This window comes from Cytobacillus sp. SAFR-174 (genome assembly GCF_051964675.1).
Taxonomy (GTDB): Bacteria; Bacillota; Bacilli; order Bacillales; family Cytobacillaceae; genus Cytobacillus.
Genome location: NZ_JBQCMZ010000001.1, coordinates 328,777 through 386,447, shown reverse-complemented (window position 1 = coordinate 386,447; position 57,671 = coordinate 328,777). Strand labels below are relative to the sequence as shown.

Annotated in this window: 54 protein-coding genes (2 of these 54 only partly in view); all 54 read right to left on the bottom strand. The window is 42.1% G+C overall.

What is annotated here, in order from left to right:
* A protein-coding gene (pgsA, locus tag ACTHRG_RS01905; RefSeq protein ID WP_076255887.1) for a CDP-diacylglycerol--glycerol-3-phosphate 3-phosphatidyltransferase crosses the window boundary here: on the bottom strand, window positions 1-19 show its beginning. It extends 560 nt beyond the left edge of the window; 19 of the gene's 579 nt are visible here — the first part of the coding sequence; the start codon lies at window positions 17-19; the stop codon falls past the left edge of the window.
* A 116-nt stretch (window positions 20-135) separates the two neighbouring features.
* Window positions 136-1,041 (bottom strand): helix-turn-helix domain-containing protein, encoded by a 906-nt coding sequence (locus ACTHRG_RS01900; protein WP_440230442.1) that lies wholly within the window; start codon window positions 1,039-1,041, stop codon window positions 136-138.
* 21 nt (window positions 1,042-1,062) lie between these two features.
* Window positions 1,063-1,854 carry a YmfK family protein gene (locus tag ACTHRG_RS01895; RefSeq protein WP_035330727.1) on the bottom strand — a complete coding sequence of 264 codons (792 nt, stop codon included), beginning with the start codon at window positions 1,852-1,854 and terminating at the stop codon, window positions 1,063-1,065.
* Between the two features lie 233 nt (window positions 1,855-2,087).
* A complete protein-coding gene (locus tag ACTHRG_RS01890) occupies window positions 2,088-2,345 on the bottom strand; it encodes a DUF3243 domain-containing protein (RefSeq protein WP_076255883.1) in 258 nt (85 codons plus the stop codon).
* Between the two features lie 116 nt (window positions 2,346-2,461).
* Entirely contained in the window at window positions 2,462-3,184 is a 723-nt protein-coding gene (gene ymfI / locus ACTHRG_RS01885; protein WP_440230441.1) for an elongation factor P 5-aminopentanone reductase, read from the bottom strand.
* Between the two features lie 59 nt (window positions 3,185-3,243).
* Complete coding sequence (gene yfmH, locus ACTHRG_RS01880; protein ID WP_076255879.1) at window positions 3,244-4,533, bottom strand: EF-P 5-aminopentanol modification-associated protein YfmH; 1,290 nt, start codon at window positions 4,531-4,533, stop codon at window positions 3,244-3,246.
* The gene (gene yfmF / locus ACTHRG_RS01875) at window positions 4,533-5,813 is read right to left on the bottom strand and encodes an EF-P 5-aminopentanol modification-associated protein YfmF (RefSeq protein ID WP_440230440.1); all 1,281 of its coding nucleotides are present in this window, start codon (window positions 5,811-5,813) and stop codon (window positions 4,533-4,535) included. Before yfmF ends, yfmH begins: the two co-directional genes overlap by 1 nt.
* 265 nt (window positions 5,814-6,078) lie before the next feature.
* On the bottom strand, window positions 6,079-7,038 hold the full coding sequence (locus ACTHRG_RS01870) for an ABC transporter permease (protein ID WP_076255875.1): 960 nt from the start codon (window positions 7,036-7,038) through the stop codon (window positions 6,079-6,081).
* Window positions 7,039-8,085 (bottom strand): ABC transporter permease, encoded by a 1,047-nt coding sequence (locus ACTHRG_RS01865; protein WP_076255874.1) that lies wholly within the window; start codon window positions 8,083-8,085, stop codon window positions 7,039-7,041.
* The gene (locus ACTHRG_RS01860; protein ID WP_440230439.1) at window positions 8,078-9,613 is read right to left on the bottom strand and encodes an ABC transporter ATP-binding protein; all 1,536 of its coding nucleotides are present in this window, start codon (window positions 9,611-9,613) and stop codon (window positions 8,078-8,080) included. The genes ACTHRG_RS01865 and ACTHRG_RS01860 overlap by 8 nt, the downstream gene beginning before the upstream one ends.
* 236 nt (window positions 9,614-9,849) lie before the next feature.
* Window positions 9,850-10,956, bottom strand: a complete 1,107-nt coding sequence (locus ACTHRG_RS01855) for a BMP family lipoprotein (protein WP_076255870.1) — start codon at window positions 10,954-10,956, stop codon at window positions 9,850-9,852.
* 71 nt (window positions 10,957-11,027) lie between these two features.
* The gene (locus tag ACTHRG_RS01850) at window positions 11,028-11,753 is read right to left on the bottom strand and encodes a GntR family transcriptional regulator (RefSeq protein WP_076255869.1); all 726 of its coding nucleotides are present in this window, start codon (window positions 11,751-11,753) and stop codon (window positions 11,028-11,030) included.
* Between the two features lie 427 nt (window positions 11,754-12,180).
* Window positions 12,181-14,520 carry a DNA translocase FtsK gene (locus ACTHRG_RS01845; RefSeq protein ID WP_076255866.1) on the bottom strand — a complete coding sequence of 780 codons (2,340 nt, stop codon included), beginning with the start codon at window positions 14,518-14,520 and terminating at the stop codon, window positions 12,181-12,183.
* 164 nt (window positions 14,521-14,684) lie between these two features.
* On the bottom strand, window positions 14,685-14,906 hold the full coding sequence (locus ACTHRG_RS01840; protein WP_061791018.1) for a YlzJ-like family protein: 222 nt from the start codon (window positions 14,904-14,906) through the stop codon (window positions 14,685-14,687).
* Window positions 14,903-15,655 carry a ClpP family protease gene (locus ACTHRG_RS01835; protein ID WP_076255864.1) on the bottom strand — a complete coding sequence of 251 codons (753 nt, stop codon included), beginning with the start codon at window positions 15,653-15,655 and terminating at the stop codon, window positions 14,903-14,905. Before ACTHRG_RS01835 ends, ACTHRG_RS01840 begins: the two co-directional genes overlap by 4 nt.
* A 127-nt stretch (window positions 15,656-15,782) precedes the next feature.
* Window positions 15,783-17,450, bottom strand: a complete 1,668-nt coding sequence (locus ACTHRG_RS01830; protein WP_076255863.1) for a ribonuclease J — start codon at window positions 17,448-17,450, stop codon at window positions 15,783-15,785.
* Between the two features lie 212 nt (window positions 17,451-17,662).
* A complete protein-coding gene (gene dapA, locus ACTHRG_RS01825; RefSeq protein ID WP_076255861.1) occupies window positions 17,663-18,529 on the bottom strand; it encodes a 4-hydroxy-tetrahydrodipicolinate synthase in 867 nt (288 codons plus the stop codon).
* Window positions 18,530-18,657: 128 nt separating this feature from the next.
* Window positions 18,658-19,902 carry an aspartate kinase gene (gene dapG, locus ACTHRG_RS01820; RefSeq protein ID WP_076255860.1) on the bottom strand — a complete coding sequence of 415 codons (1,245 nt, stop codon included), beginning with the start codon at window positions 19,900-19,902 and terminating at the stop codon, window positions 18,658-18,660.
* 41 nt (window positions 19,903-19,943) lie between these two features.
* Window positions 19,944-20,993 carry an aspartate-semialdehyde dehydrogenase gene (asd, locus tag ACTHRG_RS01815; protein WP_076255858.1) on the bottom strand — a complete coding sequence of 350 codons (1,050 nt, stop codon included), beginning with the start codon at window positions 20,991-20,993 and terminating at the stop codon, window positions 19,944-19,946.
* Window positions 20,994-21,281: 288 nt separating this feature from the next.
* Window positions 21,282-21,881 carry a dipicolinate synthase subunit B gene (gene dpaB, locus ACTHRG_RS01810; RefSeq protein WP_076255857.1) on the bottom strand — a complete coding sequence of 200 codons (600 nt, stop codon included), beginning with the start codon at window positions 21,879-21,881 and terminating at the stop codon, window positions 21,282-21,284.
* A complete protein-coding gene (dpaA, locus tag ACTHRG_RS01805) occupies window positions 21,878-22,780 on the bottom strand; it encodes a dipicolinic acid synthetase subunit A (protein ID WP_076256224.1) in 903 nt (300 codons plus the stop codon). Before dpaA ends, dpaB begins: the two co-directional genes overlap by 4 nt.
* 369 nt (window positions 22,781-23,149) lie before the next feature.
* On the bottom strand, window positions 23,150-23,404 hold the full coding sequence (locus tag ACTHRG_RS01800) for a YlmC/YmxH family sporulation protein (RefSeq protein ID WP_076255855.1): 255 nt from the start codon (window positions 23,402-23,404) through the stop codon (window positions 23,150-23,152).
* Window positions 23,405-23,527: 123 nt separating this feature from the next.
* Window positions 23,528-24,763 carry a M16 family metallopeptidase gene (locus tag ACTHRG_RS01795; RefSeq protein WP_076255853.1) on the bottom strand — a complete coding sequence of 412 codons (1,236 nt, stop codon included), beginning with the start codon at window positions 24,761-24,763 and terminating at the stop codon, window positions 23,528-23,530.
* Window positions 24,764-24,805: 42 nt separating this feature from the next.
* The gene (locus ACTHRG_RS01790) at window positions 24,806-25,822 is read right to left on the bottom strand and encodes a polysaccharide deacetylase family protein (protein WP_076255851.1); all 1,017 of its coding nucleotides are present in this window, start codon (window positions 25,820-25,822) and stop codon (window positions 24,806-24,808) included.
* Between the two features lie 186 nt (window positions 25,823-26,008).
* Window positions 26,009-28,129 (bottom strand): polyribonucleotide nucleotidyltransferase, encoded by a 2,121-nt coding sequence (gene pnp, locus ACTHRG_RS01785; RefSeq protein WP_076255850.1) that lies wholly within the window; start codon window positions 28,127-28,129, stop codon window positions 26,009-26,011.
* 313 nt (window positions 28,130-28,442) lie between these two features.
* A complete protein-coding gene (rpsO, locus tag ACTHRG_RS01780) occupies window positions 28,443-28,712 on the bottom strand; it encodes a 30S ribosomal protein S15 (RefSeq protein ID WP_009330698.1) in 270 nt (89 codons plus the stop codon).
* 122 nt (window positions 28,713-28,834) lie between these two features.
* Complete coding sequence (ribF, locus tag ACTHRG_RS01775; RefSeq protein WP_076255848.1) at window positions 28,835-29,785, bottom strand: bifunctional riboflavin kinase/FAD synthetase; 951 nt, start codon at window positions 29,783-29,785, stop codon at window positions 28,835-28,837.
* Between the two features lie 66 nt (window positions 29,786-29,851).
* Window positions 29,852-30,769, bottom strand: coding sequence for a tRNA pseudouridine(55) synthase TruB (truB, locus tag ACTHRG_RS01770; RefSeq protein WP_076255846.1), 918 nt, complete (start codon window positions 30,767-30,769; stop codon window positions 29,852-29,854).
* A 66-nt stretch (window positions 30,770-30,835) separates the two neighbouring features.
* Window positions 30,836-31,216 (bottom strand): 30S ribosome-binding factor RbfA, encoded by a 381-nt coding sequence (gene rbfA, locus ACTHRG_RS01765; protein WP_076255844.1) that lies wholly within the window; start codon window positions 31,214-31,216, stop codon window positions 30,836-30,838.
* Window positions 31,217-31,232: 16 nt separating this feature from the next.
* Window positions 31,233-31,514: a DUF503 domain-containing protein gene (locus ACTHRG_RS01760; RefSeq protein WP_076255842.1), complete on the bottom strand. Its 282-nt coding sequence runs from the start codon at window positions 31,512-31,514 to the stop codon at window positions 31,233-31,235.
* The gene (infB, locus tag ACTHRG_RS01755; protein ID WP_076255840.1) at window positions 31,514-33,754 is read right to left on the bottom strand and encodes a translation initiation factor IF-2; all 2,241 of its coding nucleotides are present in this window, start codon (window positions 33,752-33,754) and stop codon (window positions 31,514-31,516) included. Before infB ends, ACTHRG_RS01760 begins: the two co-directional genes overlap by 1 nt.
* A gap of 19 nt (window positions 33,755-33,773) precedes the next feature.
* Window positions 33,774-34,076, bottom strand: a complete 303-nt coding sequence (locus tag ACTHRG_RS01750; protein ID WP_009330704.1) for a YlxQ family RNA-binding protein — start codon at window positions 34,074-34,076, stop codon at window positions 33,774-33,776.
* Complete coding sequence (rnpM, locus tag ACTHRG_RS01745; protein ID WP_009330705.1) at window positions 34,073-34,357, bottom strand: RNase P modulator RnpM; 285 nt, start codon at window positions 34,355-34,357, stop codon at window positions 34,073-34,075. Before rnpM ends, ACTHRG_RS01750 begins: the two co-directional genes overlap by 4 nt.
* A 17-nt stretch (window positions 34,358-34,374) precedes the next feature.
* Window positions 34,375-35,532: a transcription termination factor NusA gene (gene nusA, locus ACTHRG_RS01740; RefSeq protein WP_048008988.1), complete on the bottom strand. Its 1,158-nt coding sequence runs from the start codon at window positions 35,530-35,532 to the stop codon at window positions 34,375-34,377.
* 96 nt (window positions 35,533-35,628) lie between these two features.
* Entirely contained in the window at window positions 35,629-36,096 is a 468-nt protein-coding gene (rimP, locus tag ACTHRG_RS01735) for a ribosome maturation factor RimP (protein WP_048008989.1), read from the bottom strand.
* Window positions 36,097-36,366: 270 nt separating this feature from the next.
* Window positions 36,367-40,677: a PolC-type DNA polymerase III gene (locus ACTHRG_RS01730; RefSeq protein WP_440230438.1), complete on the bottom strand. Its 4,311-nt coding sequence runs from the start codon at window positions 40,675-40,677 to the stop codon at window positions 36,367-36,369.
* A 203-nt stretch (window positions 40,678-40,880) separates the two neighbouring features.
* A complete protein-coding gene (gene rseP, locus ACTHRG_RS01725) occupies window positions 40,881-42,143 on the bottom strand; it encodes an RIP metalloprotease RseP (RefSeq protein WP_076255837.1) in 1,263 nt (420 codons plus the stop codon).
* 95 nt (window positions 42,144-42,238) lie between these two features.
* Entirely contained in the window at window positions 42,239-43,381 is a 1,143-nt protein-coding gene (gene dxr / locus ACTHRG_RS01720; protein ID WP_076255836.1) for a 1-deoxy-D-xylulose-5-phosphate reductoisomerase, read from the bottom strand.
* A 304-nt stretch (window positions 43,382-43,685) separates the two neighbouring features.
* The gene (locus ACTHRG_RS01715) at window positions 43,686-44,480 is read right to left on the bottom strand and encodes a phosphatidate cytidylyltransferase (protein ID WP_076255833.1); all 795 of its coding nucleotides are present in this window, start codon (window positions 44,478-44,480) and stop codon (window positions 43,686-43,688) included.
* Between the two features lie 16 nt (window positions 44,481-44,496).
* A complete protein-coding gene (locus ACTHRG_RS01710; protein WP_076255831.1) occupies window positions 44,497-45,276 on the bottom strand; it encodes an isoprenyl transferase in 780 nt (259 codons plus the stop codon).
* A 354-nt stretch (window positions 45,277-45,630) separates the two neighbouring features.
* Window positions 45,631-46,188, bottom strand: coding sequence for a ribosome recycling factor (frr, locus tag ACTHRG_RS01705; protein ID WP_076255829.1), 558 nt, complete (start codon window positions 46,186-46,188; stop codon window positions 45,631-45,633).
* A complete protein-coding gene (gene pyrH / locus ACTHRG_RS01700; protein WP_076255828.1) occupies window positions 46,188-46,913 on the bottom strand; it encodes a UMP kinase in 726 nt (241 codons plus the stop codon). The genes frr and pyrH overlap by 1 nt, the downstream gene beginning before the upstream one ends.
* A gap of 135 nt (window positions 46,914-47,048) precedes the next feature.
* A complete protein-coding gene (tsf, locus tag ACTHRG_RS01695; RefSeq protein WP_076255826.1) occupies window positions 47,049-47,930 on the bottom strand; it encodes a translation elongation factor Ts in 882 nt (293 codons plus the stop codon).
* 184 nt (window positions 47,931-48,114) lie between these two features.
* Window positions 48,115-48,816 carry a 30S ribosomal protein S2 gene (gene rpsB / locus ACTHRG_RS01690; protein ID WP_048008998.1) on the bottom strand — a complete coding sequence of 234 codons (702 nt, stop codon included), beginning with the start codon at window positions 48,814-48,816 and terminating at the stop codon, window positions 48,115-48,117.
* Between the two features lie 147 nt (window positions 48,817-48,963).
* Window positions 48,964-49,563 carry a DUF6115 domain-containing protein gene (locus ACTHRG_RS01685; RefSeq protein WP_076255824.1) on the bottom strand — a complete coding sequence of 200 codons (600 nt, stop codon included), beginning with the start codon at window positions 49,561-49,563 and terminating at the stop codon, window positions 48,964-48,966.
* Between the two features lie 9 nt (window positions 49,564-49,572).
* Window positions 49,573-49,884, bottom strand: a complete 312-nt coding sequence (locus tag ACTHRG_RS01680; protein WP_076255823.1) for a hypothetical protein — start codon at window positions 49,882-49,884, stop codon at window positions 49,573-49,575.
* Entirely contained in the window at window positions 49,881-51,254 is a 1,374-nt protein-coding gene (locus tag ACTHRG_RS01675; RefSeq protein ID WP_076255821.1) for a DUF342 domain-containing protein, read from the bottom strand. Before ACTHRG_RS01675 ends, ACTHRG_RS01680 begins: the two co-directional genes overlap by 4 nt.
* A gap of 37 nt (window positions 51,255-51,291) precedes the next feature.
* Complete coding sequence (locus ACTHRG_RS01670) at window positions 51,292-52,047, bottom strand: FliA/WhiG family RNA polymerase sigma factor (protein ID WP_076255819.1); 756 nt, start codon at window positions 52,045-52,047, stop codon at window positions 51,292-51,294.
* Between the two features lie 260 nt (window positions 52,048-52,307).
* Window positions 52,308-52,805 carry a chemotaxis protein CheD gene (locus ACTHRG_RS01665; protein WP_076255817.1) on the bottom strand — a complete coding sequence of 166 codons (498 nt, stop codon included), beginning with the start codon at window positions 52,803-52,805 and terminating at the stop codon, window positions 52,308-52,310.
* On the bottom strand, window positions 52,798-53,439 hold the full coding sequence (locus ACTHRG_RS01660; protein ID WP_076255816.1) for a chemotaxis protein CheC: 642 nt from the start codon (window positions 53,437-53,439) through the stop codon (window positions 52,798-52,800). The genes ACTHRG_RS01665 and ACTHRG_RS01660 overlap by 8 nt, the downstream gene beginning before the upstream one ends.
* Complete coding sequence (locus ACTHRG_RS01655; protein WP_076255814.1) at window positions 53,436-53,912, bottom strand: chemotaxis protein CheW; 477 nt, start codon at window positions 53,910-53,912, stop codon at window positions 53,436-53,438. Before ACTHRG_RS01655 ends, ACTHRG_RS01660 begins: the two co-directional genes overlap by 4 nt.
* Window positions 53,913-53,937: 25 nt before the next feature.
* Window positions 53,938-55,974 (bottom strand): chemotaxis protein CheA, encoded by a 2,037-nt coding sequence (locus ACTHRG_RS01650; RefSeq protein WP_076255812.1) that lies wholly within the window; start codon window positions 55,972-55,974, stop codon window positions 53,938-53,940.
* 18 nt (window positions 55,975-55,992) lie between these two features.
* Complete coding sequence (locus ACTHRG_RS01645; protein WP_076255811.1) at window positions 55,993-57,090, bottom strand: protein-glutamate methylesterase/protein-glutamine glutaminase; 1,098 nt, start codon at window positions 57,088-57,090, stop codon at window positions 55,993-55,995.
* Window positions 57,091-57,096: 6 nt separating this feature from the next.
* On the bottom strand, window positions 57,097-57,671 hold the 3' portion of the coding sequence (locus tag ACTHRG_RS01640; protein ID WP_440230437.1) for a MinD/ParA family protein. The gene runs 298 nt beyond the window's last position; only the last 575 of its 873 coding nucleotides appear in the window; its start codon lies off the right edge, out of view; the stop codon is at window positions 57,097-57,099.

Genomic DNA, 57,671 nt, shown 5'->3' with positions numbered 1-57,671 from the left:
TTTTATTTGGCAGATTCATGTTTTACCTCCAAGTATATTAAATGAAGCTATTTACAGAAAAAGTCTAAGACATTTGCTGCAATCCTTTTACTGATAATTTTTACATAAAAAGCGAAAATAGTCATCTAAAGATGACTATTCGGTCTTCGGCGCGTACTTTATCGTTATATCCTGCTTGACGGATTGTGAAGGCGGCACTTTGTACTCAATTTTTTCGCCGTTTACATAGATTTCAGTTTGAGTCGAATTTCCGACTACAATGGAAGCTTCCGTTTCTTTTGAAAAGTCTACCTTCTGGCTTTTCGTGCCATCCGCAGTCAGCATTCCCTGGAAGAGGGAATCCCCTTTGCCGTTCTTAATATTCACCCAAGTTTCTCCTGTAGACAAAACTTCCAGTTCAAACTTGTCCGCATTTTTCAATTCATAAACCGTTCCATTTCCACTGGATTGAACAACAGCAACCTCCTGCTTTGGCTTTTCCTCGGCTTCCTGGTCCTTGTCATTTTCCTCAGCAGCATCTTTGTCAGCAGATTCTTCTTTCTTTCCTGCTGGTTCATCTTTTTTATTTTCGGCGAGGTTTTCAGACTCTTCTATAACTGTCTGTTCATCAGTCAGATCTGAGGGCTTCTCTTCATTATCCGCCTGATCTTTGGCCCCGAGAAAATTGTATAGGACTGCAATGAGGCCAACAATGAATACGCCAATGAGAACCTTTGGAAGAATATCAAATACTTTTGAAGTCCTGCCGGAAAGATCTTTCCTGGACTGAACGCGCGATAGCTTTTCTGGAATATCATCATTCACTTGTGCCGGAATATCATCTTTAAACTGTTCGAAAATTTCTTCCGGTTCAATTCCAACCGCTTCAGCATACTGTTTTATAAATGCCCTGACATAAAACTTACCGGGCATCATGCTATAATCGCCCTCTTCAATTCCCGCCAAATAGCGTTTTTGTATTTTTGTGACCTTCTGCAGATCGTCAAGGCTCATATCTTTAGCCAGCCGCGCTTCTTTTAATCGATTGCCTAGTTCTGTCAATTTACAACACCTTCCAACTTACTAAAAATCAAAGCCTCCAAAGTCAGATTCAGAGAACATATTGTTCTTCTCCACCACATCATATGTTATCTCTTCATCATGGTCGTGACGAAGCTCAATAATATAATCAAAATCATTAAGAGAGTATTCAGTATTTTGCACAAAAATATCGGGATGCTCTACTACCTTGACTGCCGGGAGGCGCATAATTTCCCGGACGAGCTGCCAGTGCCGTTCGTTGGCACGTCTGGTTGAGACAATTCCGTCTATTATGAACAAATTGTCTTCATTATATTCATCCTCAATCAGCTGATTTCGTATCGTCTGCTTTAGCAGCGTGGATGAAACAAATAGCCAGCGTTTGTTCGCACAGACACTTGAAGCAACTATGGATTCTGTTTTTCCAACCCTTGGCATTCCCCTGATCCCTATTAGCTTGTGCCCTTCCTGTTTAAATAATTCGGCCATGAAATCAACCAAGAGCCCAAGCTCGTCCCTGACGAACCTGAACGTTTTCTTATCGTCGGCATCCCTTTGTATATATCTTCCATGGCGCACGGCCAGTCGGTCCCGGAGCTTAGGCTCCCGGAGCTTAATCACTTTAATCGTGTCCATCGTATTAAGAATGGACTTTAGGCGTTCAATCTGTTCATGGTCTTTAGCCAAAATCAGCAAGCCTCTGCGGCCTTCATCCACGCCATTGATCGTGACAATATTAATGGAAAGCATACCCAGCAGGGAAGAAATGTCACCAAGCAAGCCGGGACGATTCTTTTGGATTTCATATTCCAAATACCATTCTGTTTTCTCCACCGGAAAACCTCCTCTTGCATGATGCGCATGTATTTGCGCATTTTATATATATATGCAACTCTTTTTGGTATGTAAAATTTTATTAAACTTATCCTAAATTTTCATCTAGGTTCTATAATATATGATTTTTTGCCAATATGAAAGGAAAAACCCGTTTGGCCGGAAAGGAAATGTTTTTGGGGAAAAGCAAAAAGAGAGGCAATCCTCTCTTTTTGCTGATTACTATTATTTTCTTAGCGGGTACCGTCGTTCTGAACAAGCTTTACCATCATATTGGCAATGGCATGCTGCTCATCAGGGCTTGCTACAGACCAGAGGTCAGCCAGGATTTTTTCCTGGTCATTCTTTGGCTCCACTTGCTTGGCTAAATAATCGCCGATTTGATAAGCAAAGTCATTTACTGTTTCCTTATTCATTCCCTGGTCCATTCCCTGATGAAGACGATCGCCAAGGAAATCTTTCCATTGCTGCCAGTTATCTAGTACAGACATAATTTTGCCTCCTTTAAATGTTGTACAATTATATTGTGCTTAGGGGCTGAATAAAATATGCATGCACTTAGACATGACTCAAAAAAATATGTGACACTTCTTTGAACGATCTGCAGTTACGTATACCAGCCGCCATTCACTGCCATAACCTGCCCGGTAATATACGATGCCTTTTCCGAAAGAAGAAAGGAAATGGCGTTGGCTATGTCAGCCGGCAAGGCAAGCCTGCCCATAGGAATTTCACTTTTCACATCATTAAGCTCTTCTTCTGTAAAGTCCTTCAGCATGGCCGTCTCAACTGCACCCGGGGCAATAGCATTAACCCTTACCCCGTTAAGGGCAACTTCCTTGCTTAAAGCCTTTGCAAAAGCAATTTGTGCACCCTTTGCAGCCGAGTATGCAACTTCACAAGCGGCACCCGTCTGCCCCCATATCGAAGAAACCACTATAATGTTCCCGCTCGCCTTTGTTAAAAGTTTCGGCAGAAGCTCTTTCGTCAGGAGAAGCGGCGAGGTCACATGGAGGTTCATCAGAGCTTCCATTTCCGTTTGCTGTATTTCAGTAAGAAGTCCATATTGAGCTGTTCCGCTATTATGAATAATGGCATCAAGTGAAAATATGTCAGGAATAATTTTTTTATACCCGCCTGGTACAGACAAGTCTGCCTGGATCGGAATATATTCTCCGCCAAACCTTTGCAGGCGGTCCAGAAGCCTGGTAATGCCATCCCTATTATGATTGTAATGCAAATAAAGCGAATAGCCTTCTTCTGCCAGTTTGACGCTGACTGCCTGGCCGATTCCTCCGCTCGCTCCAGTTATTAATGCAAATTTCTTCATTTCATATCCTCCCGAAAAAAGCAAAGCGCCATTTAATGGCGCTCTGCTGAAACTGCTTGTTATTTCTTAGGGACAACCTGGCAAACCGTAAACCGTTCTTCACTTATCAAATTACCAGCCGCATTTTCCACATCCTCAAGTGTGATGCTTTCAAGGGTCGGCACAACATTAAATAAATCCATTTCATTAAAAGCATACCGGGTAAATTGATTGGCGATATATTCCGGTGAATTGACAGCCCGCAGGAATGCACCTATTTTCTTCTTTTTTGTCCGATCAAGTGTTTCCTGTGAAATAGCTCCCTTTTCCCTTGCATCCAGGAGCATCTTTTGCAGTGTTTCAGCCAACCGGTCAGGATTGTTTGTGTCTCCGCCCACCATGGCAAATCCAAAACCCTGCTCCTGTGTATAATCAAAGGAGAATGTGTCATCAATTAATCCTTCACTGTACAGTGTGCTGTAATGCTCAGAGCTTTTACCGAACAAGATATCCAGAAGCACATTCAGACTCAGCTCATTTTTAAGCATTTCTTTGCCTGACTGATTTGCAGTACTGCTCTTTATCCCGACCAGGCACTTTGAGGTCTGGACATTCATCTCAAGAACTTTTTTCTTCTTGGCCGCTTCAGAAGGCTCTTCTTCGAATTGGCGTTTGATTTCCGGTATCTCTTTATAATCCTTCTTGCTTTGGTTATCTCTCACCTGAGTCATAATCTGATCCGGATCAACGGGTCCGACTATGAACAGCAGCATGTTGCTCGGGTGATAGAAAGTTTCATAGCATTCATACAGCATATCTTTCGTGATATGAGAAATGGACTCGATCGTACCTGCGATATCAATTTTAACAGGATGGTTTTTAAACATATTTTCGATCAGTCCAAAATATAAGCGCCAGTCAGGATTGTCATCATACATGGTGATTTCCTGGCCGATGATTCCTTTCTCTTTTTCAACAGTCTTTTCTGTAAAATAAGGGTCCTGCACAAAATCAATCAGCGTTTCAAGGTTCATCTCTACATTAGACGTGCTGGAGAATAGATAAGCTGTCCTGGTGAAAGATGTAAAAGCATTAGCCGATGCTCCCTGTTTGCTGAATTGCTGGAACACATCCCCGTCTTCTTTCTCAAAAAGCTTATGCTCCAAAAAATGTGCAATCCCATCCGGAACTTTTACATACTCTTCCTTTCCGGGGGGCAGGAAATGATTGTCGATTGAACCATATTTAGTCGTAAACGTGGCATAAGTCTTGTTAAATCCCTTTTTCGGCAAGATATATACATCCAGCCCATTTTCAAGTTTTTCATAATACAGCTCTTCCTGAAGCTGGTCAAAAGTGATTTTATCCATTACTTGCCCGCCTCCTTTCCTGTCAGAAAATACACAGTATCCAAACTGACCTTCTTGGCTGTCGCGGCAATTTCCTCTTTTGTTACCTTATCCATTTCATCCATCCAGGTTTGAAGGGTAATTTCTTTTCCTGACACAACATTATGGTAAAGAACCTCGACAATCCCGCGTGCTGTATCAACAGTCTCCAGAAGCTGGTTTTTAATGACTGCTTTGGTCTGTTCCATTTCCTGTTCTGTAAAGTCACCATTCTTCATAGCTTCCAGTTGTTCTTTAATAATACTCACTGCCTGGTCATAGTTGCTGTTATCGATTCCGGACATCACCATCATTAACCCTTTATGGCTTTCCAGGCGGCTGGCTACATAGTATGCGAGACTGGCTTTTTCCCGGACGTTCAAGAACAGTTTTGAATGAGAAAAACCTCCGAAGATTCCATTGAATACCTGAAGCGCATAATATTCCGGGTCACCGTACACGACATTTGTCCGGTAGCCGATATTGAGTTTCCCCTGCTTCACATCCTGTTCTTCCCGGACTTCGTTTACAGATTCCTTTGTTCTAACTGGAGATGCTGGCGCTGTCTGAGGTGATCTCTTTTCAAAAGTTAAAAGCTCCCCTGCATATGATTCGGCATCTGCCTCATCTACGTCACCTATAACATATAAATCAAGCTCATCCTGCGCCAATGCCTGCTGATAATATTCATAAAGGCTATGAGGAGTGATATTGTCCACATCATCTTTCTCGCCATGCACATGCAGTGCATAGGGCTCATCTTTGCACATTTCCTGAACCAGCCGAAAATTGGAATAGCGCATTTTATCATCGTAAACTGATTGAATTCGCTGTTTAAGTGTCCTTTTTTCTTTTTCAACTGTATCCTTGTCAAAAGAGCCTTCATTCACATTTGGCTTAATCAGGATTTCCGCTAAAAATTGGAACGCTTTTTTCAAAAGAGGAGTTGGATCTGAAAGAAATTTTTCGTTTGCGATTTCAACTGAAATGGTAATGACATGATACTCGCCCTTTTTCGCCAAATCGACGAAAAGCGTAGCACCATATAATTCATCAAGGTAAGCCCGCAGCTTTCCGGTTGAAGGGTAGGACGCACTGCTGCTCTGCAATACATGAGGCAATAGGGATCTTAATGTAACTGTACTCTTTTCAAGCGGAGCTTTCATTTTCCAAACCAGGGTATTGGTTTTATATTTCTCTGTTTTAACCACGTGAAGCTTATAGCCATTCATGGCTTTTACGGATTCAGAGATTACGGCCATGTCTTTTCCTCCTGTCAGTAATAGATGAGTCCAAAGTACGGTCAATAGTAAAAAGAGGGAGCATCCCCTGTATGTAAACACTTTGCTGCTATCTTCTATAATGTCCTTTGTAATAAATCATATTCTTACTATACCTTGCCCTATTTCTTTATTTCAAGTTATTGGCTGTATTGGAAGGTTTATATATTTTTTATAAGTGATGGTTTTTAATAAGATTCTGAACAGCAAAAAGCCCCATTTCCGAAAAGAAATGAGGCTTTGTGTGTTAACGTTTTCCTTTTATATAAGGAGTACCAGATGCTTTTGGAGCATCCGCGCGTCCGATGAAACCCGTTAATGCCAGAATCGTTAAAACATATGGCGCAATGAGAAGATAGACATTTGGAATATTTTCAAGGAATGGAAGGCTCGAGCCGATGATGCTCAAGCTTTGCGCAAATCCGAAGAACAAAGCCGCGCCCATAACACCAAGCGGATGCCACTTACCAAAGATCAGTGCTGCAAGAGCCATAAAGCCCTGGCCGCTGATTGTTGCATGCCCGAAGTCTGAAGAAATAGATTGTGCGTACACGCCGCCGCCTATCCCTGCAAGGGCTCCTGAGATTAAAACCCCAATGTATCTCATCCTTGTTACATTGATACCCATTGTATCCGCAGCCATTGGATGTTCACCAACCGCCCGAAGCCTTAACCCGAATGGAGTCTTAAACATCACAAACCAGGCTAGGAATGCAACGGCAATGGCAACGAATGAAGTGTAATAAGTGTTTGAAAAGAATAATTTACCAATAAAAGGTATGTCACTCAAAAATGGAATATCCACTTTGCTGAATCCTTTTTGAATGATATCTGTCTGGCCTTTTCCATAAATGAATTTAACCAGGAACAGTGCTGCACCAATTGCAAGAAGGTTAATCGCAACCCCTGACACAACTTGGTCTGCTCTAAAGGTAATAGAAGCAACAGCATGCAGGATGGATAGCAGAGCTCCAACAACCATAGCTGCCAGTAATGCAACCCACGGTGTCATACTGCCAAATACATCAACAAACGTAAGGTTAAAAACAATAGCAGTGAAAGCTCCAATTACCATTAAGCCTTCTAATCCAATATTTACAACACCGGAGCTCTCTGAGAAGTTTCCGCCCAATCCAGTGAAAATAAGCGGGGCTGCCCAAAGCAAAGTTGATGGAATAATAATTAATAAGATCTCCATTAAGCCCACTTACTTCACCCCCTTTTTGCTGATACGGTCAATAAAAATGCGAATCATATAGCTTGCTGCAACAAAGAACACGATAAGAGCAATGATAATATCAACAAGTTCATTTGGAACTCCAGCTTCAAGCGGCATGTTTAAGGCGCCGACCTTCAAGCTTCCGAATAGCAATGCTGCAAAAATAATTCCAATTGGACCATTTCCGCCTAAAAGTGCTACCGCAATACCATCAAAACCTACTCCGGTAAAGCCGCCCTTAATGGCTGCATAGCCGAATGTACCCAATGCTTCCATCGCACCCGCAAGACCTGCAAATGCTCCTGAGATGACCATTGATAGAATGATATTTTTGCTGACGCTCATGCCTGCATATTCAGATGCATGCTGGTTAAAGCCTACAGCCCGCAATTCGTATCCCTTCGATGTTTTCTCTAATAGGAACCACATAATAAACACACATGCTAAAGCAATTAAAATTCCCCAATGCAGACGGGAATAATCAGTTAATCCCTCAAGAAACGGGGAACGCAATGATGCAGATTCTGCAATCATCTCAGTCCGGTCACTTTTTTCTGAAAGAACAGTACGGATAATATAGTTGGTTACATGCAAAGCCACATAGTTCATCATTATCGTGACAATTACTTCATGCACTTTGAACTTGGCTTTCAAAAGGCCCGGTATAAAGGCCCACAGCGCACCAGCAGCTGCAGCTGCGAGAACCGCGAGCGGCAGATGGATGAATTTTGGAAGATCAAATGCAACCCCTACCCAAACAGCTGCAAGCCATCCGACGATCAGCTGTCCTTCAACACCGATATTAAATAAGCCTGTACGGAAAGCAAATGCAACTGCCAAACCAGCCAGAATATAAGGTGTGACCTGTCTGACTACTTCACCAGTGTAGTAGATTTCACCAAAAGCACCGTTCCATAAGGCAATAAATGCAGATCCGGCATTATATCCAGTTGCTATCATAATGATTGTGCCTACTAATACCCCGAGCAGAACGGCAACTAGAGGTACGACAATGTTCTTCATGCGATTAGACATGGTTTTCGCCACCCGCTTCCTTCCGTTTAGAACCGGCCATCAATAAACCTAATTCTTGTTCAGTAGTTTGTTTCGGGTCAACTACTGCTACAATTTCACCCTCATAAATAACAGCGATCCGGTCGCTGACATTCATTATTTCATCCAATTCGAATGAAATAAGCAGCACTGCTTTCCCCTGGTCACGCTGTTCAATCAGACGTTTGTGAATGTATTCAATTGCTCCAACATCCAGGCCCCGTGTCGGCTGAGCAGCGATCAGGAGATCCGGATTGCGGTCAATTTCACGTCCGATTATGGCTTTCTGCTGGTTACCGCCTGAAAGTGCCCTTGCAAGTGTATATTCACTTGGTGTTCTGACGTCGAATTCTTTAATCAGCTTTGTTGCTTTGCTGTAGATTTGTTTAAAATTCAGAACACCTTTTTTAGAAAATGGAGCTTTGTAATAGGTTTGCAGAACCATATTTTCTCCGATTGGAAAATCGAGGACAAGTCCATGCTTATGACGGTCCTGAGGGATGTGCCCTACACCAGTCTCCGTAACTTTACGAGGAGACATATTCACAATTTCTTTGCCATTCAATTTAATTGAACCGCTTTCAGATTTCCTCAAGCCAGTGATCGCTTCAATTAACTCTGACTGTCCATTCCCGTCTACACCGGCAATACCGACAATTTCACCTGCCCGTACATTGAGGTTAAGGTTATTAACAACACCAAGCCCCCGTGAATCTTTCACATTTAAATCATGAATCTCAAGCACCTGCTCCTGCGGCTTCGAGTCTGTTTTATCCGTTTTAAAAGTGACTTCCCTTCCCACCATTAAGCTGGCAAGTTCATTAGGGTTCGTTTCAGTGACATTAACAGTACCGATTCCAACTCCTTTGCGGATGACCGTTACCCGATCACACACTTCCATGATTTCCTTCAGCTTGTGGGTGATAAGAATAATAGATTTGCCTTCTTGAATTAAAGTTTTCATAATCTGAATTAACTCTTTAATTTCCTGTGGAGTCAGAACAGCAGTAGGCTCATCGAAAATAAGGATTTCAGCACCCCGATAAAGAGTCTTTAAGATCTCCACCCGCTGCTGCATTCCAACTGAAATATCGGATATTTTCGCCTGAGGATCAACCGCAAGGCCATATCGCTCAGAAATCTCCCTGACTTCCTTCTCAGCCTTTTTAATATCTATTTTTCCGCCTTTGGTTGTTTCTTTTCCCAGAATAATATTTTCAGTGACAGTGAAACGGTCAACAAGCATGAAATGCTGGTGGACCATTCCGATGCCCAAGTCATTTGCTATATTAGGATCGGTGATGCGCACCGGTTTTCCTTTAACTTTAATTTCACCCTTTTCAGGCTGATAAAGGCCAAAAAGGACGTTCATCAACGTTGACTTGCCTGCACCATTTTCGCCAAGCAGCGCATGAATTTCACCTGGTTTCAGCTGAAGCGTAATATTATCATTTGCAACGATACCAGGAAACTCCTTGCGAATGTTGAGCATTTCAATAACATAATCCATTTGTTTCACTCCTTGCTCAAAATATAAGGAAATCATTAGTAGTAAGAGGTCAGACCTTGGGATTCCTTAGAAAAACCTGGCCTAAAAGCCAAGCTCCTCAATAATATGAAAAAATAATTAGTGCATTAAAAATCTAAGTGAAATACAGAATTTATTCTGTCCTTCATTTAAACTTTTAATTTCTTTAAAAAAGGAATAAGAGGCCGCAGTACAACCTGCTTATTCCTTAAACTTAATTATTCTGCTGAGAAAGAAGCCAGTTCATCTTTTGAAGATGGAACAGTCAGATCACCATTCTTGATCTTTTCCTGCCATTCTTTAACTGCACCTTCGATTTCTGCTTTTGCAGATACTTCCGGGTTGATAGGAGCAAGGCCTACACCGTCTTCAGCCAATCCGTAAGTAGTAGTTTCTCCACCAGGGAAGCTGCCGTCTTTTGCCTTTGTAGAAAGGTCCTTAACAGCATTGTCTACACGCTTAAGGGCAGATGTAAGGATTACATTGTGCTCTTTGCCATCGATTTCTACTACACCTTCAGCTGTCTGATCTGAGTCAACACCGATTGCCCAAAGTTCTCTTGCCGGGTCTTTCTTTTTAAGGTCACGAGCTTCTTTGAAAAGGCCGTTTCCAGTTCCGCCAGCAGCGTGGAAGATTACATCTACGCCAGAAGAGTACATTTTAGAAGCAATTGTCTGACCCAATTCAGCTTTATCAAATGCTCCAGCATATTGAACTTCTACTTTAATATCAGGGTTTACCGCTTGAACACCAGCAAGGAATCCAGATTCAAAACGCTCAATAACCGGAATTTCCATACCGCCGATGAAACCAATTTTGTTTTCTTTAGTTGCATTTGCTGCAGCAACACCTGCAAGGAATGCAGCTTCCTGCTCTTTGAACATGATGCTTGCTACGTTCGGCTGATCTACGACAGCGTCAACGATACCGAAATGAGAATCTTTTTGCTGCTGAGCAATCTCATTGATTGCACCTTCCATTAAGAAACCGATTCCAAAAACAAGATCAAAGTCCTGACGAGCTAATGTATTAAGGTTTGTAGAATAGTCAGCATCTGACTGTGATTGAAGATAGTCAAATCCGCCTTTTCCTTTTTCAAGTCCATTTTCGTCACCAAATGCTTTTAAACCTTCCCAAGCAGATTGGTTAAATGATTTATCATCTACACCGCCGACATCTGTTACCATCGCTACAGAGAATGCTTTTTCTTTATCGTCTCCGCCAGCTGTTTCTCCGCCTTTTTCTTCACTTTTACCGCAAGCACCCAGAATTGTTCCAGCAGCAAGAACTAAAGATAGCGCCAATCCAAATTTACGCTTTTTCAAGGTTGGTACCCCCTAAGAAATTGTTTTTGCATTAGCGGAATGAATGATGTGTTTTCGTGCATCCCAAAAAGCTAGATTCTCTTTCTGAGGACATGGAAACTGAACTTATCAGCTCTGAAATAATTGACCGAATAAAGAATCGGAGTATCCGCTTCATCGAAATGCATCTGTTTTAATACAAGCAGTGCAGTTTCCGGGTCACATTCCAGAATTGGGGAAATTTTTTCGTGATAGCCTATAGGCTCTATTTGGGCAACAGCATAAGTGATTTTCCGGTTTGCCTCTTCTTCAAGCAATTTAAGAATCGACTCCTGTTCGTGGGAAAACGTGTCTGGAAGAATATTCTCAGGAACTTTATCCACACAATAAACGACCGGTTCACCGTTTGCTGTTCTAACCCGCTCAATCACGGCAATTTCCTGGTCTAAAGCACATGAGAACCTGCGGATATCATCTTCAGTGGGTCCCAGTGTTACAGAACTCAAGAAAACGGTTCCCGGTTTCATCCCTGCCTGCAAAATCATGTTTGTGACACTATTAAGCTGTTCGATGCCGGATGTAAATAGCGGCTTTGCATTGACAAAGGTGCCTACACCGTGACGGCGGATTATGACGTTTTCTTCTTCAAGAATGCGCAGCGCCTCCCGCAGTGTGGCTCTGCTGACACCAAGCTGTTTAGCAAGATCAAATTCGGACGGAAGCTTTTCTTTTTCTTTATACACTCCATCTTCAATGTCTTGTTTTAATCGATCGATGACTTGCAAATATAAATGCCGGTTATCTGACTTAATAGACATGCAGGGTTCCTCCAACTTCAGTTCTCAAGACATCAGACCTCTGATGTTCAATCATTCCTACTAATCGAAAATACTATAACACTTTTTACCCAATAAAGAAATAGAAATTTATCAATTTGTCGAAAAAAGGTGAAAAGAAAAAAATGTTTGTGAATCCCTCTGTACCAATTCTTTTTTTCTGGTATAATACTTCTTTGAAAACGATTACATTTAATGTTTCTGCCAAAAATGCACCAGTTAGAAAACCTATTTTGTAATGAGTTGAAAGTACCATACCTCTTTCATTTTATGTAAGCGCTTTTAACAGTATGGCATATTAAACTGTATTTTTTTATTGCCCTTATTTTTAGGCATATATCTTCCTGATACATGAAAAAAATGGCCGTCCGCAGACTGGCCATTTTTAAATATGTCATGCTTATTAATTTTAAGAGCTTGCTTCCTCCGAAGGCTTGCCCTGGAGCACAGATCTTGGCTTGCTGCCTTCATATGGACCGACAATCCCCCTTGCTTCCATTTCATCGATCAGTCTTGCAGCTCTGGTATAGCCAATCCTGAATCTTCTCTGAAGCATGGATACAGAAGCAGTCTGCATTTCCAATATCAATTCAACAGCTTCTTCATAAAGATCATCATCCACTTCTCCTGCAGCTTCCGGGATATCATCTGGAATCATTTCTTCCTGATATTGAGCCTTCTGCTGGCCGATGACGAAATCCACTATCTCTTCAACTTCTTCATCTGACAGAAAGGCTCCCTGTACACGGACTGGTTTTGATGCACCCACAGGAAGGAAAAGCATATCCCCTCTTCCCAGTAGTTTTTCCGCTCCGCCCATATCCAGGATGGTCCTTGAATCTGTCATTGATGAAACAGCAAACGCAATTCTTGAAGGTATATTTGCTTTAATTACACCTGTGATAACATCCACTGAAGGACGCTGAGTTGCAATGATTAAATGGATGCCTGCTGCCCGTGCCATTTGAGCAAGGCGAGTGATTGCGTCTTCGACATCGGAGGATGCCACCATCATTAAGTCTGCTAGCTCGTCTACTATAACAACAATATACGGCAGGAGGGGCTGCTGTGCTTCCTCTTCGGCATTATGCCTTTTTACATACTCATTGTAGCCTTCGATATTCCTTGTGCCAGTATGTGAGAACAGCTCATAGCGCCTTTCCATCTCACTGACAACTTTCTGCAGCGCCTGAGAAGCTTTCTTCGGATTTGTCACAACCGGCGCCAGTAAATGAGGCACCCCATTGTAAACATTCAATTCCACCATTTTAGGGTCAATCATCATTAATTTTACTTCATGTGGTTTTGCCCTCATCAAAATGCTGGTAATGATTCCGTTAATACAAACACTCTTCCCGCTTCCTGTCGCTCCGGCAACTAGAAGATGGGGCATTTTGTTGAGTTCTGCGAGGACAGCTTCTCCGGTTATATCACGGCCGAGCCCGATCATCAGCTTGGAGTCCGGCTTGTCATTTTGTTTGGATTCAATTACCTCCCTTAGAGAAACCATCGCCACTTCAGAGTTAGGGACTTCTATTCCAATAGCCGATTTACCCGGGATAGGTGCTTCGATTCGGATATCCTTCGCTGCCAGTGCCAGTGCCAAATCATCATTCAGACTAACGATTTTGCTTACCTTTACCCCAACATCAGGATGCACCTCATACTTGGTAACAGCCGGACCTAAATGAACCTGTGTCACCCTTGCTTTTACTCCAAAACTCTGAAATGTTCTTTCGAGCTTAGCAGCATTCGCGTGGATTAGCTCATATTCACCGCTTTGATCAGTTTGCCTTGGCAGTTTTAAAAGTCTGATAGGAGGCAGCTCGTAGTCTTTGTTTTCCACTTCTGTAAACGTGATAGGCGGCGCATTTTCATCCTCCGGCTCTGTGACTGCCGCTTCCTGGGACTGATCAGAAGCAGCTTCCCGGGAATCCTCCTGATAAGCTCTCTCGGCAAAGCTTGATATAATTGGTTCTGGAGTTGGTTCAGATACCTGTTCAGCAGAATTATTGATCGTTATCACCGTTTCAGGTTCTTCTTCCTGCTGAAGAGCGCGCTGTTCTTCTTCTCTTCTTGATTGCCTTTCTTCTCGTCTTTCTATGCCTTTTTGTTTCCATTCTTTCATATCATCTTTAAAAGCAGTCCATTGTTTCTTACAGAAATTAAGAATTGCGGCCATCATTTTCCCTGCAGCATCTCCGAACGTTTTTCCTGTCATAAGAACAAAACCGATAATAATTAATAAAAAGGCTACAATTTTTGATCCTGCTTCATCAAAAAGATAATAAAAGAGGGCGAAAAAAATAGCCCCAAGCATTCCGCCGCCTAAATCGGTTGTGCTTGTTTCTCCCCGGACTTCCATCCGGAAAAGTTCCCACGTATTGGCTATTACACTCGGGTCATCAAACTTCCCTCCATTTGAGAGAAGCTGAAATAATGTTACATGGCTCAACAGCAGAAGGGAGCTTATGATGAGGTAAATACCAATTAATTTTGTGTGGAATAGATAGGGAAGTGCCCTCTTCCACATCAGATAACCTGAAAAAATTACGAGTCCAATCAGGCTGAGCATGTACCATTCTCCCATAAAGAAACGGAAAAAAAGCACCGTTGCATTCCCGACCGCCCCGAGCCTGGCAATTGATATTACCGCAAGTGCCAGCAGAATCAGGGCAATCAGTTCAAATTTCATCGTCCGTTTCAATGTTTCGTTCTTTTTAGACTTTCTTTTCTTTTTTTTGGCCATATTATCACCTTATCATTATTCTTATTAACAGCATCATCTAAATTCCATTATGTAATACATCATGTCTGTTATGAAAGAAGAAGCAGCCATTTTTTGGCTGCTTCTAAAGTTACTTTTATTATATCATAATGATTCTAAATGAAGTTGTTTTTTGAAAGGATTTATCAGCTTAACTGCGTCAAAGTGATCATGGAACCGGGAGTGTACCTTTCATCCATATAATGGGTGGGATCGCTGCTCATGATCCTTAAAATGCGGCATTCCTGTCCCGCATTCATTTCAACAAGGAGAGGGATTCCTTCATATGAGACAATCTTCTGCTTGCTGAAATCGTCCTGCTCATTTTGGTAAATAAGTTCTTGTGGCATCATTGTATAAAGGATCATTGAACCATCACTTCTTCTTTTGGTTTATTCATATCGATCAGCTCATTCAGCTTTGCGAGCGCAGGCCCGACACCGCCTACTTCATCAATCAGTCCATATTCAACAGCATCCCTGCCGACCACATTCGTCCCAATATCCCTGGTCAGGTTGCCTTTATCAAACATTAGGTCTTTAAATTTCTGTTCCGATATATTGGAATGCTTCGTTACAAAATTAATTACCCGATCCTGCATTTTATCCATATACTCAAACGTTTGCGGCACACCGATTACCAGGCCGGTCAGTCTGATAGGGTGGATGGTCATCGTAGCCGTCTCTGCAATAAAGGAATAATCGCATGATACCGCAATAGGAACACCAATGGAATGGCCGCCTCCAAGTACTATTGAGACAGTTGGCTTAGACAATGAGGCAAGCATTTCTGATATTGCCAGCCCGGCCTCCACATCGCCGCCAACAGTATTCAAGATAACCAGAAGACCTTCTATCTTTGGGTTTTGCTCAATCGCAACGATCTGAGGGATTAAATGCTCATATTTTGTTGTTTTATTTTGCGGCGGAAGCTGAAGATGCCCTTCCACCTGTCCGACAATGGTCAAGCAGTGAATTTTGGAATCCTGAGACAGCTGCGGCACATTTGTTTGTCCAAGCTGCTGAATTTTTTCCATAAGGGCAGAAGGTTTATCTTCTTTCGGCTGTTCTTGCCCTTCTCCGCCCTCATTGCGGGTATTTTTCAAATCGTTTTCCATCCTTATTTCTCCCTTCAAGCAATATATTGTTAGTATGAACGCGTGATCATTTTTCATGCGCATTATTGCCTGAAGGTCAAAAGCAAAAAACACAGCCCTGCAATCGATGCGGGCTGTGTTTTGACTGTTATCCCTCCATAAGAATTGGAAGGATCATTGGTCTGCGTTTTGTTTTTTCATAAAGATACTGATTCAGACTGTCACGCATATCCTGCTTAATTCCTGACCAGTCAAATGCTTCTCTGGCAAGGTTCTGTTCTACCGCTTCTCTTACTATTTTTACAGCTTCCTCAAGAAGCTTTTCTGATTCCCTGACATACACAAATCCTCTTGTAATGATTTCAGGGCCAGCTGAGATTTTCTTTTCTTTTTTATTAAGAGTAACTACTACCAGTAATACACCATCCTGAGAAAGCAGCCTCCGGTCTCTTAAGACAATATTCCCGACATCGCCGACACCAATTCCGTCAATCAGAACATTACCTGATGGAATTTTCCCTCCGGGTACGATTGTGCCATCCTTGATTTCTGCTACATCGCCTTTATCCGGGATAAAAATTTGTCCGCTTGATAATCCGCACTCCAAAGCAACTTTTGCATGGGCTTTCAGCATTCGGTACTCCCCATGAACAGGGATGAAGAATTTGGGACTCATCAGATTAATCATAAATTTAAGTTCTTCCTGGCTGCCATGGCTCGAGGTATTAAAGGTTCCCTTTCCTGGGATTACCTCAGCCCCCGCTCTAAACAGCATATCAATCGTTTTGAAAATAAATACCTCAGTTCCTCTTAATGGTGATGCAGCGAGTAAAACGGTATCGCCCTGTTTAATATTGACCTGTCTGTGGGACTGCTTCGCCATTTTTTGAAGGGCTTCGATCGGCTCTCCCTGTGTACCCGTGGTAAGAACAACGATTTGGTCATCACTGTATTTGCCGATCTCAGCAACAGGAATAATCACATCTTCTCCTACCTGCAAATATCCGAGCTGCAGAGCAATGTCATAGATTCTCTGCAGACTTTTGCCGACTACTGCCACTTTCCTGCCTGTTTCGATCGCTGCATCAAAAATATGCTGTATTCGAATTAAGTCAGATGCGAAGGAAGCCGCAATGACTCTCCCCTTAGCAGCATAGAATGCAGCTGTCATCTCTCTGGCCACCTTCGATTCTGAGCTGGTGTAGCCTGGTTTTTCTGCTTCGGTACTGTCAGATAGAAGGCAAAGAACACCTTCTTCCCCTAAGCGCGCCATTTTGCCGATTTCAGGTTTGTATAAGTCAGTCGCTGCCTGATCGAATTTAAAGTCGCCGGTATACACAATTGCACCTTCTGATGTATGTATGGCAACACCCACACTATCCGGAATGCTATGGCTGGTTCTAAAAAAAGTTACATCTGCCGAATCAAATTCAACCCTGGTATCTGAATTGATTTCAATAAACTGTGCTTTGCCTTTGTATTCCTGTTCCTTCATTTTGGCTTTGGCCAGCGCCAGAGTCAGCTTTGTTCCGTAAACAGGTACATTGACCTTTGCAAGCACATAAGACAGTCCACCAATATGATCCTCGTGTCCATGTGTCAGAAAAATTCCTTTTACTCTTTCCTTGTTTTGAACTAGATATGTAACATCTGGTATCACGATATCAATTCCGAGCATTTCATTTTCAGGGAACATTAATCCGGCATCGATGACATATATATCCTCGTCCACCTCTGCCAAATACATATTCTTCCCAAGTTCTCCGACTCCTCCGAGTGCTGCCAGCTTGATGCTTTCATTCTGTCTCTTTTTCAATGTAATATCCTCCCATGCATGTTCAGCCGATCAAGATCAGTTATCCATATTATACTTGAAGTCGTAAAAACATGACAACCAAATTTATACATGGGCTTTATTTGAGCGTTCCTGGGGCTTTTTATAATTAGTCTCTGGTTTTTGGGCGTTATAAATCTGCCATATAATAAAATAAAAACCAACCAGCAAAGCACTGGTTGGCAAGCAAAGTATTATTTAAATAGGGCAGCAACTGCACTGCGTTCCTGTTCTGTTAATGGGACCATTGGAAGACGGACGGATCCGACATCCAGCCCTTTAAGCTGCAGCGCTGTTTTTACAGGCACTGGGCTTGGGGCTGCGAAAAGCCCCTCCATGATCGGAAGAATTTTTTGATGGATTTTTGCAGCTTTTTCATTTTCACCATTCAGGTAAGCTGTGATCATTTCCTGCATTTCATTCCCTATTACATGGGAAGCAACAGACACAATTCCAGTCCCGCCTATTGCCATACATGGAAGAGTAAGTCCGTCATCACCACTGTATAGCATAAAGTCATCATCCGTATTAGCAATAATTTTGGCCATTGCATTCAGATCTCCGCTTGCTTCTTTCACTGCCGCGATGTTAGAGATTTCGGAAAGGCGGATGATTGTTTCTGGCAGAATATTCACTGAAGAGCGTCCCGGAATATTATAAACCATTACCGGGAGGCTCGTGCTTTCCGCAATAGCCTTGAAATGCCGGTAAAGCCCTTCCTGATTTGGCTTATTGTAATATGGTGCTACGATCATGATCGCATCAACACCAATTTGCTCTGCTTTTTTCGTTAATTCAATGGATTCATACGTGTTATTGCTTCCGGTGCCGGCAATGACAGGCACCCGTTTGTCAGCTGCTTTCACTGCATGTTTGAATAATGCCAGCTTTTCCTCTTTTGTTAGTGTCGGGGACTCCCCTGTTGTCCCGGCAATAACTAAAGAATCTGTTCCGTTTTCAATAAGATGATTGATTAGCTGCGTCGTCTTAGGGAAATCAATATGTCCCTTATTATCGAATGGTGTTACCATTGCTGTTGATACTCGGCCAAATAGAACCATGTTTACACTCCTTGCAGATGTTTAAAAGATCGGGAAGAAACGGGCGGATCTGCCGCTTAGGATACAAATCCGTCGTTAACCGCTGAATGGCTTTCTTCCCCTTTTTAAACATGTTATTTTCAAAATTTTTAAATGTCTGTTCTCTCATATTCAGCTAAATCTTCTTCCAGGCGGAAAGCATCGTGCAATGCATTAACAGACTTTATCAAATCTGCCTGCTTTACCAGGACCCAGATTGTTGTATGGCTGTCTGCTGACTGCAGAATACGGATTCCCTGCTCGGACAATGCCGTAACGATCCGCGAGGCCACTCCGGGTACACCCTGCATTCCAGCTCCTACAACCGAAACTTTCGCACACTCTCTTTCAACCAGCGGATCATGACCCAGGCCCTTTAAAATACTAATTGCTTTATCGGTCATTTCTTCCGTTACGGTGTAGTTGACGCCATTAGGATATATATTGATAAAGTCAACACTGATTCCCTGGTTAGCCATGGCTTTAAAGACCTCAGACTGTAGATCGTATTGGTCTTTCTTCGCAAGGACCTTTATTTGTGTCACATTGGAAACATGGGCTATTCCAGTTACCGAACGCTCTTTAATATCTGTTCCGCGTCTGTTCTTATTCAATGTTGTGACAAGGGTTCCTGGACTGTCGGAGTATGTTGAACGGATTCTGATCGGAATTTTTGCCTGCATAGCAATTTCGACTGCCCGGGGGTGAATGACCTTAGCACCCTGATATGCCATATTACAGACCTCTGTGTAAGTGACCACTGATAATGGGCGCGCATTTTCAGCAATTCGCGGATCAGCGGTCATAATGCCTTCCACATCAGTAAAGATATCTATCCACTCCGCATTTAAGGCTGCTCCAAGAGCCGCTGCAGAGGTATCACTGCCGCCCCTGCCGATCGTTGTGACATCACCGGTTTTTGATGATCCCTGAAATCCTGCAACCACGATCACATCATGATTTTCAAGCTCTTTCAAAAGCCTGTCGCATTTCATATCGATAATTTTTGCGTTAGTATGATCATTATTCGTTCTAAACCCTGCCTGTGCACCAGTCAGAGCTGCTGCTGTGATCCCATGTTCTTTTAGCATGTTTGAAAATACAACACTTGAGATGATTTCACCGCAGGATAAGAGCAGATCCGTTTCGCGTTTGCTGATTTTGGTATTATTGCCTTCTACCAGCGAAAGCAGTGTGTCGGTTGCATATGGATCACCTTTTCGGCCCATTGCCGAAACAACGACAACAACCTTGTATCCATCTGCCAGCGCTTTTTTAATATGCTTAGCTGCATGCTCGCGGCTACTCTCGTCGCGGACTGATGTGCCTCCATATTTTTGAACGATGATATTCATTAAAACACCTCTAACCTCTCAACATGAAGAGAATACGATAACTATTTCACTATTCCCAGATTAATTAAACTTTCGGCGATCTGCACGGAATTCCATGCTGCCCCTTTAAGAAGATTATCAGAAACTACCCACATATGAAAGCCTTTATCTTCATCCAGATCTTTGCGGATACGGCCGACGAACACATCATTTTTACCGACACAATCAGCTGGCATAGGGTATATTTGATTTTCCGGATCATCCTGCAGGACAACTCCAGGTGCATTTCCCAGAAGGCTCTTTACTTCATTTGCCGTAACGCTGTCTGATTCCACTTCAAAATAAAGGGACTCTGAGTGGCCTGTTGCCACTGGAAGACGCACGCATGTAGCAGCCACTTGCAGCTCTGGCATATGCATGATTTTTTTTGTCTCATTGATCATTTTCATTTCTTCATACGTGTAGCCGTTATCCTGAAATTTATCAATTTGCGGGATCGCATTGAATGCAATTTGATAATGTTTTTTATCGCTCTTTACAGGAAGAATTGACGGCACATACTCTTCGTTATTTAAAATGGCTTTTGTCTGCTCATTCAGCTCTTGAACTGCAGCTGCTCCAGAACCTGAAACAGCCTGGTAAGTAGAAACAATTACTTTTTTCAAGCCGAATTTCTCTTTTACCGGCTTTAGTGCAACAACCATTTGGATTGTTGAACAGTTTGGATTGGCGATAATGCCATTATGCTTATGAAGGTCATCTTCATTTACTTCAGGTACGACAAGAGGCACATTTGGATCCATACGGAAAGCACTTGTGTTGTCTACTACAATGGCACCATGTTCGACAGCATGTGGAGCCAGTTCCTGTGAAACGCTTCCTCCCGCGCTGAATAGTGCGATGTCCACGCCTTTAAAGCTCTCTGGCTTTGCTTCCTGAACCGTATACTCCCGGCCCTTGAATGTTACCTTTGATCCGGCAGAACGGGCAGATGATAAGAGGGTTAATTGAGAGATCGGAAAATCTCTATTTTCAAGTGTTTGAATCATTTGCTGGCCAACTGCACCAGTTGCTCCAACTACCGCGACATGAAATCCTTTTTTCTGTTCCAAATTTCTTTTCCCCTTCCAATACCATTATATTTTTCTAGCAAAGTTAGTTTTTAGTGAAAAACAATAGCCCAAAATTCAATAGAACGGCAGCCAAAGTCAATTGGCAGCCGTTTTCCTGCCTGATTATAAAGATGGCAGGCTTCCATTTATATTATCAGCATATTGTTAATACTCCAAGAGGTTAATATTTATTTTAAACAGACCTTGGAGGTTGGTTATCTTAATAATCTTTATTCTAACATATTCGTTCACTAAAGGACTAAAATTTTTGCTAGAAAAAATAGGGGGCTAATTGTCGTCTTTGTATCTTTCCACTAGGACCGGCTGAAGCTGTTTGCCTTCCATGGCATGAAGCACTGTATCAGATAATGCTGTCATTCTTGCCACCATTGAATTCGGCTTTTTCACAGGATCATCCTGGCCATATGGAATAAAATAAATATTTTTCGTTGCCATTAGTCTCATTAAGTTTACTCCATTTAATCCCAATGCATCATTTGTGGATATTCCCAGCACGACTGGTTTACCGTTTCTTAAAGTTGCCTTTGCTGCCATCAGGACAGGCGAGTCGGTCATCGCATTGGCGAATTTGCTCATCGTATTTCCGGTAAGCGGGGCAATTACCATGCAATCAAGAGGGATTTTAGGTCCCAGCGGCTCCGCTTTCACAATCGAATCAATCACTTTATGACCAGTCAGGTCTTCAATTCTTTGAACCCAGTCTTCCCCTTTTCCAAATCTGGTCTCAGTGCTCTTTACCGTAAAGGTGACGACCGGGAGCACTTCAGCCCCTGCGAGAACAAGTCTTTCTATTTCAGGGAACACTGCATCATATGTGCAATGCGATCCTGTTAATCCGAAACCTATTCTTTTCCCTTTCAAATTCATATTGTATTCCCCTTTCTCTTTTGCAAATCTTCCTTAATCAATTGAGAAAGAACATTCGCCAGTATTTGTCCGGCTGTTTTCGGAGCAACGATTCCAGGCAGGCCAGGGGCGAGCAGTGCTTTTACTCCCCGTTTTTCTGCGTAGCGAAAATCGGTGCCTCCGGGCTTGGAAGCCAGGTCAATGATGAGCGTATGTGTCGGCATCTTCGATATGACGGACGCTGTTACAACTAAATGGGGAGCAGTGTTTATGCAAATATCAACATCTTTTACCGCATCCTCAATTTCCTTCAGGTTAAATGGAGTTAACCCCATTTCCGTTATCCTGGCGATGTGCTCACTTTTTCTCGCTCCCACCTTTACTTTTGCACCCAGGGCATGAAAGGTTCTTGCGACACTCATTCCAACTCTGCCAAGGCCTATTACGGCTATGTTAGAACCATGAATGGTGAAATCTGTATGCTGGATTGCCATCATGATGGTTCCTTCAACTGTTGGGATGGAATTATAAATAGCTACATCATCCCGTTCAAATAATTGAACAAGACGGCGGTCCGCCGATTTGGTTACTCCGGTTAAATATGAATTGGTTATGCCGGAATAAACTGTACAGTGTGCTGGAGTCTGAGCGAGGATTTCCTCTTCAAAAATCACTTTTTCATTGGAGAAAATCGTTTCAATCTGCCCCTCCAGACCCGTACCGGGCACAGGCAGGATAATTGCGTCTATATTGGTAAAGTCCACTTCATCTATTTTTTCTTTTACCGCACCTGAGAACGCATGATCAAGCTGCTCAAAACCAATTAATGCGAGCTTTGCATCAAGCTCGGTCAGTTTACGGATGATTTCGAGCTGCCTTGCATCACCGCCGATGACTGCAATTTGGGTTCCTGTCAGCATGCAACACTCACCTTCTTTTTTCTTTCTTTTTAAGAAAGCATTTATTTTTGAAGCCAACAACTTCATGACTCCTGTTAAAAAGTATCCTTGCACCGGCAACGCCGCTTTACTAAGCAGTTGCAAAAGACAGCAATTGCAAGCAGTTTTATCTTTAAACGAAATGGCGTTAAATTGGGGCCGGCAAATCAATTAATAATCATAAGGGAATTGTTGTATTGAACTACTTCAACATCTTATGTATGAACGGGGCAATAGGTGAGTTTTCCACTTAAAAGAAAATGGGTCAAAGTTGGAGGGATTTATAAAGGGATGGAGGAGATTAACTTCCCGGTAAAAACAAAAAGGACCTAACCGGCCCTTCCTTCAAAACTATTCCTGCTGATCTACAGAATCCGGGATATCAATAATGATCATGTCATTTCCTATCTTCCTGATATGCTGCCAAGAAACCCGGATTTCATCTCCCTGGCGCTTGAAGCCAAACCACTTTAATGAAGGGATGAGCAATGCCTGAATCTGTCCACTTTTTTCATTTATTTCAAGGTCTGTCTGCCCAAGTACTCCCAGCCGTTCTGCACGCTTCACATCCACAATTTCCTTTCCGCTCAGCTCACTTAATCTCATCATCTTCCCTCCTTTTCTCTTCTCTATATTCTTATCGTTCAGACTGAAGTTTTAGAAGTCCAGGCCAAAAAGAAAACAGCCTGCATGATACAGGCTGTCTTTTCTCCACAATTGGACTAAAATTTAAAGATTTTTCGGAAGTTCTCCATCCGGACTTATTAATGCCACTGAATAATGATCTGTGAAAATGGAATTCGCCATATTATTCACGCCCTGCATGGAAACTGCATCGATTTCATCCACGATTTCATCCATAGACCGATGGCGGCCCAGAAGCAGTTCATTTTTGCCATTGCGGCTCATCCTGCTGTTTGTGCTTTCAAGGCTTAGCATTAAGCTTCCTTTGAGCTGTTCTTTACTGTTATTCAGCTCTTTATCTGTGATGCCTTCTTTTTTAAGAGTGGCAAGGGTTTCCTGAATCGTATCAAAAAGAACATCCAGCTGTTTAGCTCCCGTACCGCCGTAAAGCGTCACAATACCGCTATCCTGGAAGGCAGAGTGATAAGAGAAAACAGAATAAGCCAAACCTTTTTGTTCCCTGACATCCTGGAATAAGCGGCTGCTCATGCTTCCACCCAAAATATTATTTAAAACAATCAGATTGTATATTTCCTCATGTCCTACCTGCAGACCTTCGAACCCTAAGCAAAGATGAGCCTGCTCGGTATCCTTTTTACGGGCAAGATGGTTTGAATGAAACTCAGGTTTCTGCTCTTTACGTTCTCTCTTACCGCCTTCGTAGGATCCAAAGTATTTTTCAACTTCTTTGATGAAAGATTCCTCAATATTTCCGGCAATGGAAATCACAACATTTTCAGGCGTGTATGTTTCATGCATATACTGTTTTAATGTTTCGCCATTAAACGCGGCCAGCGTTCCTTCAGTGCCAAGAATCGGATAACCAAGTGAGTGGTTCTCGTAGATTGCTTTGCTCAAAAGATCATGAACGATATCATCAGGCGTATCTTCATACATTTTGATTTCTTCGTAAACAACATTTTTTTCTTTGTTCAGTTCTTCATCCACAAACGTGGAGTTAAAAAACATATCAGAAAGCACTTCAAGAGCAAAATCAGAATGGGTATCCAGTACTTTTGCATAGTAACATGTATATTCTTTTGAAGTGAAGGCGTTCACCTGGCCGCCAATGCTATCAAAGCTCTCAGCAATTTCACGGGCTGTTCTCGTTTTGGTCCCTTTGAAGAACATATGCTCAAGAAAATGAGAAATTCCATTATTCTCTGGTACTTCATTTCTTGAGCCTGTTCCGATCCATACCCCTATCGCTACAGAACGGACGGTTGGAATATTTTCTAGTACGACTCTTACTCCGTTTTGGCATGTATATTTCTTAATCAAATAAATTCCTCCTGTTCTGAAACCCAAAGACATACGCTTACATTAGTTTATATGATTATTGTTATTTTTTCCAAAATCCTGATTTTTATTTTCTCTATACTGGATTCTCTTCTCGCTTAACAGCTCGGATACTGTTCCAATCTCCAGGTTCTTCTGCTTTAGCCCTGTTATAAGTCTATCAAGTGATTTTTCGGTGGATTCCGTAGGATGCATCAGAATAAGTGCTCCATTATGGACCTTTGATAACACTCTGTTTATCAGCACATCCGGGGAGGGTTTTCTCCAATCCACTGTATCAACAGTCCACATGACGGTGCCAAGGTTTTTCTCGGCAGCAATCTTCACTGTTTCATCTCTATAGCTGCCGCTTGGTGGAGCAAACCATGTAATAGGCTTACTCAGCTTTTCATCCATTGTGGCTTCAATTACATCATTTGTCTTTTGGATTTCTTCCCTTGTCCTTGCAGAAGAGATCACTTTCATGTCCGGATGGGTGTACGAATGGTTGCCTACTTCATGGCCTGCATCCATAATCATTCTGGCGAGTTCCGGATTATTCTTTACCCATCTTCCTTCAAGAAAAAAACTTGCTGACACATTATGTTCCTTTAAAGTGGCCAGCATACCGGATAAATATTCATTTCCCCATGCCACATTAATGATGAAGCTGACCATCGGTTTATCGGGATGACCTTTATATACAGGTGACGGCGGCAGGTCCTTTAACTTCACCTTCGGTTCAATTTGTGTAAATACAAGTTTATCTTCATTGAACTTTTTGCCTGACTTCATCTTTCTATACGAAGCCTCAACATCTACTTCAATTCCATTAAGGCCGGGAATGGCTTTCCATACAGGGTCTATTTTTGCATCCTGTGCAGGAATGCTGAATTCTTCTCTTTTTGCCGTAATTTCTTCATATAGTGAATCCTTTGGCTTGGAAACAGTTATGGCATCTGTTTCTTGTTTAAGGCCTGATACATACTGATCAGTAAAAGGATTATTGATAAAAACAAGTGCCATCAAAAACATGATCGTAATATGAATAAACTTTCTCATTCTTCATGCCTCCTTCAATTCATAGTATGAGTTGAAGGGACAAGGTAGAACGGAACCAAGTAACAAAGGTATGCAGTATAGGGCAAAAGCCCATCGAAAATCGTATATGTAAAAAGCCAGGGTTTCCCCTGGCTTTTAGGAAAATTCGCCACGCAAAATGCTTCTCTATTTAAATAGAGGTTAGTATTATTGCTGTGCTTTTTCCTTTTGCTCACGCTGTTCACGCAATACGGCTTTGCGGGAAAGATTTACGCGGCCTTGTTTATCGATCTCAGTAACTTTTACCAGAAGTTCGTCACCAATGGATAGCACATCTTCCACTTTCCCTACACGCTCTTCAGCAAGTTCTGAAATGTGAACTAATCCATCTTTACCAGAGAAGATTTCAACAAATGCACCGAATTTTTCAATCCGTTTTACTTTGCCCAGATACATTTGTCCAACTTCCACTTCACGTACGATATCTTCAATAATCTTCTTCGCTTTTTGATTCATTTCTTCATTTACAGATGAAATGAATACTGTTCCATCTTGTTCAATATCGATCTTAACGCCTGTTTCTTCGATGATCTTATTGATTTGCTTTCCGCTCGGCCCAATAACATCACGGATTTTGTCAGGGTTGATTGACATCATCAGAATCTTAGGAGCATATTCAGACAGCTCTTTTCTTGGCTGTTCAATAGTGCTCAGCATGGAATCAAGAATCTGCATGCGGCCTTTCTTCGCCTGCTGCAGTGCTTCTTCCAGAATCTCACGGGACAGACCTTCAATCTTAATATCCATTTGCAGAGCAGTAACTCCCTTAGAGGTACCAGCCACTTTGAAGTCCATATCGCCAAGGTGATCTTCCATACCCTGAATGTCTGTCAGGATTGAATAATGCTCGCCTGATTTAATTAGGCCCATTGCTATACCGGCAACCGGCGCTTTTATAGGCACACCTGCATCCATCATAGCCAGAGTACTTGCACAAATACTTGCCTGTGATGTTGAACCATTTGATTCAAGCACCTCAGATACAAGACGAATCGTATAAGGAAAATCCTTTTCAGAAGGAATAATCGGCTCAAGAGCACGTTCTCCAAGAGCACCATGCCCGATTTCACGGCGGCCCGGTCCTCTGATTGGCCCAGTTTCACCTACACTGAAATTAGGGAAATTGTAATGGTGCATGAATCTTTTTTCTTCTTCAATTCCCAGCCCGTCCAGAATCTGTACATCTCCAAGAGCTCCTAATGTACAAATGCTCAATGCCTGAGTTTGTCCACGTGTAAACAAACCTGAACCATGTGTGCGCGGCAGAAGGTCTACTTCTGAGGACAGCGGGCGGATGACATCCAATCCGCGTCCATCCGGACGCACTTTATCTTCTGTAATTAAGCGGCGAACTTCAGCTTTAACAATTTTATCAAGGATCTGCCTGATTTGCTTAAGCTTGTCGTCGTCTGCCTCTTCACCTTGATATTTAGCTGTGATTTCTTCCTTAACTGCTTTTATGGCAGCTTCACGTGCATGTTTCTCCTGCACCTGGATAGCTTGAATCATATCCTTCTCACAGATACCGCGAACTTCTGCTTCTAAGTTCTGGTCAACCTGGTATAAAACAATTTCCATTTTCTCTTTCCCGATTTCAGATGCAATTTCTTCCTGGAAAGCAATAAGGCGTTTAATTTCCTCATGACCAAACATAATTGCTTCAAGCATAGTTTCCTCAGGCACTTCCTCTGCACCTGCTTCAACCATGTTAATCGCATCTTTTGTACCCGCTACAACAAGGCTGATATCGCTTTTTTCAGCCTGTTCTACAGATGGATTAATGATGAATTCTCCATCGATGCGGCCTACGCTGACTCCAGCAATCGGTCCGCCAAATGGAATATCCGACACAGAAAGGGCTAATGATGAACCGAACATTGCAGCCATTTCTGATGAGCAGTTTTGATCCACACTCATCACCATGCTTACAACCTGTACATCATTTCTGAAACCGTCAGCGAATAATGGACGAATTGGCCTGTCAATTAAACGGCTTGCCAAAATCGCTTTTTCACTTGGCCGGCCCTCTCTCTTAATAAAACCGCCCGGAATCTTACCAACAGCATACAAACGTTCTTCATAGTTAACTGTCAGAGGAAAGAAATCCAGATTTTTTGGTTCTTTGGATGCTGTAGCTGTACTTAAAACTACAGTATCACCATAGCGCACTAAAACTGCACCGTTAGCCTGTTTAGCCAGCTGGCCAATCTCTACGGTCAATTTGCGCCCAGCCCAATCAAGGCTGTAGACATGTTTATCTTGTCCCATAATTTTACCCCTCTCTGCATTCACTTTAAGGACAGGCGTCAATTCTGCCTGGTCCGTTTAATTGTTAATTTCCTGCATATTCAGCAGGCGTTCCTGCGAAGACAGCAGAAGCTCATAAGCTTTGCATTGCCCGCAGTCCAGTTTTATATAAAAGCATGAAATGCTCGTTAATCATAATAAAATTAGGCATCTTATAGTATGCACAATTTTCCCGTTTGCTAAAATAGGATAAGTTATGTATGTACATGATCAGGAACAAAATTCAAGTTTTTAAAGCTAATAAAAAAGCGGGAAAAAATCCCGCTTCTGTTGATTATCGACGTAAGCCAAGCTTATTGATTAACTCACGGTAACGTGCAACGTCTTTGTTGCGAAGGTAAGTTAATAGGTTACGGCGCTTACCAACCATTTTCAAAAGACCGCGACGTGAATGGTGGTCTTTCTTGTGAGTACGTAAATGGTCGTTCAAATTGTTGATTTCTTCAGTAAGGACAGCGATTTGAACTTCTGGAGATCCAGTGTCGCTCTCATGAGTTTTGAACTCATTGATTAGCTCATTTTTACGTTCTTTAGTGATTGCCATCCGGTTCACCTCCTAAATTTTCAATCCCCTGTTACTGAGCAAGCGTCGGTGACTCGACTTGCCAAGCAAAGGTTCATTTGGTACGTTACTTAGAATACAACTTTTTATGACAAAAAGCAAGGCTAAACCCTGTTTTTCTCAAAATATTGCTCAGTCTGCTGTTTATCCTTTTCAATTTGCGCAATTAACTCCCGCACGCCGGCAAATTTCCTTTCGCTTCTAAGATGTTTATGCCATTCAACGGTAACCTTCCTGCCATAAATATCTGAAGAAAAATCAAAAATATGGACTTCAACTGATGGCCTGTCCCTTTTTTCCTGATTAAAAGTAGGCTTGTAGCCGACATTACAGACACCTTCATACCAGCTGCCATCTACTGAGAATCTTACAGCATATACACCGGGAGGGGGAATGATGCAGTCATCAGAAACGTCTACATTCGCTGTAGGAAAGCCGATTGTCCGGCCTCTCTTATCACCATGGACAACGATTCCGGATGTTTTATAATATCTTCCTAAAAGGCCGGGAAGCTCACCCGTTTTCCCTTCACGTATATATTTCCTTATTAGCGTAGAGCTGATTTTTTCGTCTTCTTTTGCCAGCTTAGCAACGACCGAGTAATCAAATTGATCCCTAGAATGGAACAGCAATGTTTCCATTGTGCCGCGTCCCATTCGTCCATAGGAATAATCAAAGCCTGCCACGACATGTTTTGCATTAAGACCAATCAGGTATTGGTCCACAAACTCCTGTGGCAGCAGATTAGCAAACTCCCTTGTAAAATTAATAACAAACAAATAATCTATACCTAGATCAGCTATGATACCAATTTTATCCTCAAGAGGTGTAATATACTCGACATGCTGAACGCTTTTCCCCAAAACGACCGAGGGATGAGGATCAAATGTCATGACAGCACTTTTTAATCCTTTTTGTTCAGCTATCGATTTTGCTTCACGGATTACTTTCTGATGACCCAGATGAACACCGTCAAAATAACCTAGTGCTATTGCCAATTCAGGCATTTCGTTTCTATCCATTCGATGAGGATGATGTATATGAATAACTTCCATATTAATAATTCACCTTTTCTCTACAGAGCCTGGACCTATATAAATGCACAGCTTTTTAACGAGTGCTTATTGATCATTCCTTAACACCTTTACTGGCTTCATAAACCCTGGTTTGCGGGGGTGATGTTCATAAATTGCCAGAACAAGACCTTCCTCTACCTCTACTGCGATTGGGCCTTTAGTGTCGTACAAATGATCAGGGATAGTTAATACAGCCCCATTTTTTACTTTCTCTGCTACTTTATCACTTATATGAAATTTCGGCAAATGAGAAAGCGCGGACTCCATAGGCCGAAGAACCTCGTCCATTGTCCCCTTCTCAGCCCTGTCTTCTATTTCTTCAAAAGTCAGGCAATCTTCAAGTGTCAGTGAGGCCGACTGGATTCTTACCAGTTCAGACATATGGGCAGGATATCCCAGTTCACTCCCAATCATGACCGCAAGCGTACGGATGTATGTACCTTTGCTGCAGGCTACACGGAAACGGAAGGTAATATTCTCACCCTCAAACATCTCTCTCTCATCGAGAAGTTCGATTGAGTAGATAGTAACTTTCCTGGAAGGCCGTTCCACTTCTATTCCCTGTCTTGCATATTCATAGAGACGCTTGCCATTTACCTTTACTGCTGAATACATGGGAGGAGTCTGTGTAATTTCCCCTGTCATGCTTTGAAGCACTTTCATCACCTGATTTCTGGTAATAGGTGAGGAAACTTCTTTCCTTTCTACGACTTCACCAGATGCATCCTCTGTTGTCGTAGAAAAGCCTATTGTGACTTCTCCCTCATAAGATTTTCCTGCGTCTGTTATGTATTCAGCCACCTTCGTTGCCCTCCCAAGGCAGATGGGAAGTACTCCTGTCACGTCAGGGTCCAATGTTCCGGTGTGCCCGATTCTTTTCATTCGCAGAATCTTCCTCAGCCTGAACACACAATCATGGGAAGTCATTCCCTTAGGTTTAAAAAGCGGCAAAATCCCTTCCATATTATGTACCACCTTGTCAATTTGTATTTAGAAAAAAATGGATAGACAAAGTGTCTATCCATTCCATTATTCTTCTTCTTTGGAGCGTTCCTCATCTTTGGAACGGCCTTCGTCCTGGATTTGATGAAGCAGGGAATCGATGCGGTTGCCGTAGTCGATTGATTCATCAAATTCGAATAGGATTTCCGGTGTTTTCCGCAGCCGGATTCGCTGGCCGATTTCAGATCGGATAAAGCCTTTTGCTTTTGCCAGCCCGCGAAGCGTATTTTCTCTTTGTTCCTCATCACCAAGAACTGAAATATACACGGTTGCCTGCTGAAGATCCCCGGTTACTTGAACATCAGTGACTGTTACAAAACCAACCCGCGGGTCCTTGATTTTTCGGCTGATGATTTCGCCCAGTTCTTTTTTCATTTGTTCTCCAACTCGATTTGCTCTAAGGCTCATTCTATATCACCTCTTCTTAAAGCCACTCTAAATCTGTAATTGTCCGTTCAATTTCCGGGAACGAATCAATCATTTTCAGCGCATTTTGCAGCTCGTGCTCAGTTGAAACCCGAGTGGACGAAACGGCCACAATGGCAATTTTTGTCCGCTGCCATAGGTCCTGATAGTCCACCTCAGATACAGAAACATTGTATTTTTGTTTCATCCGGGTTAGAATGCGCTGCAAAACAGCCCGTTTTTCTTTCAAAGAATGTGTGTCATAAATGATACATTCACAGGCAGCAAGCCCAATTATCATTAACGTTCCACTTCTTCCATAATATATGCTTCGATAACGTCGCCTTCTTTGACGTCGTTGAAGTTTTTGATGGTAATACCGCACTCATAGCCTTGTGCAACTTCTTTAGCGTCATCTTTGAATCGCCTAAGAGCGTCAACTTCACCTTCAAAAATTACAACTCCATCGCGGATTAAACGAACGCCGCTGTCACGGGTGATTTTTCCATCCGTAACATAAGAACCTGCAATTGTACCGATTTTGGAAACTTTGAATGTCTGGCGTACTTCAGCCTGGCCGATAATTTTTTCCTGGAACTCAGGATCAAGCATACCCTGCATCGCCAATTCAATTTCCTCGATTACTTTGTAGATAATGCGGTGCAGGCGGATGTCAACATTTTCTGCATCTGCTGCACGTTTCGCGTTATTGTCAGGACGTACATTGAATCCAATCACAATAGCGTTGAAAGCAGCAGCTAAAGTGATGTCAGACTCGTTAATGGCACCTACACCTGTATGAAGGATACGAACATTAACACCTTCTACATCAATTTTATGAAGAGCGGCAGTCAATGCTTCCGCAGAACCTTGAACGTCCGCTTTCACAACGATGTTTAAGTCTTTCATTTCCCCTTGTTTCATATGTTCAAACAAGTTATCCAGACTCACGCGTGTTTTTTCATTTCTTTGAGCCTGCAATGCTTGCTGGGCACGGGCTTCTCCAACCTGGCGGGCTGTCTTTTCATCATCAAGAACAGCGAAGCGGTCACCGGCTTGAGGAACATCGTTAAGACCTGTAATCTCAACAGGAGTTGAAGGTCCGGCAGTTTTCACGCGGCGGCCAAGGTCATTAACCATTGCACGGACACGTCCAAATGAGTTGCCGACAACGATCGGGTCTCCTACCTTCAATGTACCGTTTTGCACAAGCAGCGTCGCAACTGAACCGCGTCCTTTGTCAAGCTGTGCCTCGATAACTGTACCAACGGCATTGCGATCAGGATTTGCTTTGTATTCTTCCACTTCACCTACAAGAAGAATCATTTCAAGCAGTTCATCAATTCCCTCGCCTTTAATAGCTGAGATTGGAACAAAGATCGTGTCTCCGCCCCATGCTTCTGGAACCAGGCCATGTTCAGTCAATTCCTGCATAACACGGTCAGGATTTGCTGCTTCCTTATCCATTTTATTAACAGCCACAATGATTGGCACTTCAGCTGCTTTCGCATGGTTAATTGCTTCAACTGTTTGCGGCATAACACCGTCATCAGCTGCTACAACGAGAATAGTAATATCGGTAATTTTTGCACCGCGGGCACGCATCGTTGTGAACGCAGCGTGTCCAGGAGTATCAAGGAAAGTAATCTTTTTGCCGTTTTCCTCAACTTGATAAGCTCCGATATGCTGAGTGATTCCGCCTGCTTCTCCCGCAGTTACTTTCGTGTTGCGGATGGAGTCAAGCAATGTTGTTTTACCATGGTCAACGTGTCCCATGATTGTTACAACAGATGGACGTTCCACCAGTTCAGCATTTTCATCTTCAGTGAAGTATACTTCAAGATCGGTTGTATCAACCAGTATCTCTTCTTCTACTTCAACACCGTATTCACCTGCAATCAGCTCAATCGCATCTTTGTCAAGTTCCTGGTTAATGGTTGCCATAACACCAAGCATAAATAGCTTTTTAATGATTTCGGAAGGCTCGCGGTGAAGCTTCTTTCCCAGTTCCGCTACTGTCAGTGATTCGCTGAAAGTAATTTTTGAAGGAAGCTCCTTCACCTTTTTAGGAGCTGGGGCCACATGCGTCTGCTGCTGTTTGCCTTTATTGTTTTTATTCTTATTGTTGTTTCGGTTATTGTTATTGTTTCTATTATTATTATTATTGTTTCTGTTGTTGTTATTGTTATTGCCTCTATTATTGCCGGAGAAGTTTTTGCCTGACTGGCTGCCCTGTCCCTGGCTTCTGTTTTCACCGGATTTATTCTGAGGCTTGCTTTTGGCAGCTGTGGAATTGCCTGCACTATTATTTGAAGCCGGTTTTTGATTTCCCTGCGGCTTCTGCTGGTTTTGAGGTTTGCTCTGGTTTTGAGCCTGGCTGTCATTCTTGATAAAAATACCATCAAGCTTCTGGACTGCCGCCGGCTCAATCGTAGTCATATGATTGGAAACCTCAATATTCATGTCTTTTAATTTTGTAATAACATCCTTGCTTGAAATGTTATGTTTTTTCGCATATTCATAAACGCGCATTTTACTCATACTTTCACCCCCGCTAGTATTAATCGAGCAACGTTAACAGCTTTTTTGCAAATCCGGCATCTAACACTGCCACCACAACGCGGGCTTCCTTCCCTATAGCCTTGCCGAGCATTTCCCGGTTTTGAATCAGCTTATATGGAACCCCAAATGATTTACATTTATCTGTAACTTTTTTTGCCGTATTTGCGGATGCATCTGCAGACAGCAAAACAAGCTTTGCTTTGCCGTTTCTGATCTCTTTAACAGCAAGCTCTTCTCCCGAAGTAATTTTCCGTGCCCGATTGGCTAAGCCAAGCAATGACATCCATTGATTTGAGTTCATTTGGATTGCCGTTTCTCCTTCTCTATTAACTCCAAGAGTTCTTCATAGATAGCATCATCTATGGAAACTTCTAAATGATTGGCTAAGATATTCTTCTTCTTTGCTAACAAAACTGCTTCCTTTTCTTTGGAAAGATAAGCCCCGCGCCCTGATTTTTTTCCGGTCGGGTCAACAGAGACTTCCCCTTCTTTGGAGCGAACGATGCGAACGAGTTCTTTTTTCGGTCTCATTTCACCGGTAGCGACACATTTTCGCAAAGGAACTTTTTTACGATTGTTCACGATCATTCACCTCTTCCCTATTCTTTTTCCTCTAAAAGTTCATCCTGAAAGTCGAAGTCTGCATCATTTTCATAGTCTTCGTTTTCATAATCATCATTATCAAAGTTCAACAGTTTTTCATCCCTAGGATAAATTCCTGCTTCACGGGCATCTGTTTCTGACTTGATGTCTATTTTCCAGCCTGTAAGCTTAGCTGCAAGTCTGGCATTCTGTCCGCGCTTTCCGATTGCCAGTGAAAGCTGATAATCCGGAACTACAACAGTTGTTGCTTTGTCATCTTCATTTACGATTACGTCAAGCACCTTTGAAGGACTTAGTGCATTTGCGACGAATACTACCGGATCTGAAGACCATTTTACGATATCAATTTTCTCACCCTTGAGCTCATTGACTATTGCCTGTACACGTGTGCCCTTAGGACCTACACATGAACCTACCGGATCAACTTCTTCATTGTCAGAATGAACCGAGATCTTGGAACGGTCCCCTGCTTCACGCGCAACGGATTTGATTTCTACAGTTCCATCATAGATTTCAGGAACTTCGATCTCAAATAATCTCTTCAGCAGGCCAGGATGGGTCCTGCTTACGAAGATCTGTGGACCTTTTGTTGTCTTTTCTACCTTTGTAATAAAGACTTTAATGCGGTCATGGGGCTGATAACGCTCATTTGGCATTTGTTCGTTCGCCGGAAGGATCGCTTCAATCTTTCCAAGGCTCACATAGATGAACTTAGGATCTGTACGCTGAACAATCCCCGTCATAATATCTTCTTCACGGTCGATAAATTCAGAATAAATGATGCCTCTCTCCGCTTCACGGACACGCTGTGTAACTACCTGTTTTGCCGTCTGGGCAGCGATGCGCCCAAAGTCCTTAGGTGTTACTTCCATTTCAACGACATCTTCCACCTGGTAGTTAGGGTTGATTTTTTGAGCATCCTCAGCAGAGATCTCTAGACGCGGATCAAATACTTCATCCACTACCTCTTTGCGGGCAAAGACTCTCATCGTTCCGTTCCCTAGGTTTAAATCAATGCGCACATTCTGTGCCTGGTTAAAGTTTCTGCGGTAGGCTGACACCAATGCTGCTTCAATGGCTTCGATAATCACATCGCGAGAAATGCCTTTTTCTTTCTCAAGCAATGTCAGAGCATCCAAAAGTTCACTGCTCATGAGATTTATATCCCCCTTTATTTCTCTTTTAAAAAATGATCAACTCTAAAGCAGCATTTTGCTTTTCTTAATAAGCAAGCCCGCAATCAGCCGTTATTAAAATACAACGGCTAAACGGGCATTTGCTACCTTCTCATAAGGAATTTCAATATTTTTCTTCCTTGTTTTGATTTTCACTTCTACCGTAACGGTCTCGCCGTCAAATTGGGTTAACACACCTTCGAACGTCTTTTCACCATCAATTGGCTCGTATGTTTTAATGTAAACATTCTTGCCGACTGCTTTAATAAAATCACTGTCTTTCTTAAGAGGGCGTTCAGCTCCCGGCGATGAAACTTCCAAGAAATAGTTGTATGGAATCGGATCTTCAGCATCGAGCTTTTCGCTTAGCCTCTCACTGACCATTCCGCATTCCTCGATATCAACACCAGTTTCTTTATCAATAAATACGCGAAGGAACCAGTCTTTCCCTTCTTTTACATATTCAATGTCGACTAATTCTAAATTAAGTTCATCCACAATAGGGGTGACCAGTTGTTCCACCGTTTCAGTCACTTTGCTCATTCATATCCCTCCTTTTTCCTGGAATCTAAAGCGCTGTTTTTCAATCAATAAATCAGAAATTGGCTCTGCTAAACTTAATTAACATATAGTTTTAACATAGATCCGATAGTAAGAAAAAACCGTACACAACACGAAAGAGTGGGTTGCCCCACTCTTCCTTTTGCGAGAGTTATTCTTAGTATTTCCAATAAAACTATACCATAACCAATTTTTTTATGCAAATGGAATAGCTGTCAGCAGAAGGGTTTGGACCATCCGCTGGTCTTATTTTTAGAATAGAGACAGCTGATTTTGTTCCGGAAGGGATTCCAGGCAGCCGTGGTTATCGAGATACTCGATAATCGTCTTCGACACTTTTCCGCGCTGCTGCAGATCTTCTTTCGAGAGGAATTCCCCTTCTCCCCTTGCTTTAACTATATTGAATGCTGCATTTGTACCCAAACCTGGTATGGAATTAAATGGCGGTATCAAAGAATCTCCATCAATGATAAACTCACTTGCGCTTGAGCGGTATAAGTCCACCTTTTGGAAATTAAAGCCCCTTTCATTCATTTCCAGAGCCAATTCCATTACAGTCAGCAGGTTCTTTTCTTTCGTTGAAGCATCAAGTCCCTTTGCATTGATTTCTTCGATGCGCGCACGGATCGCCTGTGATCCTTTAACCATTGCATCCACATCAAAGTCCTCTGCGCGGACAGTAAAGTATGCTGCATAATAAAGAAGCGGATGGTGCACTTTAAAGTACGCAATCCGGACAGCCATTAATACGTAAGCAGCTGCATGGGCTTTAGGGAACATGTATTTAATCTTTTTACAGGAATCAATATACCATTCAGGCACTTCATTCTTTCTCATTTCCTCTTCCATCTCATCACTCAGGCCTTTACCCTTACGGACCGATTCCATGATTTTGAAAGCAAAAGCAGGCTCCAGGCCCTGATAGATTAAATAAACCATAATATCATCACGGCAGCCGATAACTTCACTTAGGTTACAAATATTATTATGGATTAATTCCTGGGCATTTCCGAGCCAAACATCTGTACCATGAGAAAGACCTGAAATCTGCACAAGCTCTGAGAAAGTGGTCGGCTTTGTATCTTCGAGCATCTGGCGGACAAACCGCGTACCAAATTCGGGTATGCCGAGTGTTCCGGTTTTACACATGATTTGCTCTTCGGTGACACCAAGTGATGCCGGCCCGCTAAAAATTTTCATTACTTCAGGGTCATCTGTGGGAATGGTTTTTGGATCAATTCCGCTCAGGTCCTGAAGCATCCTAATAACAGTCGGATCATCGTGACCCAGTATATCAAGTTTTAATAGATTATCATGAATGGAGTGGAAGTCAAAATGGGTTGTTTTCCATTCAGATGTCCGGTCGTCTGCAGGGAACTGAATTGGCGAAAAGTCGTAAATATCCATGTAATCCGGCACAACAATGATACCGCCCGGGTGCTGTCCGGTTGTCCGCTTCACCCCTGTACAGCCGGAAGCGAGCCTGTCAATTTCCGCACCCCTTATTTGCAGATTATTATCATTCTGGTATGCTTTGACATACCCATAAGCTGTCTTATCGGCAACAGTGCCGATTGTTCCGGCACGGTATACATAATCCTCGCCGAAAAGCACCTTTGTATAGTTATGGGCTCTAGGCTGGTATTCCCCAGAGAAGTTCAAGTCAATGTCGGGAACTTTATCTCCTTTGAAACCAAGGAATGTTTCGAACGGAATATCATGTCCATCCTTTTTATATTTAGCTCCGCAGCTCGGGCAATCTTTATCAGGCAGGTCGAAGCCGGAGCCTACTGACCCGTCATTGAAAAACTCGGATGTTTTGCATTCCGGGCAAACGTAATGCGGCGGCAGCGGATTTACCTCCGTTATTTCGGTCATCGTTGCAACAAAGGAGGATCCGACAGATCCACGGGAACCAACCAGATAGCCATCATCCAATGATTTTTTTACAAGTTTGTGAGAGATCAGATAGATAACCGCGAAACCATGTCCGATAATACTCTTAAGTTCTTTTTCAAGGCGCGCCTCAACAATCTCAGGCAGCGGCTCACCATAAATTCTTCTTGCCATTTCGTAACTCATGCTGCGCATCTCTTCATCTGCGCCTTCAATTTTTGGCGTATACAAATCATCTTTAATCGGCTTTATTTCTTCAATCATATCTGCTATTTTGTTCGTGTTCTCTACCACAATTTCTTTCGCTTTGTCTTTTCCAAGAAATGAAAAAGCGTCAAGCATCTCATTGGTAGTCCTGAAATGAACATCCGGAAGCTGATGGCGGTTCAGCGGATTCGCTCCTCCCTGTGAATTAACAAGGATTTTCCGGTAGATTTTATCATTTGGATTCAGGTAATGAACATTTCCTGTTGCAACTACCGGCAGACCAAGCTTGTCTCCCAGTTTTACAATATTTGTGATGATTTCTTCCAGCGCTTTTTCATCTCTTACAAGTTCAAGCTCTAAAAGGTGTGCATAAACGGCTTTTGGATGCACTTCAAGATAATCATAGAATTGTGCTGTATCTTCGACTTCATCCGGAGATTTCTGCATCATGCCTTCAAAGACTTCCCCTTTATCGCACCCGGAACCAACCAGTATTCCTTCACGATGCTTTTGAAGGACTGACCTGGGAATGCGAGGAACTCTGTAAAAGTATTCCATATGCGAGATGGACACGAGTTTAAAGAGGTTCTTCAGACCTGTTTCTGTTTGTGCAAGCAGGGTGCAATGAGCTGGTCTTGCACGCTGATAAGCATTTCCCTGTCCCATATTGTCATTGAATTGATCATGATATTCGATCCCTTTTTCTTCTGCACCCTTTAGCATCTTAAGTAGCAGATAGCCTGTTGCCTCTGCATCATAGATAGCACGGTGATGCTGGGTGAGTTCAACATCAAATTTTTTGGCAAGGGTATTCAGACGGTGATTTTTCATGTCGGGATATAAAAAACGTGCAAGTTCGAGGGTATCTATTACTGGATTTGGCGCCTTGCCAATACCGATTTTTTTATAGCCGACATTCAGGAATCCCATGTCGAATGAAGCATTATGTGCTACTAAAACAGCATCTTCTGTCCATTGATGGAACTTCTTCAGGACTTCTTCCACTTCCGGTGCATTCTCCACAAGATCATCTGTTATTCCAGTCAAATTAATGGTCGTTGCGGATAAAGGATGATGAGGGTTTGCAAAGGATTCAAACCGGTCAATGATTTCACCATCATGAATCTTAACTGCAGCAAGTTCAATAATCGTATCATAAACAGCTGATAAACCGGTTGTCTCAACATCAAATACAACATACGTATCTTCAGTAAGCTTGCGATGAGCATCGTTATAAGCAATCGGTACACCATCATCCACAAGATTTGCTTCAATTCCATATAAGATCTTAATATCATTCTTTTTCCCGGCACCATAGGCTTCAGGGAATGATTGAGCAACAGCATGGTCTGTAATGGCTACTGCTTTATGGCCCCATTTCTTCGCCTGGGAAACCAGTGCACTGACAGATGAAACAGCATCCATTTGGCTCATCGGTGTATGCAGGTGAAGTTCAACCCTTTTTTCTTCAGCAGGCGATGTATCCTGCCTTTGAATAGGTTTGATCTCATTAATATCGTTCCCGATCATTACCAGATCACGGACAAATGTATCATTTTGAATGCTTCCGCGGACCTTTAGCCACATCCCTTTTTGAATGTGCTGGTATAATGCGGCATCCTCTTTATCCCGGGAAAACATTTTTACTAGAATGGAACTGGTATAATCCGTTATTTTAAAAGTTAAGAGTGTCCGGCCGCTGCGGAGCTCTCTTGTCTCAGCAGCAAACACGTAGCCTTCAATGGCTACCCGGCGTTCTTCATCTACTATATCAATCAATTTGCGGTAATCTGCATCATCTTTAATGGTAAGACCGATCGTAAGCGGCCCCTTGGGTGCTGTGTGATCTGCAGACTCAGCTTCCGCTTCTTTCTTCTGCATTTCGATTGCTGCCTGAAGACCGCGTTCCTGGTCTTCTTTGCGTTTGGCTTCCATGAATTTTTCATATTCTTCATTGGAACCATCAGTGGAAACTTCTGTATCAACTGTTAACGCCGGAAAGCCAAACACTTGAAAGACATCTGAAATAGTGCCGGCATACTTCTTCTTGATAGACAATCCTTCCAATTCATTACGAACTTTAATGATAAGTTTGTTACCCTGTACAGAAGGAACCTGCTCATTCAGAAGCTTTAAAAGCGGCGGCGCCATGCCATCCATTTCTTTAATGCAGTTAAGCCAGTATTCAAGTACAAGCTGTTCAGTAAAATCCTGATTTCTGACAGAGATGCTATATGAAATTTCTGCGATATGGGAAAATGTTTTTTCCAGCTGATCTGTGAAACGACTGTATACACTGCAAGGCAATATGTGTGGAAAGGCAAAATAAAAATGCCATTTCCGTGACTGTCTTTCGACTATGAGCCTTTCGATTTGGGCATCATGAAAGTGCTGCACAAAGGCATCTTCAGTTAGCTGCATCTGCTGGAGCAAGAGCTGAAATCTAGAAGGTTCGCTCATCTTTCTCTCTCCCATCCAATAATCTTGGTTTCTATTTTAAGTTGAATTTTTTATTGTATTTAAAAAACAGACGGACTTAATTATAACATATCGTATGAGATAGTGATTGAAAAAACGGATTCCATTTTGGAACCCGTTTTTTCATCTAAATTAATGGATCTGCACATATTTTTTATGCAGGAATGTTGATCTGCACATATTTTTTACAGGAAAAATCTCTGAATATCGTTCCATGTGACCACTAGCATTAATAGCATTAAAAGGGCAAATCCTATAAAATGGACCATTCCCTCTTTGTGGCGGTCAATCGGCTTCCCTCTTACTGCCTCGACTGCAAAGAACATTAACCTTCCGCCATCAAGAGCCGGAATTGGAAGCAGGTTCATAATTCCCAGATTTATGCTTAGGATTCCTGCCCATTTCATCAGGTAGTAGATGCCAGATTTGGCTACAGTATCTGTTGAAACATAAATGCCTACCGGGCCTGATAATGCATCAATTGAAAACTGTCCAGTGACAAGCTTGCCCAGCATAACAAAAATTTCTTTTGTCCAGAAATACGTTTCCTTGGCTCCGTAGGTAATAGCCTTTAATGGAGATTTTTCCATCGGGCTATATACACCAATGATTCCAATTTTTTCGCCTTCTACATCCTGAACCTTTGGTGTAACCGATATAGTATGTTCCTGGCCGTTTCTTTCCACTAAAAATTCGAGTTCTTCACTTGGGTTCTTTCTAATGATTTCCACTACATCTGACCAGCTTGAAATTTCGGCTCCATCCACACTTTGAACCATATCGCCTTCCTTTAGCCCAGCTTCATATGCAGCACCATCAGGCGTCAGCTTGCCAAGGGCAGGTTCATTTGTTGGAATTCCCTGCAATAAGGCTATTAGAACAAAAACGATAAAAGCCAGAACAAAATTCATCATTGGGCCCGCGAAGATCGCCATTGTTCTCTGGCCCAAGGTCTTTGATGCAAATTGACGATCATACGGAGCAATGAGCGTTTCGGTCCCATCCTCAACCAGTACAGCTGAACGGCTGACTTTGAAAATTTGGATGGACTCATCCTCTTCTCCCTCAACGTATCCTTTTATTACAAGGGTATGCTCAATATCAGCATCTTCAACTTCAACGATTCTTGCATCAGGATACTTATCTTTGTTGTTTAATATAATTTTGCTTACTTCCTCGTTTTTATCAAGGATCAAACCAATACGGTAGCCTGGTTTGATTTCCACCATTTCAGGATCTTCACCGGCCATGCGGACAAACCCGCCGATAGGCAGAAGACGAATCGTATATACTGTTTCATCTTTTTTAAAGGAAAACACCTTTGGCCCGAATCCAATTGCAAATTCCCGGCAGAGTATTCCTGCTCTTTTTGCGAATATTAAATGTCCGAGCTCATGAAAAAATACCAGTGCCCCGAAAATAACAATAAAGGCTATTACTGTACTCAAGTTTTAACCACCTTTTTTTAGAGGTTGTTCAACTGCTGCTGGTACGTGCATTAATTTATAACTTGTTACGCACCTTTCAGCACTTGAACACAAGCTTATAGAAGCGAGCTGACAAATCTCCTTGTTTCCAAATCTGTTTCCTGAATTTCAGTCAGACTTGGATTTGAGATGATGTCATGGCTGCCCAGTGCTCTTTCGATGAAATCTTCTATTTGCAGGAAGGTAATCTTTCCATCCAGGAATGCAGCAACAGCAGCTTCATTCGCAGCATTCAATACGGCTGGCATTGATCCGCCAGCTTTTCCGGCTTCATAGGCAAATCTCAGGCAGCGAAAACGATTAAAGTCCATTTCTGCAAAATGGAGCTTGCCGATTTCAGCAAGATTCAGCCGTTTTGCTGTTTGCAGAGGGAGCCTGTCAGGATATGTTAATGCATATTGTATAGGTACTCTCATATCCGGTGTGCCAAGCTGTGCGATTACACTGCTGTCATGATATTCCACCATGGAATGGATAATGCTTTCTTTATGAAGAAGGACATCTATTTTACTGTAGTCCATGGAGAAAAGCCAATGTGCTTCAATAACTTCGAGTCCCTTATTCATCATAGTGGCAGAATCAATAGTTATTTTTGCTCCCATTGACCAGTTTGGATGATTTAGCGCTTCTTGAACAGTCACATTTTCCAGTTCCTTGCGGGAGCGGTCCCTGAAGCTGCCTCCGGAAGCTGTTAAAATGAGCCTTTCAATATTTTTTTCTTTTTCCCCTTGCAGAGATTGAAAAATAGCAGAGTGTTCACTGTCTACAGGAAGCAGGGGTACACCATTCCGCTTTGCTGCTTCCATGACCAGGTGGCCGGCAGTTACAAGGGTTTCCTTATTCGCGATGGCGATTGTCTTCTTTTCCTCAATCGCCTGCAGGGTAGGATTAAGGCCTACACTGCCTAATACTGCATTAACCAGTATTTCTGATTTTTTGTAAACAGCAACTTCTATCAAACCTTCATGTCCATATGTAAATGTTATGCCGGGAAACTCCGTTTTAAGAATATCTGCGGAACTTTTTTCTGATAGTGAGACAAGTTCTGGCTGAAAGTCAGATATAATCTTCCTGGCAAGATCTATATTCCTGCCGGCAGACATGGCTGCCAGCTTAAAATCCTCGGGGTGCTCCTTAATAATATCGAGGGTCTGTATTCCAATAGACCCTGTTGCCCCCATCAAACTGATATGTTTCATAGTCTCCTCCTTATAAGAAAAGCGGAAGCGCCTTGCCCACCCCCGGCAAGCATAAGACGAGCCTTCCAGAAAGGCGTTTTTTGCCTTTCTGGGAGGATTGCCCGAAATGTGGAGGCGACTGCTTAGGGACGACAAGCATATGACGAGCCCTGCAAGAAGGTGTTCTTTCCTTCTGGAAGGGATTGGCTTATGTCTCGAGTCCCTAGGAGCCGCAATTAGACAATCTTATGACCTTGAGGTGGCTGGCGCTGGAGCTGAACAATTATCTGGTATCCAAATATATACTGCTCTTTTGCCTATAGGTTTACAGCAGGTGAAAAAAGTGAAGCAATGGCAGGACGAATAATAAACTGTCAAAGCGGTCCAGAATTCCGCCATGACCAGGTAAAATATTTCCTGAGTCTTTTACATTATAATGACGCTTTAATGCTGATTCCACTAAATCCCCTATTTGCCCAAACACAGACAGGATTGCAGTAATTACTAATAACCCAAGCAGGGATTCATCAATATCTGTAAAGATAATAAATAACACCGCAACTGCCAGTGCGCAGGCAACACCGCCAAGCGAACCTTCAACGGTCTTATTTGGACTGATTTCAGGCCAAAGCTTCTTCTTTCCCATTGCTTTCCCTATAAAATAGGCACCTGAATCTGTTGCCCAAATGAGGAAAAGTGCAAAAAAGAGATAGGTCAGGCCTTGATCGGCGAAGCGGGTTTCCATAAAATAATAAAATCCAATGCCAACATATAATGTGGACATAATGGAAAAAGCCACATCATCAAAAGTAAATTTGTTTTTTGTCGCGACTGTATACGTTAAGAAAAGAAGCACCCCAAAAAGAGCTACCTCAATTTTTGTATAATTCATATCATCCAGGATTGACTGAAATTCTTTAGGCAAAAGGAAAATCCACAATAATAATAAAGAAATAATGCCTGGAATCGAGAATAAACTTAAATTTCTCATTTTCAATAATTCAAATAGGGCAATGGATGCCAGCAAATATGCCAGGATGATGATTGGCATGCCTCCAAAGATAATGATCGGCAGGAGGATTGCTCCAAATATTATGGCTGTGATAATACGCTGTTTCATTCAATTTTCAACACCTTTATTGTACTCCTCCAAAACGCCTCTGGCGGCTTTGGAATACTTCGATCGCTTCAAGCATTTGCTCTTCATTGAAATCCGGCCATAAGACATCTGTAAACCAGAATTCTGTGTATGCAAGCTGCCAGAGCATAAAATTGCTTAATCTAATTTCACCGCTTGTACGTATCAGCAGATCAGGATCCTTCAGCCCGCCTGTCATAAGGTAGGATGAGAATTTTTCTTCATTCAATTCATTTTCATTCATTATACCACTTTTGCAATCATTTAAGACATGCCTGACGGCTTCGAGTATTTCTGCTCTGCTCCCATAATTTAATGCAAAGTTCAGCACCAGCCCGGTGTTGTTTTTTGTCTCTTCCATCGCTTTGGAAACTGCATTACGCGTATGAGCAGGCAGGTGGTCAAAATAACCAATCATTCTTACCTGCACATTCTCTTCAATCAGTTCTGGAAGGAAAGTTCCCAGAAATTCCTCTGGCAGCTTCATAAGAAAGTCCACTTCCATTTTAGGACGCTTCCAATTCTCAGTTGAAAATGCATATAAGGTTAGAGTCTTCACTCCAATATCGCTTGCAAATCTGGTGATTTTTCGGACGACCTTCATTCCCTCATGATGGCCGGCAACTCTCGGGAGCGCTCGTTTTTTTGCCCACCTGCCATTACCATCCATAATGATGGCAACATGCTCAGGTATTTGTAATTCTTTTATTTTTTCAACTCTCTCTCGGAGATTGGAAGAACTGTTTTGGGACTTCCATAACTTCATTTTATCAAACATAAGTCTGCTCCTTTAAAATAGGTTAATCCTCCGATAAAAGACAAAGTGTGAAACTTCAATAAGCAGGAGCTTTTTCCCGCTTATTAATAGTTGAAATTCAGTCATAGTATCTTTTAGAGATTATTCTAATGGTAAAATAATGATATTGCCTCTTTCCGCATGATAATATCATACCAAAAATAATTAAATATATCTCTATAAAAGAGTATGTTACCAGAAAGTTAATTCAGGATAGGAATCTGCCTTCTTCGTATATTACAGCAGAGTTGGCGCCTTAGCACCTGATCTGATTATGTATGCTTCTAAAGAGTAAAAGAACCCCCTATTGATAGAGGGTTCTAACTATAGAATAAATTAGACTGCAAGGATTTCTTTTTCTTTTTCTTTTGTTAATTCGTCAATCTTGCTGATATGGTCATCAGTAAGTTTTTGAATATCATCAGAAAAACCGCGAAGATCATCTTCTGTGATCTCTCCATTTTTCTCAAGCTTTTTCAGGTCATCATTGGCATCGCGGCGAACATTGCGGATGGCAACTTTTGCTTCTTCTGATTCTTTTTTAACAACCTTAACAAGCTCTTTACGGCGTTCTTCTGTTAGCTGCGGAATAGCCAGTCTGATTACACTGCCGTCATTTGAGGGATTTAAGCCGATATCAGATTTAAGAATGGCTTTTTCAATTTCTCCCAGAATAGTTTTGTCATAAGGCGTAATGACTAAAAGGCGCGCTTCAGGAGCAGACACCCCGGCAAGCTGGTTAACTGGAGTCGGCGCACCGTAGTAATCAACAGTGATGCGATCAAGCAAAGAAGCGTTAGCTTTACCTGCACGGATGCTCGCAAGCTCCCTTGTATAAGCTGAAATTGCTTTAGTCATTCTTTCTTTTGCATCTGAAATAACTTGTTTTGGCATTATTTTTTCCCCCTAACGATTGTTCCGATTGTTTCACCCATTACGGCGCGGTTAATATTGCCTTTTTCCATGATTGAAAATACAATTAACGGAATGTTGTTATCCATACATAAAGATGATGCTGTAGAATCCATTACTGCCAATCCTTCTTTCAATACATCAAGATAGGAAAGTTCATCGTATTTCTTTGCGTTTTTATCAACACGGGGATCAGCTGAATAGACCCCATCCACATTGTTTTTCGCCATAAGAATTACTTCTGCTTCAATTTCTGCAGCTCGCAATGCTGCTGTAGTATCAGTAGAGAAGTAAGGATTTCCGGTTCCGGCAGCAAAGATTACAACCCGCTTTTTCTCGAGATGGCGGATGGCTCTTCTGCGGATGTACGGTTCAGCAACCTGTCTCATCTCGATTGAGGTTTGAACTCTCGTCTCCACTCCAAGATTCTCGAGGCTATCCTGTAATGCCAATGAGTTCATAACAGTTGCAAGCATACCCATATAGTCTGCATTTGCTCTGTCCATACCCATTTCTTCTCCGATCTTTCCTCGCCAAATGTTTCCGCCGCCAACTACAACAGCAACCTCGACACCCAGATCAGCCAGATCCTTAACCTGTGCAGCAATTGATTTAATCACTGAAGGATTAATTCCGAAACCTTGCTCTCCTGCTAAAGCTTCTCCACTTAATTTCAAGACTACGCGTTTGAATTTTGGGCTGCTCATAAGAACCTCCATATGTAGTATAAAAAGCTCAAGCGCTTAAAGGCGCTATTGCTGCATTTACAATCTATCTCATTCTTGAAAAACAGGGAACACAAAGTGTTCCCTGAATCATAGCTGATTTATTTCTATAAAATATTACTTCTTAACTTGGTTCATTACTTCTTCAGCGAAGTTGTCTTCACGCTTTTCGATGCCTTCTCCAACTTCATAGCGAACGAACTCACGGATTTTTCCGCCTTTAGATTCAACGAATTTGCCAACTTTTTGATCAGGGTTTTTAACAAAAGCCTGGTCGTTTACGCAAACATCTTCGAAATACTTGCCAAGACGTCCTTCAACCATCTTTGCAACGATGTTTTCCGGCTTGCCTTCGTTAAGAGCCTGCTGAGTCAATACTTGACGCTCGCGCTCAACTTCGTCCTGTGACACTTCATCACGGGATACATATTTAGGATTTAGAGCTGCAATATGCATTGCAACATCTTTCGCTGCATTTTCGTCAGTTGTTCCTTCAAGAACTGTTAGCACACCAATGCGTCCGCCCATGTGAAGGTATGCACCAAATGCATCGCTGTCAGTTTTTGTTTTGATTTCGAAGCGGCGAAGAGAAAGCTTTTCTCCGATTTTAGCAATCGCACTATTGATGTGAGATTCTAAAGTAGCACCGTTAGCCATAGTTTGTCCAGCTGCTTCTTCTACTGAAGCCGGCTTTGCAGTAAGTAAGTGCTCCGCGATTTCTTTAACAAGTGTTTGGAATCCTTCGTTTTTAGCAACGAAATCTGTTTCAGAGTTTACTTCAAGGATAACCGCTTCGTTTCCGTCAACCTTTACAGAAGTAAGACCTTCTGCAGCGATACGGTCACCTTTTTTAGCAGCTTTAGCAATTCCTTTTTCACGAAGGAAGTCGATTGCTTTTTCCATATCACCTTCAGTTTCCTGAAGAGCTTTTTTGCAGTCCATCATGCCTGCGCCTGTTTTTTCACGAAGTTCTTTAACCATTTGAGCAGTAATTGCCATTATGAGATCCTCCTTAATGAGTTATGTAATAATATCTTTACCATTTATTACTGTATAGAAAACTAAACTTTGCCTTTTAAAAAAAGGTGATAAAGGGGCTCCCTCTTATCACCTTCTTTAAATCAAGAAAAAAGCAACTTAGAGCTGTACAGCCCCAGCGCCACAGAGCGCTTCCGCTTTTCTATTAAGCAGTTGTAACTTCTTCACCTTGTTTAGCTTCAAGGATAGCATCTGCCATTTTGCCTGTTAACAATTTAACAGCACGGATAGCATCATCATTTGCAGGGATTACAACATCAATTTCATCCGGATCACAGTTAGTATCAACGATACCAACGATAGGGATGTTTAATTTATGTGCTTCTGCAACAGCAATGCGCTCTTTGCGAGGGTCAATGATGAATAGAGCATCTGGAAGGCTCTTCATGTCTTTGATTCCGCCCAAGAACTTCTCTAAGCGCTCTTGCTCTTTCTTCAATTGAACAACTTCTTTTTTAGGAAGAACTTCGAAAGTTCCATCTTCTGACATTCTTTCGATATCCTTTAAACGCGAAATACGCTTTTGGATTGTTTCAAAGTTTGTTAAAGTTCCGCCTAACCAGCGCTGGTTCACAAAGAACATACCAGAACGGATAGCTTCTTCTTTAACAGAATCTTGAGCTTGTTTCTTAGTTCCTACGAAAAGGATAGTACCGCCGTTTCCAGCAAGCTCCTTAACGAAGTTGTAAGCTTCTTCTACCTTCTTAACAGTCTTTTGAAGGTCGATGATGTAGATGCCGTTACGCTCAGTGAAGATATATTTCTTCATCTTAGGGTTCCAGCGGCGTGTTTGGTGTCCGAAGTGTACACCAGCTTCAAGCAATTGCTTCATTGAAATTACTGACATTTGTGTTTCCTCCTAATGGTTTTTATTTCCTCCGCCTATATCATTTTCAGCCGGCAACTGCATGTGAACAGCACCATCCGGCTAAATCCATAAGCGTGTGTATTAACACCATTTGTTAATATAGCATAAGTGTTTTTCACAATCAAGCTATTCTTGCTGATTTTGACGAAATTTAAGCATTAGCTCGACTTCTGTCTTCCCTTTGCCTAATTTTTTGGCAATATCCCCTGCACTCATTCCCTGTTTTTTCAGAATAAACACTTGATCATCTATTGATGAGGAATTTTCTTCCTTAGTTGACTGACTGCTATCTGACCGTGTGACAGATTCAGTTTCCTTTAAGGATGATAAGCTTTCTGTTTCACTCAATTTATCCTCAGCTGCCCTCAGATTCTGTTTGTAGGCTTTAGATGCCTGGTAAATGGACGCTCTGGCTAATGGCATTGATTTCTCATCTGCTTTAGCTATATCTTGATCATTTTTTCTGTCCAAATTTACTCTGATGCTTGTCTCTTTTATAGAAGTATCGTTTTTCACATTGATCTTCGAAAGTCTGCTAATAAAATCATCGTTTTCTTCTTTCATTTGAACAAGGTACGCCGATATAACCTCTTCCATTTCAATAAGCACTTTTTCCTGTCTCTTCTCTGTATCCATTAGTTTATTCTGACGCAAATAAAGCAGAATAATGGCTAATAAGGCTACAATATTTAATAGCAGGCTTATAGCTAATAGAAAAGCTGTCATGATATCCCTCTATCCGCTGTAGTCAATAACCTTCCCTTTGTATGGATGGCTCTGTCTGTCATTGCTGTCTTTTTTTTGATCTTCTTTCCTATCTTGTCCCCCGGCCTCTTTTTGTCTTTCACTGTCATCATTGCCAAGATTGACATTTTGTTTATGCTCCTGTTTTACCACAGTTTTACGCTGCTTTTCAGCATTTTCCTGTATACTGTCGGCAGCAAACCCGCTGATGGTCTGTCCCCTCTGCTGAAGCTGATCCTGAATTTTACCTGCTTCGAACGTTCTTGGAAGTGCTATCTGAAGTTCTATTGATTTCAAACTCATCCCTGATCACACCCTGATAACGGCTCACTTCTTATTTCTCCTTTTAGAAAATGAAACTTTAAAGATTTGACAGTTTGCCGAATCACTTTTGAATACTTTCCAAAGTGAATTTCCGTGTTGGGATAGACCTGACCGTAAATAAGGATTGAAGCATTCATTTTTTCTTCTTTTTCTCTTTCCAATTCAGCCAGATCTTCATTTATTTTGCTCATTTTTTTCTGCAAATGAGCTTTGGTAGCCCTTTGCTTGAGAATAATTATTCTTTGTTCATCTGTCAGCTTTCCTGTCAGCTTTGCCATTTCTGTCAGTCTGCCTTCGATACTATCAAGCTTTTTGATCGATTCGTGAAGTTTGGCTGTTTCATTTAATAGTTCTTTTTGGGTGTTATCCACATTGGAGTCCATTCCGGCAAGAAGCTCTGTCTTAGTAAATAAGTGATTGCCCAGTTCTTTGATTTCAATGTCTGACCCGGACTGAAGCTTTCCTCCAATAACCAATGCGCCACTGCATCTGATGGCTCCGCCAGCTTGAACATTGCTGTGCAGAATTGACTTTTGTATAATAACATCCTGTTCTGCCTTCACATTTGCCTGATTCAGGTATGCTGCCTGAACAGAACCTCCAGAAACAAGCGAACCTTTATGACTGCCTGAAATTCCGCCAGTAACAAGCACGTTATTATCCGCCTGCAGGAAAGAGCCTTCAACCATACCGGCAACAATGATGTCACCTCCGGCTTTGACTTCATAACCGGCAGGAACGTTTCCCCGAATCACAACGTTCCCGACAAAATTAATATTCCCTGTCTTCAAGTCAAGGTCTCCTTTAACCTCAAACACTGGATTCACAGAAATGCTGTTCTGAGTGAAACTAACCTGTCCATCTAATAGCGAATAATATTTGTCGCCATTTACGAAAACATTTTTCCCTGCCTTGACTCTTAAAGGTTTTCCATCCTTTGCCGGTATCAGCTTGCCAAAAATATTCTTTCCGGAAGCACAGGGGGTAGCAGGAATAACAGAGGCCAGGAGCTGTCCCTGTGTAACAGATGGGATATGGAGAACATCTCTAAAATTAAATCTCTTTCTGCCCGTTTTCCGGTCAAAAGAGATTTCATTTAACAGATATGCATCACTGCCGTTTTCTGCAGGAATTCCTTTTGCTATTCGTATGGGATATTCCACTGAGAACGGATCTCTGCAGATTCTCTGGATTACATCTTCGCTCACACCAAAAATGACCTTTTCGTCAGCAAGCAGTTTATGGATCATTTCAGGCTGGACAGTTCCATCCAGTTCATCAATATCTGTCGTCTGTATCCATGCAGATAAACCGTGAGCATCAACTAAAAGTTGAAATTGGTTTTCCATGCTGATTCCTTCCTTCGCAGAAAGTAATGGCATAAAACTATATGGCTTTTTCCAGCAACTGCCTCAGCTTAAAAATTGATTTAGAATGGATTTGGGATATGCGGGAAGTTGATAGGCCCATTACTTCGCCAATTTCTGTAAGAGTTAATTCCTCTTTGTAAAATAAACTTAGCACAAGCTGCTCTTTTTCATTTAACTGTAAGATTTTTTCAGCCATTTCTTCCAAGATTTCATTTTTTAATACCTTTTCTTCTGGAATGATTGCTTTTTCATCCTTAATTGAATAACTGGCATCTTTTTCTTCTGAATCAGGCTGCTCATCAATTGAGAGGATGTTTGCGTAAAAATGTTCGTTCATAACAGAATATACTTCTTCTTCCTGCATATCTGTTTCTTCAGCAATTTCATAAACTGTTGCATTGCGCATCAGCCGCTGCTCCAGCTTCTCAGTGGCTGCTTCAATTTTTTTCGCCTTATCCCTCGTACTTCTGGGAAGCCAATCTTCTTTTCTTAATCCATCAAGAATGGCACCGCGAATTCGAAACGAAGCATATGTATCAAATTTCAAATCTCTTGCAGGCTCAAACTTTTCCAGCGCATCGTACAAACCCATTAGCCCAAGGCTTCTTATATCATCTCTTGAAACATTCTTCGGCAGGGCAGCGGATATTCGCTGAACATGATAGCTTACAAGAGGCAAATATTTTTTCACAAGAAAATTCCCCGCTTGAGCATCACGAGAGTCGACCCATTTAGCCCAGTATGTGCTTTCTTCGGTTATCATGTCTGCCATGGCCATCCTCCTCAAACGTTTCCATTTCTATTAATTATTGTTAGTATATCAAAACTTTTTATAAAAATATTACCTTTCATCCTAAACTGCTCAGTTCTTTTCCAAAAAAAAGGGGGTGCTTTCGAAGAAATAATTGGAGAGAGCAATAATTAAGCCGGAGAAAAAATCAGCTTGTATGGCTGGCAGTGATCATCCGGCAGCAATTAAGACTTTTAAGACGATTTATATAAGGCTGTATCTGCCCACCCTGGAACGTGAGTTTAAATAACAACTTGGCCTTTATTAACAGTCCGCACCATCAGATCGCCTGATTGAGGATTGAATTCAATTGTTCTGCCGCTATGTCCGCCAACATCTTCACCTAAAATAGCAATCTTTAAGGAATTTAGTTCCTTTTTAACTGCTTCCACATTCCTTGGGCCAATCCTCATTAAATCACTTCCGGAGGAGTATTGGAACATTTGGGCTCCGCCGGCAATTTTGGCTTTTAATCGTGAAGCTTTTGCACCTTTTTTCTCCAGCAGGCTCACTAAATCCCGAATTGCAGTATCAGCATATTTAGCTGAATTAAAGCTTGTGTTTTTTGCAAGAGATGAATCAGGCAGCATAATATGTGCCAGCCCGGCAATTTCTGAACTAAGATCATAAAGTACCACACCGACACAGGAACCAAGTCCTGATGTCCTAATTAATCCGGGAGTTTTAACAATATTCATATCTGCTATGCCAACTTTTACAATTTCTAGAATACTATTCATAATCCGGAACTCCCAATGCCTTAAAGATTATTTGAAATGATTCAGGATCAGGCAGCAGAAAGAAATGTCCATTAACAGCATCCTTATTTTGAAGCTCATCATTTAAAGCTGTATCAATTACGATGGCGTAATCGCTCACCTGCGAAATTTCCAGGAGACCCGTTCCGATAATTGCCCCCACCATATCAATGCTTAGCATCGGCACTGAAGGGAAAAGTGACAGCTTAGTAAAATCCGATAATGAAGATAAATATGATCCTGAAAGAATGTTGCCAAGCTCCTGGAGAGCGGAAAGAGCAAGTTCATCATATGGCAGCTCATCTGCACAGAAAGGAATGTTTCCAGGCAGTTCCCGAATAAAGATTTCAGCCTGTGCAAGAGGAAGGACAAAAAACATGCTGCCAGGGGCATCTCCTTCTATCCTTAGAAACACCCCTGCCACAACATTTTCCGGACCTCCGGCCATATCGATCATTTCATCAAAAGAAACAATTTTCACATCCGGGACAGACATATCAATTTTTTTATTAAGCAAGGTTGATAATGCAGTAGCAGCATGACCCGCACCGATATTCCCGATTTCTTTAAGAATATCCAATTGCATGCTGCTGATATTTTTCTCTAAAAAATTCATCCCGCTAATCCTTTTCCATCCTGAGCTGTCAATTCTTCCGGATTCAGGACTTTTTCCAAATCTATTAGGATAAATAACCGTTTATCGATTTTTGTAACACCCTTGATAAAATCGGCATCTTCTGAACCGATTACCTCCGGAGGGGGTTCAATTGATTCAGGCGCCACATCAATCACATCATTTGCAGAATCTACAATTAATCCGACTTCCATATCGTTCAATACAGCAATTATTACTCGTGAATGCTCATTATATTCAGCCTCTTCAAGATTAAATCTGCTTCTCAGACTAATGATAGGTGTCACAACACCCCTTAAATTAATTACTCCTTTAACAAAACCGACTGTTCGAGGAACCCGTGTAATATGCTCAACCTTTTCAATGGAACGCACCTGATTAACTGGAATCGCATATTCCTTATCTTTCAGCTGAAATACTATCAATTTTAAATCCGCGGCTGCCGTTTCGCTCATCATGTTCACTCCTCATCATAAAGTATTATTTAATCAATGCATTGCAGTCCACTATCAGGGCAACCTGTCCATCTCCTAATATAGTTGCTCCGGAAATGGCAAACACGCTTGTTAAGTAGTTTCCAAGTGATTTTAAAACGACTTCCTGCTGCCCGATAAAGGAATCCACCACAAGTCCGGCCATCTTTTCCCCTTTTCTGACGATGACAACTGAAATAAAATTATCTTCATGATTGTCAGATGGCACTTCAAAGATTTCCTTCAATGAAAGGAGAGGAACAACCTTGCCTCTGAAATCAATCACCTTCTGATTATGTGCACTTAAGACGTCTTCTTTTCTGATAATAGCTGTTTCAATAATAGAAGATAGAGGGATTGCGTATTTTTCCTTCTCAATCTCGACGAGCATGACAGAAATAATGGATAAAGTTAATGGCAGCTGTATGGAGAATATGGACCCCTGTCCAACTTTTGAATCTATTGAAACGGATCCTCCCAATGACTCAATTGTATTCTTGACAACATCCAGCCCTACACCCCGTCCGGAAACATCGGAGATTTTATCCGCAGTCGAGAATCCTGAGGCAAAAATAAGTTCATATGCCTGTTTGTCCGTTAGTGCTGAAGCCGTTTGCTCCGTAATGATGCCATTTTTTAATGCCTTCTTTATAACCTTATCTTTGTTTATTCCTGCGCCATCATCCTCTATTTCAATGAAAACATGATTGCCGCTGTGATAAGCCTTAAGAATGACATTTCCTTCTTCACCTTTACCATTTGCTTTACGGACCTCCGGTGTTTCAACACCATGGTCTAATGCATTTCGGATTAAGTGAACAAGCGGATCGCCAATTTCATCAATAACCGTTCGGTCCAGTTCGGTATCTGCACCGACAATTTCGAGATTGATCTTTTTGTTTAAATCTCTTGCTAATTGTCTGACCATTCTCGGGAAACGATTGAATACTGTTTCTATTGGGACCATGCGCATATTCAGAATAATATTCTGCAGGTCTCCGGAGATCCTTGACATATGCTCAACCGTTTCATGAAGTTCCTGATTGTTTAATTCCTTGGATATTTGTTCAAGTCTGCCTCTGTCAATCACCAATTCTTCAAATAGGTTCATAAGGATATCCAGTCTCTCTATATTCACCCTGATAGTTTTGTTGCTGACTTGCTTTGCTGCAGGCGCCTTCTTTTCCTCTTTTGGCATATCTGATGCACGATCTGCCTTCTCCTCCATTTCTGGCTGCAGAGTACCTTCATTCTTCACAGCTTCCCGGGAGGTGTAAGCACCCATAGAAACCTCAAGTACATCTATCCTATCCACTTCTGAGACCTTCAATAATTTCTGACGGATAACTTCGGGTGTTTCCTGGGTCACAATTGTTACAGAAAATTCCTGATCAAATTGCTCTTCTTCTAGCTGCTCAACAGAAGGAGTCGCTTTGATCACTTCCCCGCTCTTCTCAAGGACCTCAAAAACCATAAATACTCTGGCTGCTTTCAGCAGGCAATCAGCCCGCAAGGCTATTGATATTTCATAGGTCTCAAAGCCCTGCTCCTTCGATTGCTGAATTACGGTCCACTCAAAATCATCGTATGTACTCTTGACCAGTCCCTGCGGTTCAGCAATAGCTGCTGCCGTTTCGGCTCTTGCTTTTGATAATGCCGGGCTTTCCCCTTTTTCAATGAGCATCAGCTTTTCAACAGCTATAGAAACATCTCTTTTGCCGTCTCCACCTTCTGCAATTGATTGGACCATTGCTTCAAGATCATCAACAGCCAGAAAAACGACATCGAGAATTTCAGCATTTACCTTAATCTTCTGATTTCTGATTGCATCAAGAACATTTTCCATCTGATGAGTTAGATTTGCGAGATCTTCATATCCCATGGTGGCTGACATGCCTTTCAGCGTATGAGCTGATCTGAAAATCTCATTAACTATTTTTATATCATCAGGATTTTTCTCTAATTCAAGTAGCTGTTCATTGCACGACTGCAAATGCTCCTTGCTTTCTTCGATAAACACCTCTAAATATTGGTTCATCTCCATGTGCCTGCCCCCTCGGCTTTAAACAAATTTCAATATGGATTCTGCTATACGTTCAATATGCTGCACATCATCTGCCAGGCCTGACTCAATCACTGCTCTTGGCATTCCAAATACAATCGATGATTCTTTTGATTCAGCGATGGCTTTTACCTCACCGCTTTTCTTCAGTGCCATCAAGCCATTTTTGCCATCTGATCCCATTCCAGTCATTAGGACAGCAATCTTCCTGATCCCGTTAACTTCACCCAAAGACTCAAACATCACATCAACTGAAGGTCTGTGTCCGTTCCTTGGAGGTGATTTATCCAGATGTATAACCAGATCCCTGCCTGACCTTGAAGCTGTCATATGGAAGCCGCCAGGAGCAATATAGGCTGTCCCGTTTTTAAGAATATCTCCTTCTTCGGCTTCCTTAACCGATAACGCCGATAATCCGTTTAGCCTGCTTGCCAGTGACTTCGTAAATCCCGCAGGCATATGCTGAACAATCAGAATCGGTGCGTTAAGATCTCCCGGAAGATCACTCAGCACTTTTTGAAGTGCCCGTGGTCCGCCAGTGGAAGTTCCCATACAGATAAGCTGTTTGACGTTAAGGCTTGATTCATCAGCAGAACGATTAAGAGGAATAGAATGACGTGGTTCTATTTTACTATAATTCCGCCGAAGTCCGTCAGATTTTTTTCCAATACCTGAAAAATTAACCAGACCTTTCAAATTCGCGTTGCTGGCCTGCACTACTTTATCTGTTAATTCAGTTTTAATTTTATGCAGGTCTAGTGAAATTGGCCCGGATGGCTTTGCTATAAAATCTACTGCCCCATATTCCATGGCAGTGAAGGTGTTTTCAGTGCCTTCCTTCGTTGTGCTTGAAAGCATGACTACAGGAACAGGCATAGTTTTCATAATTATTTTGAGAGCTTCCAGGCCGTTTAGAACCGGCATTTCAACATCCATTGTTACCGCATCAGGAGTTAATTCTTTAATCTTCCTTAAGCCCTCTTCTCCGTTTCTGGCTGTCCCAACAACTAGAATTCTCTCATCTTCAGAGAGGAGGTCCGCAATCAGTTTCCTCATAAAGGCTGAATCATCCACTACAAGCACTTTTATAGTTTTCATGCTGATTCACCCCCTATTAAAAAGAAATTTTTTGAGCTTTGAAATAAATTGGGAAGTATGATACTCACCAGCAATGCCTCCAGGCTTGCCGCCAACTTTCTCAGTCATACTCCGAATTGCTTTTGAAGCAGCTGAATTTTCATGATAAATAATGAAAGGAATCTGCCGTTTAACAGCCTGCTGTATGCTGCGATCATCCGGAATAATTCCCAGGAGGTCAGCATCCCTCCCTAAAAACCTTGAAGCGACAGCAGAAATCCTTTTATATGTTTCCTGCCCTTCCCGCTCTCCTTCAGATCGGTTAATGACCAATTGAAATGGTATCTTATCATCCAATAGATGTATATGCTTCATTACTGAGTATGCATCTGTGATAGACGTTGGTTCAGGTGTAGTAATGACCGCTATTTCCTGAACAGAGAGTATAAACTTCGCCGATTCTTCTGTAATGCCTGCACCCATATCAAAGATGATATAATCATAGTTTTGAATGAGCTGGGCAAGTTCTCCGGTAAACCTGGAAATTTGCTTATCATCGAGTTTCACAATATGCGAAAGGCCTGTCCCGCCGCCAATATAAT

Coding starts and splice junctions, on each gene's coding strand:
- ACTHRG_RS01790 (WP_076255851.1), bottom strand. CDS start 25,822: ATGAGAAAGTTTATTCATATTACGATCATGTTTTTGATGGCACTTGTT.
- dapA (WP_076255861.1), bottom strand. CDS start 18,529: ATGGTTCTATTTGGCCGAGTATCAACAGCAATGGTAACACCATTCGAT.
- rpsB (WP_048008998.1), bottom strand. CDS start 48,816: ATGTCAGTAATTTCAATGAAGCAATTGCTTGAAGCTGGTGTACACTTC.
- ACTHRG_RS01655 (WP_076255814.1), bottom strand. CDS start 53,912: ATGAGCGAAACGGCAGCCGCGGATTTAAAATTGATAGTATTTCAGCTG.
- dxr (WP_076255836.1), bottom strand. CDS start 43,381: ATGAAACATATCAGTTTGATGGGGGCAACAGGGTCTATTGGAATACAG.
- pnp (WP_076255850.1), bottom strand. CDS start 28,129: ATGGGACAAGATAAACATGTCTACAGCCTTGATTGGGCTGGGCGCAAA.
- ACTHRG_RS01835 (WP_076255864.1), bottom strand. CDS start 15,655: ATGGAAAACGATTTGAAAAATACCCGCAATGAGGGCGGAGAAGGGCAA.
- ACTHRG_RS01750 (WP_009330704.1), bottom strand. CDS start 34,076: ATGAACTCAAATCAATGGATGTCATTGCTTGGCTTAGCCAATCGGGCA.
- yfmH (WP_076255879.1), bottom strand. CDS start 4,533: ATGGATAAAATCACTTTTGACCAGCTTCAGGAAGAGCTGTATTATGAA.
- ACTHRG_RS01680 (WP_076255823.1), bottom strand. CDS start 49,884: ATGAGTTTGAAATCAATAGAACTTCAGATAGCACTTCCAAGAACGTTC.
- ACTHRG_RS01840 (WP_061791018.1), bottom strand. CDS start 14,906: ATGATCCTTTATACAATGATGCCACAAGAACTTATTTACCAAAATGAG.
- ACTHRG_RS01685 (WP_076255824.1), bottom strand. CDS start 49,563: ATGACAGCTTTTCTATTAGCTATAAGCCTGCTATTAAATATTGTAGCC.
- dapG (WP_076255860.1), bottom strand. CDS start 19,902: ATGAATATCATCGTTCAAAAATATGGAGGCACATCAGTCCGCGACGAG.
- ACTHRG_RS01660 (WP_076255816.1), bottom strand. CDS start 53,439: ATGAATTTTTTAGAGAAAAATATCAGCAGCATGCAATTGGATATTCTT.
- ACTHRG_RS01650 (WP_076255812.1), bottom strand. CDS start 55,974: ATGGAGATGAACCAATATTTAGAGGTGTTTATCGAAGAAAGCAAGGAG.
- ACTHRG_RS01645 (WP_076255811.1), bottom strand. CDS start 57,090: ATGAAAACTATAAAAGTGCTTGTAGTGGATGATTCAGCCTTTATGAGG.
- ACTHRG_RS01675 (WP_076255821.1), bottom strand. CDS start 51,254: ATGGAAAACCAATTTCAACTTTTAGTTGATGCTCACGGTTTATCTGCA.
- rpsO (WP_009330698.1), bottom strand. CDS start 28,712: ATGGCAATCACTAAAGAACGTAAAAATGAGCTAATCAATGAGTTCAAA.
- ACTHRG_RS01890 (WP_076255883.1), bottom strand. CDS start 2,345: ATGTCTGTACTAGATAACTGGCAGCAATGGAAAGATTTCCTTGGCGAT.
- ymfI (WP_440230441.1), bottom strand. CDS start 3,184: ATGAAGAAATTTGCATTAATAACTGGAGCGAGCGGAGGAATCGGCCAG.
- truB (WP_076255846.1), bottom strand. CDS start 30,769: ATGGAAGGGATTTTGCCGCTTTTTAAACCTAAGGGAATGACTTCCCAT.
- ACTHRG_RS01800 (WP_076255855.1), bottom strand. CDS start 23,404: ATGAGATTAAGTGAGCTGAGCGGAAAGGAAATTGTGGATGTGAAGCGT.
- tsf (WP_076255826.1), bottom strand. CDS start 47,930: ATGGCAATTACTGCTCAAATGGTTAAAGAACTTCGTGAAAAAACAGGC.
- rimP (WP_048008989.1), bottom strand. CDS start 36,096: ATGAGCAAAGTGACTGAAACGGTGGAACAACTGGTCACCCCTATTGTG.
- infB (WP_076255840.1), bottom strand. CDS start 33,754: ATGAGTAAAATGCGCGTTTATGAATATGCGAAAAAACATAACATTTCA.
- dpaA (WP_076256224.1), bottom strand. CDS start 22,780: ATGCTGACAGGAACCCAAATTGCAGTCATCGGCGGTGATGCAAGGCAG.
- ribF (WP_076255848.1), bottom strand. CDS start 29,785: ATGGAAGTTATTCATATACATCATCCTCATCGAATGGATAGAAACGAA.
- ACTHRG_RS01845 (WP_076255866.1), bottom strand. CDS start 14,520: ATGGCCAAAAAAAAGAAAAGAAAGTCTAAAAAGAACGAAACATTGAAA.
- frr (WP_076255829.1), bottom strand. CDS start 46,188: ATGCCAAAACAAGTTATTTCAGATGCAAAAGAAAGAATGACTAAAGCA.
- yfmF (WP_440230440.1), bottom strand. CDS start 5,813: ATGGCCGTAATCTCTGAATCCGTAAAAGCCATGAATGGCTATAAGCTT.
- dpaB (WP_076255857.1), bottom strand. CDS start 21,881: ATGAATTTGAAAGGGAAAAGAATAGGTTTCGGATTAACAGGATCGCAT.
- ACTHRG_RS01860 (WP_440230439.1), bottom strand. CDS start 9,613: ATGGATTATGTTATTGAAATGCTCAACATTCGCAAGGAGTTTCCTGGT.
- ACTHRG_RS01730 (WP_440230438.1), bottom strand. CDS start 40,677: ATGAGCGAACCTTCTAGATTTCAGCTCTTGCTCCAGCAGATGCAGCTA.
- ACTHRG_RS01760 (WP_076255842.1), bottom strand. CDS start 31,514: ATGATAATTGGGCTTGCTGCCTGTGAATGTATCATTTATGACACACAT.
- ACTHRG_RS01850 (WP_076255869.1), bottom strand. CDS start 11,753: ATGTCTATTAAGTCAGATAACCGGCATTTATATTTGCAAGTCATCGAT.
- ACTHRG_RS01865 (WP_076255874.1), bottom strand. CDS start 8,085: ATGTCTAATCGCATGAAGAACATTGTCGTACCTCTAGTTGCCGTTCTG.
- ACTHRG_RS01670 (WP_076255819.1), bottom strand. CDS start 52,047: ATGGCAGACATGATAACCGAAGAAAGCACATACTGGGCTAAATGGGTC.
- pyrH (WP_076255828.1), bottom strand. CDS start 46,913: ATGAGCAGCCCAAAATTCAAACGCGTAGTCTTGAAATTAAGTGGAGAA.
- ACTHRG_RS01710 (WP_076255831.1), bottom strand. CDS start 45,276: ATGTTTGATAAAATGAAGTTATGGAAGTCCCAAAACAGTTCTTCCAAT.
- ACTHRG_RS01715 (WP_076255833.1), bottom strand. CDS start 44,480: ATGAAACAGCGTATTATCACAGCCATAATATTTGGAGCAATCCTCCTG.
- nusA (WP_048008988.1), bottom strand. CDS start 35,532: ATGAGCAGTGAACTTTTGGATGCTCTGACATTGCTTGAGAAAGAAAAA.
- rbfA (WP_076255844.1), bottom strand. CDS start 31,216: ATGAGCCTTAGAGCAAATCGAGTTGGAGAACAAATGAAAAAAGAACTG.
- ACTHRG_RS01665 (WP_076255817.1), bottom strand. CDS start 52,805: ATGAATAGTATTCTAGAAATTGTAAAAGTTGGCATAGCAGATATGAAT.